This is a genomic window from Thauera sp., from assembly GCF_047601425.1.
Taxonomy (GTDB): Bacteria; Pseudomonadota; Gammaproteobacteria; order Burkholderiales; family Rhodocyclaceae; genus Thauera.
On record NZ_JASGJL010000001.1, the window covers coordinates 2200226 to 2255562 of the forward strand.

General features: G+C 64.5%; 55 protein-coding genes and 2 tRNA genes (1 of these 57 cut by a window edge). 34 read left to right on the forward strand and 23 right to left on the reverse strand.

Annotated elements, in window-relative coordinates; genetic code table 11:
- From QM748_RS10745 to QM748_RS10765, 5 genes are all read left to right on the forward strand, one after another.
- Window positions 1-579: the 3' portion of a glucose 1-dehydrogenase gene (locus QM748_RS10745; RefSeq protein ID WP_415246966.1), read on the forward strand. It extends 195 nt beyond the left edge of the window; only the last 579 of its 774 coding nucleotides appear in the window; its start codon lies off the left edge, out of view; it ends in the stop codon at window positions 577-579.
- A gap of 11 nt (window positions 580-590) precedes the next feature.
- On the forward strand, window positions 591-1379 hold the full coding sequence (locus QM748_RS10750) for a fumarylacetoacetate hydrolase family protein (protein WP_415246967.1): 789 nt from the start codon (window positions 591-593) through the stop codon (window positions 1377-1379).
- A 92-nt stretch (window positions 1380-1471) separates the two neighbouring features.
- Complete coding sequence (locus QM748_RS10755) at window positions 1472-2398, forward strand: acetaldehyde dehydrogenase (acetylating) (protein ID WP_415246968.1); 927 nt, start codon at window positions 1472-1474, stop codon at window positions 2396-2398.
- Between the two features lie 26 nt (window positions 2399-2424).
- On the forward strand, window positions 2425-3459 hold the full coding sequence (dmpG, locus tag QM748_RS10760; RefSeq protein WP_415246969.1) for a 4-hydroxy-2-oxovalerate aldolase: 1035 nt from the start codon (window positions 2425-2427) through the stop codon (window positions 3457-3459).
- Between the two features lie 302 nt (window positions 3460-3761).
- Window positions 3762-5369 (forward strand): diguanylate cyclase domain-containing protein, encoded by a 1608-nt coding sequence (locus tag QM748_RS10765; RefSeq protein ID WP_415246970.1) that lies wholly within the window; start codon window positions 3762-3764, stop codon window positions 5367-5369.
- On the opposite strand, the gene citF is transcribed toward QM748_RS10765, so the two are convergent.
- Together citF and QM748_RS10775 are read right to left on the reverse strand one after the other, a co-directional pair.
- Window positions 5350-6843 carry a citrate lyase subunit alpha gene (citF, locus tag QM748_RS10770; RefSeq protein WP_415246971.1) on the reverse strand — a complete coding sequence of 498 codons (1494 nt, stop codon included), beginning with the start codon at window positions 6841-6843 and terminating at the stop codon, window positions 5350-5352. The two genes, QM748_RS10765 and citF, sit on opposite strands and share 20 nt — an antisense overlap.
- A gap of 171 nt (window positions 6844-7014) precedes the next feature.
- On the reverse strand, window positions 7015-7632 hold the full coding sequence (locus QM748_RS10775; protein ID WP_415246972.1) for a PolC-type DNA polymerase III: 618 nt from the start codon (window positions 7630-7632) through the stop codon (window positions 7015-7017).
- A 164-nt stretch (window positions 7633-7796) separates the two neighbouring features.
- Between QM748_RS10775 and QM748_RS10780 the strand changes: the two genes are divergently transcribed.
- Window positions 7797-9149 carry a sigma-54 interaction domain-containing protein gene (locus QM748_RS10780; protein WP_415246973.1) on the forward strand — a complete coding sequence of 451 codons (1353 nt, stop codon included), beginning with the start codon at window positions 7797-7799 and terminating at the stop codon, window positions 9147-9149.
- Between the two features lie 88 nt (window positions 9150-9237).
- On the opposite strand, the gene QM748_RS10785 is transcribed toward QM748_RS10780, so the two are convergent.
- The 10 genes from QM748_RS10785 to QM748_RS10830 form a co-directional block, all read right to left on the reverse strand.
- The gene (locus tag QM748_RS10785) at window positions 9238-9912 is read right to left on the reverse strand and encodes an MBL fold metallo-hydrolase (protein ID WP_415246974.1); all 675 of its coding nucleotides are present in this window, start codon (window positions 9910-9912) and stop codon (window positions 9238-9240) included.
- A 13-nt stretch (window positions 9913-9925) separates the two neighbouring features.
- Window positions 9926-10378, reverse strand: coding sequence for a ferritin-like domain-containing protein (locus QM748_RS10790; protein WP_415246975.1), 453 nt, complete (start codon window positions 10376-10378; stop codon window positions 9926-9928).
- Window positions 10379-10385: 7 nt separating this feature from the next.
- Complete coding sequence (locus QM748_RS10795; RefSeq protein WP_415246976.1) at window positions 10386-10697, reverse strand: ferredoxin family protein; 312 nt, start codon at window positions 10695-10697, stop codon at window positions 10386-10388.
- Window positions 10694-11995 carry an FAD-dependent oxidoreductase gene (locus tag QM748_RS10800; RefSeq protein WP_415246977.1) on the reverse strand — a complete coding sequence of 434 codons (1302 nt, stop codon included), beginning with the start codon at window positions 11993-11995 and terminating at the stop codon, window positions 10694-10696. The genes QM748_RS10795 and QM748_RS10800 overlap by 4 nt, the downstream gene beginning before the upstream one ends.
- Complete coding sequence (locus QM748_RS10805; protein ID WP_415246978.1) at window positions 11995-13113, reverse strand: electron transfer flavoprotein subunit alpha/FixB family protein; 1119 nt, start codon at window positions 13111-13113, stop codon at window positions 11995-11997. Before QM748_RS10805 ends, QM748_RS10800 begins: the two co-directional genes overlap by 1 nt.
- Window positions 13110-13973, reverse strand: a complete 864-nt coding sequence (locus QM748_RS10810; RefSeq protein ID WP_415246979.1) for an electron transfer flavoprotein subunit beta/FixA family protein — start codon at window positions 13971-13973, stop codon at window positions 13110-13112. Before QM748_RS10810 ends, QM748_RS10805 begins: the two co-directional genes overlap by 4 nt.
- A gap of 55 nt (window positions 13974-14028) precedes the next feature.
- On the reverse strand, window positions 14029-14619 hold the full coding sequence (gene petA, locus QM748_RS10815; RefSeq protein ID WP_415246980.1) for a ubiquinol-cytochrome c reductase iron-sulfur subunit: 591 nt from the start codon (window positions 14617-14619) through the stop codon (window positions 14029-14031).
- A gap of 381 nt (window positions 14620-15000) precedes the next feature.
- Window positions 15001-15077 (reverse strand) — tRNA-Pro (locus QM748_RS10820).
- Between the two features lie 36 nt (window positions 15078-15113).
- Window positions 15114-16082 carry an octaprenyl diphosphate synthase gene (gene ispB, locus QM748_RS10825; RefSeq protein ID WP_415248054.1) on the reverse strand — a complete coding sequence of 323 codons (969 nt, stop codon included), beginning with the start codon at window positions 16080-16082 and terminating at the stop codon, window positions 15114-15116.
- A 94-nt stretch (window positions 16083-16176) separates the two neighbouring features.
- Window positions 16177-17451 (reverse strand): extracellular solute-binding protein, encoded by a 1275-nt coding sequence (locus QM748_RS10830; protein WP_415246981.1) that lies wholly within the window; start codon window positions 17449-17451, stop codon window positions 16177-16179.
- Between the two features lie 182 nt (window positions 17452-17633).
- Here QM748_RS10830 and QM748_RS10835 point away from each other — a divergent pair, with 182 nt between their 5' ends.
- The 4 genes from QM748_RS10835 (at window position 17634) to QM748_RS10850 (ending at window position 22260) form a co-directional block, all read left to right on the forward strand.
- Window positions 17634-18023 carry a hypothetical protein gene (locus QM748_RS10835; RefSeq protein ID WP_415246982.1) on the forward strand — a complete coding sequence of 130 codons (390 nt, stop codon included), beginning with the start codon at window positions 17634-17636 and terminating at the stop codon, window positions 18021-18023.
- Between the two features lie 89 nt (window positions 18024-18112).
- Window positions 18113-19207, forward strand: a complete 1095-nt coding sequence (rlmM, locus tag QM748_RS10840) for a 23S rRNA (cytidine(2498)-2'-O)-methyltransferase RlmM (RefSeq protein WP_415246983.1) — start codon at window positions 18113-18115, stop codon at window positions 19205-19207.
- A gap of 181 nt (window positions 19208-19388) precedes the next feature.
- On the forward strand, window positions 19389-20864 hold the full coding sequence (locus QM748_RS10845; RefSeq protein ID WP_415246984.1) for a DEAD/DEAH box helicase: 1476 nt from the start codon (window positions 19389-19391) through the stop codon (window positions 20862-20864).
- 103 nt (window positions 20865-20967) lie between these two features.
- Window positions 20968-22260: an EAL domain-containing protein gene (locus QM748_RS10850; RefSeq protein ID WP_415246985.1), complete on the forward strand. Its 1293-nt coding sequence runs from the start codon at window positions 20968-20970 to the stop codon at window positions 22258-22260.
- Between the two features lie 11 nt (window positions 22261-22271).
- Here the strand turns inward: QM748_RS10850 and QM748_RS10855 are convergent, their stop codons facing one another.
- Window positions 22272-23174 carry a LysR substrate-binding domain-containing protein gene (locus QM748_RS10855; protein ID WP_415246986.1) on the reverse strand — a complete coding sequence of 301 codons (903 nt, stop codon included), beginning with the start codon at window positions 23172-23174 and terminating at the stop codon, window positions 22272-22274.
- On the opposite strand from QM748_RS10855, the gene QM748_RS10860 reads away from it, so the two are divergent.
- Complete coding sequence (locus QM748_RS10860) at window positions 23164-24192, forward strand: DMT family transporter (RefSeq protein ID WP_415246987.1); 1029 nt, start codon at window positions 23164-23166, stop codon at window positions 24190-24192. The genes QM748_RS10855 and QM748_RS10860 overlap by 11 nt on opposite strands.
- A 26-nt stretch (window positions 24193-24218) precedes the next feature.
- On the opposite strand, the gene QM748_RS10865 is transcribed toward QM748_RS10860, so the two are convergent.
- The 5 genes from QM748_RS10865 to QM748_RS10885 form a co-directional block, all read right to left on the reverse strand.
- Window positions 24219-24539, reverse strand: a complete 321-nt coding sequence (locus QM748_RS10865) for a hypothetical protein (RefSeq protein WP_415246988.1) — start codon at window positions 24537-24539, stop codon at window positions 24219-24221.
- 102 nt (window positions 24540-24641) lie between these two features.
- Complete coding sequence (locus QM748_RS10870; protein WP_415246989.1) at window positions 24642-26021, reverse strand: NAD(P)(+) transhydrogenase (Re/Si-specific) subunit beta; 1380 nt, start codon at window positions 26019-26021, stop codon at window positions 24642-24644.
- A complete protein-coding gene (locus tag QM748_RS10875) occupies window positions 26022-26324 on the reverse strand; it encodes an NAD(P) transhydrogenase subunit alpha (protein WP_415246990.1) in 303 nt (100 codons plus the stop codon). It abuts the gene before it with no gap.
- A gap of 11 nt (window positions 26325-26335) precedes the next feature.
- Window positions 26336-27460 carry an NAD(P) transhydrogenase subunit alpha gene (locus tag QM748_RS10880; RefSeq protein WP_415246991.1) on the reverse strand — a complete coding sequence of 375 codons (1125 nt, stop codon included), beginning with the start codon at window positions 27458-27460 and terminating at the stop codon, window positions 26336-26338.
- 188 nt (window positions 27461-27648) lie between these two features.
- A complete protein-coding gene (locus tag QM748_RS10885) occupies window positions 27649-28413 on the reverse strand; it encodes a PP2C family protein-serine/threonine phosphatase (protein ID WP_415246992.1) in 765 nt (254 codons plus the stop codon).
- Here QM748_RS10885 and QM748_RS10890 point away from each other — a divergent pair.
- From QM748_RS10890 to QM748_RS10920, 7 genes are all read left to right on the forward strand, one after another.
- Window positions 28382-28576 carry a hypothetical protein gene (locus tag QM748_RS10890; RefSeq protein ID WP_415248089.1) on the forward strand — a complete coding sequence of 65 codons (195 nt, stop codon included), beginning with the start codon at window positions 28382-28384 and terminating at the stop codon, window positions 28574-28576. The two genes, QM748_RS10885 and QM748_RS10890, sit on opposite strands and share 32 nt — an antisense overlap.
- 41 nt (window positions 28577-28617) lie before the next feature.
- Entirely contained in the window at window positions 28618-28929 is a 312-nt protein-coding gene (gene rplU / locus QM748_RS10895) for a 50S ribosomal protein L21 (protein WP_415246993.1), read from the forward strand.
- Window positions 28930-28949: 20 nt separating this feature from the next.
- On the forward strand, window positions 28950-29213 hold the full coding sequence (gene rpmA / locus QM748_RS10900) for a 50S ribosomal protein L27 (protein WP_068637127.1): 264 nt from the start codon (window positions 28950-28952) through the stop codon (window positions 29211-29213).
- A gap of 83 nt (window positions 29214-29296) precedes the next feature.
- Window positions 29297-30469, forward strand: a complete 1173-nt coding sequence (gene cgtA / locus QM748_RS10905) for an Obg family GTPase CgtA (protein ID WP_415246994.1) — start codon at window positions 29297-29299, stop codon at window positions 30467-30469.
- A gap of 65 nt (window positions 30470-30534) precedes the next feature.
- Window positions 30535-31650, forward strand: a complete 1116-nt coding sequence (proB, locus tag QM748_RS10910) for a glutamate 5-kinase (protein ID WP_415246995.1) — start codon at window positions 30535-30537, stop codon at window positions 31648-31650.
- 401 nt (window positions 31651-32051) lie between these two features.
- Entirely contained in the window at window positions 32052-32750 is a 699-nt protein-coding gene (locus QM748_RS10915; protein WP_415246996.1) for a PEP-CTERM sorting domain-containing protein, read from the forward strand.
- Window positions 32751-33550: 800 nt separating this feature from the next.
- Window positions 33551-34249, forward strand: coding sequence for a PEP-CTERM sorting domain-containing protein (locus QM748_RS10920; protein WP_415246997.1), 699 nt, complete (start codon window positions 33551-33553; stop codon window positions 34247-34249).
- A 123-nt stretch (window positions 34250-34372) separates the two neighbouring features.
- On the opposite strand, the gene QM748_RS10925 is transcribed toward QM748_RS10920, so the two are convergent.
- Together QM748_RS10925 and QM748_RS10930 are read right to left on the reverse strand one after the other, a co-directional pair.
- The gene (locus QM748_RS10925) at window positions 34373-35431 is read right to left on the reverse strand and encodes a nitroreductase family protein (protein ID WP_415246998.1); all 1059 of its coding nucleotides are present in this window, start codon (window positions 35429-35431) and stop codon (window positions 34373-34375) included.
- Between the two features lies 1 nt (window position 35432).
- Complete coding sequence (locus tag QM748_RS10930) at window positions 35433-36311, reverse strand: ThiF family adenylyltransferase (RefSeq protein ID WP_415246999.1); 879 nt, start codon at window positions 36309-36311, stop codon at window positions 35433-35435.
- An 85-nt stretch (window positions 36312-36396) separates the two neighbouring features.
- Between QM748_RS10930 and QM748_RS10935 the strand changes: the two genes are divergently transcribed.
- Genes QM748_RS10935 through QM748_RS10945 form a run of 3 tightly spaced genes read left to right on the forward strand, consistent with a single transcriptional unit; the run spans window position 36397 to window position 39593 of the window.
- A complete protein-coding gene (locus QM748_RS10935) occupies window positions 36397-37614 on the forward strand; it encodes an ABC transporter permease (RefSeq protein ID WP_415247000.1) in 1218 nt (405 codons plus the stop codon).
- 5 nt (window positions 37615-37619) lie between these two features.
- Window positions 37620-38831, forward strand: coding sequence for an ABC transporter permease (locus tag QM748_RS10940; protein ID WP_415247001.1), 1212 nt, complete (start codon window positions 37620-37622; stop codon window positions 38829-38831).
- Window positions 38832-38849: 18 nt separating this feature from the next.
- Entirely contained in the window at window positions 38850-39593 is a 744-nt protein-coding gene (locus QM748_RS10945) for a PEP-CTERM/exosortase system-associated acyltransferase (RefSeq protein ID WP_415247002.1), read from the forward strand.
- An 86-nt stretch (window positions 39594-39679) separates the two neighbouring features.
- On the opposite strand, the gene QM748_RS10950 is transcribed toward QM748_RS10945, so the two are convergent.
- Both QM748_RS10950 and QM748_RS10955 read right to left on the reverse strand, forming a co-directional pair.
- Window positions 39680-41572: a propionate--CoA ligase gene (locus QM748_RS10950; RefSeq protein WP_415247003.1), complete on the reverse strand. Its 1893-nt coding sequence runs from the start codon at window positions 41570-41572 to the stop codon at window positions 39680-39682.
- A gap of 96 nt (window positions 41573-41668) precedes the next feature.
- A complete protein-coding gene (locus QM748_RS10955) occupies window positions 41669-42856 on the reverse strand; it encodes a response regulator (protein ID WP_415247004.1) in 1188 nt (395 codons plus the stop codon).
- A gap of 210 nt (window positions 42857-43066) precedes the next feature.
- Here QM748_RS10955 and QM748_RS10960 point away from each other — a divergent pair, with 210 nt between their 5' ends.
- Window positions 43067-43918 carry an HDOD domain-containing protein gene (locus tag QM748_RS10960; RefSeq protein ID WP_415247005.1) on the forward strand — a complete coding sequence of 284 codons (852 nt, stop codon included), beginning with the start codon at window positions 43067-43069 and terminating at the stop codon, window positions 43916-43918.
- Between the two features lie 23 nt (window positions 43919-43941).
- On the opposite strand, the gene QM748_RS10965 is transcribed toward QM748_RS10960, so the two are convergent.
- On the reverse strand, window positions 43942-45876 hold the full coding sequence (locus QM748_RS10965; protein WP_415247006.1) for an ATP-binding cassette domain-containing protein: 1935 nt from the start codon (window positions 45874-45876) through the stop codon (window positions 43942-43944).
- A gap of 142 nt (window positions 45877-46018) precedes the next feature.
- On the opposite strand from QM748_RS10965, the gene QM748_RS10970 reads away from it, so the two are divergent.
- From QM748_RS10970 to QM748_RS11025, 12 genes are all read left to right on the forward strand, one after another.
- A complete protein-coding gene (locus QM748_RS10970; RefSeq protein ID WP_415247007.1) occupies window positions 46019-48049 on the forward strand; it encodes a site-specific recombinase in 2031 nt (676 codons plus the stop codon).
- A 17-nt stretch (window positions 48050-48066) separates the two neighbouring features.
- A tRNA-Arg gene (locus QM748_RS10975) sits at window positions 48067-48141 on the forward strand.
- A gap of 188 nt (window positions 48142-48329) precedes the next feature.
- A complete protein-coding gene (locus QM748_RS10980) occupies window positions 48330-49574 on the forward strand; it encodes a tyrosine-type recombinase/integrase (protein ID WP_415247008.1) in 1245 nt (414 codons plus the stop codon).
- Window positions 49575-49622: 48 nt separating this feature from the next.
- Entirely contained in the window at window positions 49623-50240 is a 618-nt protein-coding gene (locus QM748_RS10985) for a hypothetical protein (RefSeq protein ID WP_415247009.1), read from the forward strand.
- 98 nt (window positions 50241-50338) lie between these two features.
- Window positions 50339-50575 carry a helix-turn-helix transcriptional regulator gene (locus QM748_RS10990; protein ID WP_415247010.1) on the forward strand — a complete coding sequence of 79 codons (237 nt, stop codon included), beginning with the start codon at window positions 50339-50341 and terminating at the stop codon, window positions 50573-50575.
- Window positions 50576-50585: 10 nt separating this feature from the next.
- Window positions 50586-50852 (forward strand): hypothetical protein, encoded by a 267-nt coding sequence (locus QM748_RS10995; protein ID WP_415247011.1) that lies wholly within the window; start codon window positions 50586-50588, stop codon window positions 50850-50852.
- 2 nt (window positions 50853-50854) lie between these two features.
- Window positions 50855-51247, forward strand: a complete 393-nt coding sequence (locus QM748_RS11000; protein ID WP_415247012.1) for a hypothetical protein — start codon at window positions 50855-50857, stop codon at window positions 51245-51247.
- Window positions 51244-51579 carry a hypothetical protein gene (locus tag QM748_RS11005; protein ID WP_415247013.1) on the forward strand — a complete coding sequence of 112 codons (336 nt, stop codon included), beginning with the start codon at window positions 51244-51246 and terminating at the stop codon, window positions 51577-51579. The genes QM748_RS11000 and QM748_RS11005 overlap by 4 nt, the downstream gene beginning before the upstream one ends.
- Window positions 51576-52415: a helix-turn-helix domain-containing protein gene (locus QM748_RS11010; RefSeq protein WP_415247014.1), complete on the forward strand. Its 840-nt coding sequence runs from the start codon at window positions 51576-51578 to the stop codon at window positions 52413-52415. Before QM748_RS11005 ends, QM748_RS11010 begins: the two co-directional genes overlap by 4 nt.
- On the forward strand, window positions 52412-53803 hold the full coding sequence (gene dnaB / locus QM748_RS11015) for a replicative DNA helicase (RefSeq protein ID WP_415247015.1): 1392 nt from the start codon (window positions 52412-52414) through the stop codon (window positions 53801-53803). Before QM748_RS11010 ends, dnaB begins: the two co-directional genes overlap by 4 nt.
- A gap of 99 nt (window positions 53804-53902) precedes the next feature.
- On the forward strand, window positions 53903-54505 hold the full coding sequence (locus QM748_RS11020) for a hypothetical protein (RefSeq protein ID WP_415247016.1): 603 nt from the start codon (window positions 53903-53905) through the stop codon (window positions 54503-54505).
- The gene (locus QM748_RS11025; protein WP_415247017.1) at window positions 54502-54957 is read left to right on the forward strand and encodes a hypothetical protein; all 456 of its coding nucleotides are present in this window, start codon (window positions 54502-54504) and stop codon (window positions 54955-54957) included. The genes QM748_RS11020 and QM748_RS11025 overlap by 4 nt, the downstream gene beginning before the upstream one ends.
- Window positions 54958-55337 lie beyond the last annotated feature (380 nt).

Sequence of the window (55337 nt, forward strand, 5' to 3'; positions counted from 1 at the left end):
CAGTGCGACGTCACCGACCTGGCGCAACTGGCGAAGCTGGTCGACGCCGCGGTGGCGGCCTTCGGCCGCATCACGCATCTGGTGAACAACGCCGGCGGCTCCGGGCCCAACGACCCGCTGAAGATGTCCGCCGACAAGTTCGAGCATGTGTTCCGCTTCAACGTCACCTCGGCCTACGAACTCACCCGCCTGTGCGTGCCGCACATGCGCGCGGCCGGCGGCGGCAACGTGCTCAACATCACCTCGGGCGCCGCCCGCTATGCCCAGCCGCATTTCAGCGCCTACGGCACCGCCAAGGCCGCGCTGAGCCAGCTCACCCGCCTGCTGGCGCATGATTTCGCCCCCGAGGTGCGTATCAATGCGATCGCGCCGGGGCCGATCATGACCGCCGCGCTGGATCGCGCTCTGCCGGCCAACATGCGCGAGGGCATGATCCGCAACACGCCGCTGCAGCGCCTCGGCGAAGTCGAGGACATCGCCGCCGCCGCGCTCTATCTCGCCACGCCGGCCGCCGCCTGGGTCACCGGCAAGATCATCGAAGTCGATGGCGGCGCCGAATCGAGCGTATGGCCGGGCTGAGGACTGCGAACATGGACGACACCCTGATCCGCCGCCTCGGCGACGAACTCTACGACGCGCTGCGCCAGCGCCGCACGCTGGCACCGCTGACCGAGCGCCATCCGGACATCGGCATCGACGACGCCTACCGGATCTCGCTGCACATGCTGGTCCGCCGCGAAGCCGACGGCGAGAAGGTCGTCGGCAAGAAGATCGGCGTCACCAGCAAGCCGGTGCAGGACATGCTGAACGTGCATCAGCCCGACTTCGGCTTCCTGACCGACGCGATGCAGCACGCCGACGGCGCGACGATTCCGCTCGCCGCCACGGGACTGATCCAGCCGCGCGCCGAAGGCGAGATCGCCTTCATGCTGAAGTCCGACCTGCAAGGCCCCGGCGTGAGCCGCGACGACGTGCTGGCCGCGACCGCCTGGGTCGCGCCCTGCTTCGAGATCGTCGATTCGCGCATCCACGACTGGAAGATCCGCATCCAGGACACCGTGGCCGACAACGCCTCCTGCGGCGTGTTCGTGATCGGCGAGCAGCACACCGACCCCGCCGGGCTGGACCTGGCGGCGGTACGCATGCGCATGACGCGCAACGGCGAGCCGGCCGGCGAAGGCCTGGGTTCGGCAGTGCAGGGCCATCCGGCCGAGGCCGTGGCCTGGCTGGCCAACACCCTGGGCCGCTTCGGCATTCCGTTCCGCGCCGGCGAGCTGATCCTGTCCGGCTCGCTGGCACCGCTGGTGCCCGCCTGCGCGGGCGACCGTTTCGACATGGAAATCGAAGGGCTCGGCCGCTGCTCGGTCGCGTTCGACTGATTTCGACCGCTTGCAGGCGCGCGGCGGCAGCTTCCCCTCCCTCCTCCGCCGCTGCGTGCCCTGCAACCCTGTGCTTCCGGAGAGCGAATTTCATGAGCAACAAGATCAAATGCGCGCTGATCGGCCCTGGCAACATCGGCACCGATCTGCTGTACAAACTCAAGCGCAGCCCGGTGCTGGAGCCGGTGTGGATGGTGGGGATCGACGCCACCTCCGAAGGGCTGGCGCGCGCCCGCGAGATGGGCCTCAAGACCACGGCCGACGGCGTTAACGGCCTGCTGCCGCACGTGCTGGCCGACGGCGTGCAGATCGCCTTCGACGCCACCTCGGCCTACGTCCATGCCGAGAACAGCCGCAAGCTCAACGAACTGGGCGTACTGATGATCGACCTCACCCCGGCGGCGATCGGCCCCTTCTGCGTGCCGCCGGTCAACCTCGTCGAGCACGTCGGCAAGGGCGAGATGAACGTCAACATGGTCACCTGCGGCGGCCAGGCGACGATCCCGATGGTCGCCGCAGTGTCGCGCGTGCAGCCGGTCGCCTACGGCGAGATCGTCGCCACCGTGTCGTCGAAATCCGCCGGCCCCGGCACGAGGAAGAACATCGACGAATTCACCCGCACCACCGCCGGCGCGGTCGAGAAGGTGGGCGGGGCGAAGCAGGGCAAGGCCATCATCATCCTGAACCCGGCCGAGCCGCCGCTGATCATGCGCGACACCGTGCACTGCCTGACCGAGACCGAACCCGACCAGGCCGCGATCACCGCCTCGATCCACGCCATGATCGCCGAAGTGCAGAAGTACGTGCCCGGCTACCGCCTGGTCAATGGCCCGGTGTTCGACGGCAAGCGCGTCTCGGTCTTCCTCGAAGTCGAAGGCCTGGGCGACTACCTGCCCAAGTACGCCGGCAACCTGGACATCATGACCGCGGCCGGTGCGCGCACCGCCGAGATGTTCGCCGAGGAGATCCTCGCCGGGCGCCTGAAACTCGAACCGAACCGCGCAACGATGGCGGCCTGAACGGCCGCCCGATGAAGGAGATGAACATGGAACTTCGCGGCAAGAAAGTCACCGTGCACGACATGACGCTGCGCGACGGCATGCACCCCAAGCGCCACCTGATGACGCTCGAGCAGATGAAGGCGATCGCCACCGGGCTGGACGAAGCGGGCGTGCCGCTGATCGAGGTCACCCACGGCGATGGCCTGGGCGGCAGCTCGGTCAACTACGGCTTCCCGGCGCACAGCGACGAGGAATACCTCGGCACCGTGATCCCGCTGATGAAGCAGGCCAAGGTCTCGGCGCTGCTGCTGCCGGGCATCGGCACCGTCGATCACCTGAAGATGGCGCACGAGCTGGGTGTCGCCACGATCCGCGTCGCCACCCACTGCACCGAGGCGGATGTCTCGGAACAGCATATCGGCATGGCGAGAAAGCTCGGCCTGGACACCGTCGGCTTTCTGATGATGGCGCACATGAACAGCCCCGAAGGGCTGGTGAAGCAGGCGAAGCTGATGGAAAGCTACGGCGCCAACTGCATCTACGTCACCGACTCGGCCGGCCACCTGCTGCCCGAGACCGTGAAAGCGCGCCTGGGCGCGGTGCGCGAGGCGCTGAAACCCGAGACTGAACTGGGTTTCCACGGCCACCACAACCTGGCGATGGGCGTGGCCAACAGCCTGGCGGCGCTCGAAGCGGGCGCCACCCGCATCGACGCGGCCGCGGCCGGGCTGGGCGCGGGGGCAGGCAACACGCCGATGGAAGTGTTCATCGCGGTATGCGACCTGATGGGGATCGAGACCGGCGTGGATGTGTTCAAAATCCAGGACGTGGCCGAAGACCTGGTGGTGCCGATCATGGACTTCCCGATCCGCATCGACCGCGATGCGCTGACGCTGGGTTATGCCGGCGTCTATGGCTCCTTCCTGCTGTTCGCCAAGCGCGCGGAGAAGAAGTACGGCGTGCCGGCGCGCGAGATCCTGGTCGAGATGGGGCGGCGCGGCATGGTCGGCGGACAGGAGGACATGATCGAGGATACCGCACTCAACCTGGCGAAGGCACGGCAGCTGGCACCCGCCTGAACGCCGCCCGAGACGACGCCCTCGGCATCGCGTTGCCAGCCGGCGTCACCTGCACCGCGCCGGCCGCCGCCAGCTTGCCGCTCATGCGCGCGTCGAAGCCGTAGTCCCGACGCCCCAGTCAGCGACGCGTAACACCGCGGCTGCGCCGCTCGAGCGGGACTGTCCGGCCTGCTCGAACGTGCACTCCTGCACGGCGCAGCGAAACAAGCGCAACACTCCCTTCATCCTGAAAGCACAATAGGCTGCCCAGCCCCTCCCCGGGGGCTGGGCCGATGCCGTTCACTTAACCATCCGCGATATCCATGCACGTCCCCACCCTTCTTCTCCTGAACATCACCATGGGCGCAGTCGTGAGCCTGACGCTCGCCTTCGCCGCCCGCCGGTACCGGGAGTTGTGCATATGGGCAGGTGCGATGGCGATGTACGGCCTGGGTTATGCGCTGCTCGGGCTTCGCGGCCAGATCAGCGACGTATGGTCGATCGTGGGCGGCAACACCTGCATTGCGCTGACCATGGCGCTGCTGGGCGAGGGGATCTACCGCTTCCAAAAGCGCCCTGCCCCCCGCCTGCTGCTCTGGCTTCCGGTGGCCCTGACGGTTTTCTGCTTTGCCTGGTTCATCGACGACATGGAGCGGCGCCTGATCCTCGGCGGCTCGATCGTCGCCGTGCAGCTCGCGATACTGCTGGTGCCGCTGCTGGAACAGCGGCGGACGACGATCGGACAGGGGCAGTACGTGCTCATGCTGGGCCTTGCCGCGGCGCTGTGCGGCATGTGCATGCGCATCATCCATGTGCTGAACGGACATGTGCCCGAGACCCTGTTCGACCAGGACCTGGCCTATACCCAGATCTTCTTCGGCTCCATGCTGGCACTGCTGATGGTCGCCGCGGGCGTGATCCTGATGGTGCATGAGCGCACGCACGAAGAACTGCTGACCAGCGAGCAGCAATACCGCCGCCTGATCGAGTCGGCGCACGAAGGCATCTGCATTCTGGACGGAAGCCGCTGCAGCTTTGCCAACCAGCGGATGGCCGAACTGCTCGGCGGTTCGGTCGAGGATCTGCTCGGCGTCGAGTTCATCGACCTCGTCTACGCAGACGACCGTCCCCTGGCGCTGGCCCGCTATGTCGCCCACCGTTTCGCTTCTTCGGATCGTGAGGCCTTCGACATCCGCCTCATCACCCGGCATGCCGGCCCGCTCTGGTTCCGGGTCAGCGGCATGCCGATCCAGTGGCATGGCCGGTCCGCCACGCTCGCCTTCCTCAGCCAGATCCACAAGCGCAAGCTGATGGAAGAGCACGTCCGCCAACTGGCCTTCCACGACGAGCTGACCACCTTGCCCAACCGCCGCCTGCTGCTTGACCGCCTGCGGCAGGCCATCGCGCTGAACCGCAGCAGCGGCCAGCACGTCGGCCTTCTCTTCATCGATCTGGACAGGTTCAAGAGCCTCAACGATCAGCATGGGCACCATGCCGGCGACCAGCTGCTGACCGAAGTGGCCCGGCGCCTGCGCATGCAGGTCCGCGACAGCGACACTGTGGCCCGCCTGGGAGGGGATGAATTCGTCGTCCTGCTGCAGTCCCTGCATGCCGATCCCGGCCTGGCGCGGGCGCACGCCTGCGAGATCGGGCGGAAGATCCTGCAGGCGCTGGGCACCCCTTACCGGCTCGCCGGCAACGCAGGCGGCAGCCCTGACGTCATCCATCGCTGTTCGGGCAGCATCGGCATCCACGTCTCGAACGATCCGGATGCGTCCGTCAACTCGTTGCTCAACCAGGCAGACGCGGCGATGTATCTCTCCAAACAGGCCGGACGCGGACAGATCCGGTTTGCCGATCAGGGCTGCCGTTCGGAAGCCGCCGGCTGGCGCGGAAGCGCCGAGCCGGCAGTCAATCCTGCACAGCCCTGACGACGTCGATCACCGTGCCGTCGCGATATTCCACGAAGGCGACGATACGTCCGCGGGACGAGGCCTCGGCCGGCGGCTTCGTCGCCTGCCTGGCGGCGATGTCGCGCAGCGCCCCGATCGGCACCACCGGCAGGCCGGCGGCCTGCAGCCGCGCCGCGAGTCCGGTGCGCAGCGGATTCACCGCGACCCCTGCTTCGGTGACCAGCACGTCGATCGTCTCGCCGGGCGTGGTGACCACGCTGACGCGATCCACCACCTTGGCGAAGCCGCCGGCATTGAGCTTGGTCGTGACGATCGCCAGCTTCGCCCCTGCGGCGGTGTCGGCATGGCCGCCCGAGCCGCCGAGGATCATGCCGTTGGTGCCGGTGGTGACGTTGACGTTGAAAGCCGTATCGATCTCGGCCGCGCCCAGGATCACCACGTCGAGCTGATCGACGACCGGACCGCGGTTCGCCGGGTTGGCATACAGCGAGGCCGACATCTCCATGTGGGCGGCATTGCGGCGGAAGGAATCGACCGCGCCGAGATCGAAGCACTGGACGTCCAGCAAAGTCCTGAACAGCCCCTGCTCGAGCATCTCGACGAGATAGGAGGTGATGCCGCCGGAGGCGAAACTGCCGGTGATCCCGCGCGCCATCATCAGCTCGCGCAGCGCGGCGGCAACGGCCAGCGAGATGCCGCCGGCACCGGTCTGGAACGACAGGCCGTCCTTCAACAGCCCGGATGCCTGGATCACCTGCGCGGCGGTACGCGCGATCTCCAGCCCGACCGGGTCCGTGGTCGCCCGCGTGGTCCCGGAGACGATGCCCGCCGCATCGCCGATGGAGTCGACCTCGACCACGTAATCGACGAAGTCCTGGGTGATCTGGGCCGGGCTGGCGGGATGGGATACGAGGTGGTCGGTGACGGCCACCACATGCCTGGCATGGCGGACATCGACCAGCGCATAACCCAGCGTGCCGCAGGCCGAGCGTCCATCGGTGCCGTTGATGTTGCCGCAGCAGTCGGCCGTGGGCGCGGCGACGAAGGCGACGTCGATCGGCAGTTCTCCCGCCATGATCGCCCGCGCCCGCCCGCCGTGGGTGAGCATGCGCACCGGCTCGGTCAGCTCGCCGCGCGCGATGGCCTCACCGACCGCGCCGGAAATATAGGTCGCGCTGATCCGGCCGACGACGCCCGAACGGATGTGTTCGACCAGCGGCGCATGCACCGGAAACAGCGAACTGGCCGCCACATGGATGTCGCGCAGCCCGCGCCGCGCGATCTCGGCCAGCACGAGGTTCAACAGGTGATCGCCATTGCGCAGATGGTGGTGGAACGACACCGTGCCGCCGTCGGCCAGCCCGCAGGCATCCAGCGCGTCGCCGATCGACGCCAGCAGCTTTCCTTGCCCGGAACCGCGCCCGGCCTTCCCGCCCGCTCCAGCAAAAGGCCGCAGTTGCGCGGGGATGTCCCGTCCGATGGCGTTGATCATGTTCGTCTCTCCGTCTTTCGATTCGATGGGCCGGCATCTGGGTGCGCCGCTGGTGCGCATCGTATCCAAGGCGCAGGGCGGAGAGGTATCGCGCATTGCTTAACCCGGCCTTCACGAAACCGGAAGTCCGCCCGGACGCTCATTCGGGAGCGCCACGCATCCACGCCGGCTTCAGGAAAGCGCTGAGCGCGCCGCCGCCAGGCATTTCTGCAGCTGCGCCTTCGGCACGCGCTGGATCCGCCGCAGCAGTTCGGCCGACACCCGCGGCACCTGGTGGCGCAGGCGCAATTCCTCTTCCAGCCGCAGCAGCAGGCTGGCCGCCATCTCGGCATCGGCCAGCGCGCGGTGGTAGCGGCCGGCGACCGGCAGCTTCGCATATTCGACCAGCGCACCGAGCTTGTGGCTGGGCGCCTGCGGCAGCAGGCGGCGGGACAGCAGCAGCGAACAGACGAAGTCCTGCCGGCGCGTGCGCTGGATGCGGGCGAGTTCGGCATCCCAGAACTTGGCGTCGAAGGAAGCGTTGTGGGCGACGATGGGCATGTCGCCGACGAAGTCGGACACTTCCCGCATGACGTCCCCGGCCGGCGGCGCATTGCGGACCATGGCCGTGGATATCCCGGTCAGGGATTCGATGAAGGCCGGAACGCGCACGCCTGCGTTCATCAGGCTCTGGTATCGATCGACCACCCTGCCGTCTTCCACGATCACCACCGCGACCTCGGTCGCCCGGTCGCCCTGCGCGGGCGACATCCCCGTGGTCTCGAAGTCGATCACCGCCACCGCTTCCATGTTCAGAGCACCTGATGATTTCCAGGGCCGGAACTGTAGCCGACATCAGGCGGATTCGGCCATGCCGACCGCCGCGCCGAACAGATGGCTGGCTGCGTCCGTCATGCACCTCTTCTGCCAACATGGCAGAATCGGTCCGACTCTCCTGCCACACAGTCACTCTCATGGCATCCACGCCGCGCGCCCTGCCCGAATTGATCTCCTTCATGGAGACCCTGCCGGAGCCGCACATCCTGTGCGGCCGGGATTACCGCATCATCGCCGCCAACGCGGCATACCGCCGCTCGTATCCGGCCGGGCAGAGCGTGGTCGGACGGACCTGCTACGACGTGTCCCACCATTACAGCGTTCCATGCGACCGGGCGGGCGAATCCTGCCCGCTGGCGAACAGCCTGCAGTCGGGGCAGCGCGAGAAGGTGCTCCACCTGCACCACACGCCGCGCGGCGAAGAGTACGTCACCATCGAACTGTCTCCGGTCCGCGATGCGGAGGGCGAGATCGCCTGGTTCATCGAGAAGATGGAGCCGATGCAGGTCGCGCGGGGCGTGACGGGCCACCAGGGGCTGATCGGGCGCGCACCCGCCTTCCAGCGCATGCTCGAAATGGTGATGCGGGTGGCGCCGTCGGAAGCCAGCGTATTGCTGCAGGGCGAGTCCGGCACCGGCAAGGAACTCGTCGCCAGCGCGGTCCATGCCGCCAGCAGCCGGGCGGACGCGCCTTTCGTCGTGGTGGATTGCTCGGGTTTGCCGGAGACGCTGTTCGAGAGCGAAGTCTTCGGCCACGAGCGTGGCGCCTTCACCGGCGCAGTGGCGCGCAAGCAGGGGCTGGTGGAAGCGGCCAGCGGCGGCACGCTGTTTCTCGACGAGATCGGCGACATTCCGCTGAGCATGCAGGTCAAATTGTTGCGCCTGCTCGAAACCGGCACTTACCGCAGGGTCGGCTCGACCGAACTGCGCCGTGCCGACGTGCGGCTGGTTTCCGCCACGCACCGTCCGCTGCGGCAGATGATCCGCGACGGCAGCTTCCGCCAGGACCTGTACTTCCGCATCAATGCCTTTCCGATCCTGGTGCCGCCCTTGCGCGAGCGGCGCGAGGATCTGCCATTGCTGGCGGCCTCGCTGCTCGAACGGGTGGCACCGCGCCGCCGGCTGAGCCTGTCGCCGGCAGCGCTGCAGGCCCTGTCCGCCTATGCCTTCCCCGGCAACGTGCGCGAGCTGCGCAACGTGCTGGAGCGTGCCAGCCTGATGTGCGACGGCGAGCTGATCAACGTCGAGCATCTCGCCGAAGAAATCCGCGACCCGGATCAGCCCGTCCATGATGCTGCACATGCTGGCCGGGAAAGTGCCACCGAGGCGCAGTCAGGGTTTGACCTCGGCCAGATCCAGCGCCAGGCGCTGGTCCAGGCGGTACGCGACCATCGCGGCAGCCGCCAAGAGCTGGCGCAGAAGCTGGGCTTGAGCGAGCGCACGCTCTATCGCCGGCTAAGGGCGCTTGGCCTCGGTCGCCAGACACGCTGAGGCAGTCGCCGGAACGCACCGTCCTCCAGGCAATGCGCGACGGTCGCACCGGCATCCACCCTGCTTGCATACGCCGGGCGCAACCGGTTCACAAGGCGGCGGCGCTCGTCGTTCTTCGCGCCAGCATGCCCGTGATGAAGGTGTCCCGACCGTGCTGCATCATGGGCGCCAGACGCATCTTCAGTTCCTCCAGCGTTGCGACGCGGCGCGCCTCGATCGGATGGGCGGGAAAGACCAGGGTTTCTTCCGGCAGCACGAAAACGCGCCGGACCAGGGAATCGAAAAGCCTCCCCGGCTCGGCCTCGCCGCCGCCAGGCGCGCAACAGTCCAGGTCGAACAGATCGCCGCAGAAAAGACGATCCTGCCAGAGGAAGCTCAGGCTGCCATGGGTGTGGCCGGGCGAGCCGATCACGTCGATCGTCTCCGCACCGAAGGGGATCGTCGCGCCGTGCCCGGCACGGCGCAGCCGCGCCGCCGGCATGCCGGCCATCTCGAGCTCATCGCCCGCCAGCAGGCAGGCACTGGTGCGGCTGCACAACTCTTCGCATGTGTCGGCATCGGCCGCATGGACGTGGGTGCGAAGCACGTACTTCAACTCGACGCCACGCTCTTCCGACAGCGCGAGAATCAGTTCGGTCTGCCCACGCGGCGGGTCGATGACCACGGCAGCCTTTTCGGCCAGGTCGGCCAACAGATAACCGATCAGTCCCGTCTGCAGCCCCTCGATCGGCCTGAACTGCAGCGGCATCACTCTGCCAAGCATGGCGGCTGCCTCTCTACTCGTTCCTGGCCAGCAGTTCATGCAGCTTCGCCACATGCTCCGCTTCTTCGTCGGCGAATTCGGCAGCCATGGCCTTCACCAGCGGGTCGGCCGAGCCGGCCGCGATCGAGCGGTAGAAATCGAGGCCGTCCTGCTCGCTCTCCAGCGCGAGCCTCAGCGCCGCTTCGACGTCCATGAGTCCGTCGACACCCCACCACGGCGCGGCCTCGGGCGGCTCGCCATGCGGCCATTCGTAGCCGTCCTGCGGCAGGTCCCGGATGTGCCTGAAGCCGGCCCGCGCCATCGCATCCTCGAGGTGCAGCCGGGAGAAATCAGCGAACTGGCGGAACACCGCCTCCACTTCGGCGTTGCAGTGAGTGGCCATGTGCTCGGCCAGTTCGTCGAAACGCCTCGCCGACTCCGCCTCCAGACGCACGGCATGGGCCAGGAACTTGCGGATACCGTTCATCGCACGATCAGCCGAACTTGAAGAGGATGCCGAAACCGCCGCGCGGGTAGTTCCAGTTGACATTGGCTTCGTTACATACCAGCCGGCAGGTGCCGCATTCGAGGCAGCCATCGACGACGAGCTCGATGCCGCCGTTCTCCGCGGCGCGCCAGCAGCCCGCGGGGCAGCACACGGTACAGGGTTGGGCTGCACACGCCGCGCAGACCGCAGCGTCACGCAGCTTGATGTGCGGCCTGCCGACATCGACGCGGTAGCGGTCCTGGAAGAGCTTTTCTTCCACATTGACCCTGGGCAGCAGGGGTTCTGCAAGCATGTTCATCGAAAGGCTCTCCAGAACTTGTAGGCATCGCCCAGCAGGCCGAGCAGCGAGCGCCTGCGCGCCAGTTCGCCGAAGATCTTCTTCTGCTTGTCGCGCTTGGGCTCGCCGTTGACGGTGAGCATTTCCCGCGCGGCATGGCCGACGAAGCGCGGATACAGGTCGAGGATGTGCGGGTTCCGATGAAGCAGCTCCGGCACGCCCTGGTATTTCTTCATGTCGGCCATCACGAAGCTGTCGTCCAGCCCCTGCCTGTAGCCCGCCAGATTGGCGGCGTCGAACGGCTTGCCGGCCTGGCGCAGCGCGATCAGCGTCTCCGCGGCGATGCGGCCGGAAGTCATTGCCAGGTTCGAGCCCTCGCGATGCACCGCATTGACGAAGCCAGCCGAATCGCCGACCACCAGCCAGCCTTCGCCATGCAGCTGCGGCAGCGCGCGGTAGCCGCCTTCGGGGATCAGGTGGGCGGAGTACTCCTTCATCTCGGCGCCGTCGATCAGGGGCTGCACGGCGGTGTGGCGCTTCAGCGCTTCCAGCAACTGGCAGGGCGTGATCTGCTGCCGTTTCATGTCGCCCAGCATGCAGCCGATGCCGATCGCGATCGAGTCCTTGTTGGTGTAGAGGAAGCCGGTGCCGACCATGCCGTGGGTGACGTTGCCGGCGATCTCGATGGCCACGCCCTGGGTGCCGCTGATGTTGAAGCGTGCTTCCAGGGTTTCCTTGGGCAGGAACAGCACCTCCTTCACCACCAGCGCCATGTCCTCGGCCTTGATCGCGGGACGCAGGCCGGCACGCTCGCCGAGCAGCGCGTTGGCGCCGTCGGCGAGGATCACGCAGTCGGCAAGGATGTCGCCCTGGGCGCGCTCGGTGCGCACGCCGATGACCTTGCCGGCGACGTCCTTGAGCAGGCCGGTCACCGTGGTCTCGCAGATCACCAGCGCGCCGGCGCGCTTGACCTGCTCGGAGAACCAGCGGTCGAAGCGTGCGCGGATGATGGTGTAGCGGTTGTACGGCTGCTGCGAGAAGCGCGCGTCGCGATGGGTGACGCCGGTACAGGCCTGGTTCTCGTCGAGCAGCCACATCCGCTGTTCGGCGACGTGCCGCTCCAGCGGCGCCGAGTCGCGGAAGTCGGGGATGATCTTCTCCAGCGCATCGGCGTAGAGAATCGCGCCCTGCACGTTCTTGGTCCCCGGTGATTCGCCGCGTTCGAGCTGGAGCACGGACAGTCCGCCGCGAGCGAGGGTGTAGGCCGCGGCATTGCCGGCCGGGCCGGCGCCGACGACGATGACGTCGAATTTCTCCATCACACCGTCTCCTCCGCCGCCTGCGCGCGCCGCGCCTGCGCCTCGGCGAGGCGCCGGGCGAAGGCGCGTTCGAGCGCCGGCAGCAATTCGGCAGCGCTGCCGATCAGGGCGTAGTTGGCGAAATCGAAGATCGGCGCCTGCGGATCGGGATTGATCCCGGCGATGACGTCCGCGCCCTCCATGCCGACCCGGTGCTGCACCGCGCCGGAGATGCCGGCGGCGATGTAAAGCTTGGGCCGCACGGTCTTGCCCGACTGGCCCACCTGGCATTCGACGTCGGCCCAGCCGGCATGCACCGCCGGGCGGGAGGCGCCCACTTCGGCGCCGATGGCGTTCGCCAGGCGGGTCACGAGGGCGAAGTTCTCCGGCTTGGCCAGGCCCCGGCCGCCGGCGACGATGAAATCGGCGAACGGCAGCTGGGGTTTGTCGGCGCGGGCGTCCGGGATGAAATCGAGCACCTTGGTGACGACCGCGGACTCGTCCAGCTCCAGGCCGTGCTCGACGACGCGCGGCAGGCGGCCCGGCTGGCGCACAGGCATGGCCATCACGCGCGGCCTGACCGTGGCCATCTGCGGCCTTGTCGCCAGGTTGACGATGGTGCACATCAGGCTGCCGCCAAAGGTCGGGCGGCTCGACAGCAGCGAACGGTCGCTGGGGTCGATGTCCAGCCCGGTACAGTCCGCGGTCAGGCCGGTCAGCAGCGTGGTCGCGACCGAACCGGCCAGATCGCGCCCCTGCGTGGTGGCGCCGAGCAGCAGGATTTCCGGCTGGTAAGTGTTGACCAGCTCGGTCATCCCGGTGGTGTAGGGCTGGTTGCGGTAATCCTGAAGCACCGGATGCCGGGCCAGGTAGCACAGGTCGGCACCGTAGGCACAGGCCTCCGCGGCCAGTTCCTTGACCGCCTCGTCCATGCCGCCCAGCAGCACCCCGGCCAGTTCCACGCCGAGCTTGTCGGCAAGCTCGCGCCCCTTGCCGAGCAGCTCCCAGGACACCGGGTGCACGTGTCCGTGCTCATGCTCGATGAAGACCCACACGCCCTTGTAGGACTTGAAGCGCTCGGGCAGGACGCGCTTGGGTTTCTTGATCGGCTTGGCGGCCGTGTCGAGTGAATCGCTCATGGCTTGCCTCCCTGCCGGCCGAGCAGCGCCAGATGCTCGAGCATGGCGTCCTCGAGCTGGGGATGGTCGGCGAACAGCTTGTCCACGAAGGCCTCGGCGATCGCATCCGCGGTGTCGCCGTCGATGCGCAGCGCCTTGACCGACTTGGGCTTGGGCCCGAAGACCTGGGCGACCACCGTGGGCGAGCCTTTCAGCCCGACCTGGGAGAGCTCCACGCCGATGCTGTCGCGGTTCCAGCGCTGCACTTCCTGGCGCGCCGCCCTGAACATGCCGGGCATGTCGGCGAAGCGGAGTTCATTGCTGCCTTCCAGCATCGTCACCACCGCAGGCAGCGCCGACTCCAGCACCTGCACGCCGCCTTCTGCCCTGCGTTCGACGACGATGCGCCGCGCCGCCGGATCCAGCTCGCGGAGTTTCGACACGTAGGTCAGCAGCTGCCAGCCGAGCCTGATCGCGATGCCCGGACCGACCTGGGCCGTGTCGCCGTCGATGGTCTGCTTGCCGGTGAAGACCAGGTCGATCGGCGTCTGCGCATCCAAGGTTTTCAGCGCAGCCGCCAATACATAGGAGGTGGCGAGCGTGTCGGCACCGGAAAACACCTTGTCGGTGATCAGGATGGCTTCATCCACGCCGAGGGACAGGCACTTGCGCAGTGCCTCCTCGGCCTGGGCGGGGCCCATCGTCAGCACGGTGATCCGGGCGCCGGTACGATCCTTGATCCGCAGCGCTTCCTCGAGCGCGAACAGGTCGTAGGGATTGACGATGGTCGGCACGCCCTGCCGCATGATCGTGTTCATGACCGGGTGCACACGGATCTGCGCGCTGTCGGGAACCTGCTTGATACAGATGGCGATGTGCATGGCATTCAATCCCCTCTGCAAGGAGTCGGCGACGATTTCATCGATCCGGCCCTCATCACGCAGAACTGCTGCCGTCATCGCCGATCAGCACCACGGCGTCCGACAGCCACTGGTATGGCGGCACTTCGAGGTTGGTCGGCGCCGGCTGGCTGAGGTAGACACGGCCGGCCAGATCGAAGATCGAGCCATGGCAGGGGCACAGAAAACCGCCCGGCCAATCCTGCGACATCCCTTGCGCAGTGCCCTGCACGAACTTCTCCGATGGCGAGCAGCCGAGGTGCGTGCAGATGCCGATCACGACGAGAAACTCCGGATTGACCGAGCGATGGCGATTGGCAGCGTATTCAGGCTGCTGCTTCTCCGACGAGGCAGGATCGGCCAGGCGCTGCTCGTGGCCTTCCAGCGCGGCCAGCATCTCGGGCGTGCGGCGCAGAATCCATACCGGCTTGCCGCGCCACTCCACGGTCATCATTTCGCCCGCCGCCAGCTTGCCGACATCGGCTTCGACCGGCGCCCCGGCAGCCTGGGCACGGCTCGACGGCGTCAGGCTCGCAACGAAAGGAACCGCAGTCGCTGCCGCCGCAACCGCCCCTGCCCCGGCAGCAGCAGCCAGCAACTTGCGGCGGTCTTCGAGGTATTCGGACATCGACTGCTCTCCCGGCAATGAGGAAAAAGAAGCAAGGCCGGGACACACGCCATCCAGTCCAGCAAACTCTGCCGGGGGTTGGGCCGAAGAGGGAACGGCCCAGGCAGGGATTTGGCCGGCGGCCTTGCTTCGACAGCTCTTCTGCAAGCCGCGTGCCATTGCTGAGATGCCGCGGAATACGCGGGAAACAAGGGATGCTGCAGTACGGCCGTACCGGATCACTGCCATTTACCGCCAATACTGACACCATTACTGTCAGCCGCTGACACAGACAGCCATGGGACGGCGCACATCGTTTGACAGTCCGTTGACGTGAATGTGGAAAGCCAAAAAGCAAAACGCCCAAGTGATTGACTCACTTGGGCGTTTCTCGGGAATTTTTGGTCGGGGAAAGAGGATTCGAACCTCCGGCCCCTGCGTCCCGAACGCAGTGCTCTACCAGGCTGAGCTATTCCCCGACACTTGTTTGCTGCCTTGCGAAGCCCACCAATATATCAGTGATTTCGCTCAACTGCAAAGTGGGACAATTGTAGCAGCGCATCCTTGAAAATGGAAGGGGGCAGCACCGAAATCGCGTCGATCGCCAGCCTGGCTTCGGCCTCGGCGTAGCGGCGGGTTTCTTCCAGCGCGCCGGTGGCTTTGATCGCCGCCAGCACGGCGGCGAAATCATCGCGCCCACCGTTCTCGATGGCACCACGCACCAGTGCGGCCTGTTCGGGGGTGCCGTGGCTCATGACGTGGATCAGCGGCAGCGTGGGCTTGCCTTCGGCCAGGTCGTCGCCAAGATGCTTGCCGGTATCGGCCTCGTCCGCGGAATAGTCGAGCACGTCGTCGATGAGCTGGAAGGCGGTGCCGAGATGCATGCCGAAGGCCGCGAGACGCTGCTCGGTTTCTTCGTCTGCACCGCCGATGATGCCGCCCAGGCGGGACGCAGCTTCGAACAGCTTGGCCGTCTTGTAGCGGATCACACGCAGATAGTCCTCGATGAGGACATCTGCGTTGTGACAGTTGAGCAATTGAAGGACTTCGCCTTCGGCGATGATGTTGGTGGCGTCGGCCAGCACGCGCATCACGTGCATGTTGTCCACACCGACCATCATCTGGAAGGCCCGGGTGTAGAGGAAATCACCCACCAGCACCGAGGCCGCATTGCCGAACATCGCATTTGCGGTCTTGCTGCCACGGCGCAGGTCGGACTCGTCGACGACATCGTCGTGCAGCAAGGTCGCGGTATGGATGAACTCCACGACCGCCGCCAGTTCGTGGTGGTGCGTCCCCTTGTAGCCCATGGCCCCGGCGGTGAACAGCACCAGGGCAGGGCGCAGGCGCTTGCCGCCGCTATGGATGATGTATTCCGCGACCTGGCGGATCAGGACCACGTCTGAATGGAGACGGCTGCGGATGGCCGCATCCACCGCCTGCATGTCGGCGGCGATCGGCGCAAAAAGCTGCTTGACGGACAAGGCGGACACGCTGGCGGAAAAAGCGTGGATGGTAGGCGCCTGCGTCGAACTCGCGTCAAGCCAGCCGCACCAGCGCTCCGCCCCGGTGATTTGCCTAGCGGCCGGTCATGGCCCGTGCCACGGCGTTGTCCAGCGCTTCCTTGGCAGCCTTGCTGTCGGCCCACACGCCGGCAAGCTCCTCGTCGAGGATGCGGCGCACGCGCTCGCGCTCGACCACCGGCTGGGCGCCGGACGCAGCCGTGGCCGGCTTGTTGGTGAGCTGCTCGACGGCCACGCGCACATTGTCGAGGTCTTCGCCGAGCAGCTCGCTGGTCGATGCCAGCAGACCTGCGCGGTTCAGCGGCAGATAACCGGTCTCGCGCTGCCAGGCGACCTGGTTCTGCGGCTGCAGCCAGAATGCGACGAAACGTGCAACCGCTTTGTATTCGGCCGGCTTCTTGCCTGCCGAGGCCCACAGCGCCGGGCCATCGGCGATGGTATTCTGCGGCGCGCCGGGGAAATCGTCGTAGTACGGCAGGCGCGACACTGCGACATCGATCTTGCCCTGGCGGCGGAAATCGGCCCAGCTCGACGACGGCGCCGCAATCACCGCGCAGTCGCCACTCGCGAAACGCTGCTCGGCTTCGGTGTTGTGCTCGAAGACATGCAGGTAACGCGCCCGCGACCAGCTCGCCATCATTGCCACGTGCTTGACCTGGAACATGCCGTTGAAGGACGGCGCCATCGTCTGTGCCTTGCCTTTGCCCTGGGCCTTGGCGACGGGCTGGTTGTGCCAGGCGCTGAGGTTCTCGACCATCACCCGGCCCGGCTCGGCCACGGTATACGGGCAGGCATGGCCGGTATCAGCGAGGCGGCCGAGGGTTTCCTGCAGCTCAACCCAGGTCGCCACCGCAGGAGCATCCGCATTCACCCCGGCCTTGCGCAGCGCATCGCGGTTCAGGAACAACACCGGGGTCGACAGCCCGACCGGCAATGCCAGCAGCTGGCCCTTGGCATCGACCGGGGTGCGCGTCATCATCGCCGGCGGGCGCAGCGTCTGCAAAGGCACGCCGGCATCCTTCATCAGCGCGTGCAATGCCTTGTAGCGCGGCTTGCCGGCAACGAACGCCTCTTCGTCCTCGCCTTCGAGGATCAGCATGTGCGGCGATGCATTGCGCCAGTCCGCATCGGACAACACCACCCTGGCGCCTTTTTCCTGCCCGTTGAAGCGCTCGACCAGTTCCCGCAGCGCTGCCGCCTTGCCTTCGGGCAGCCGGTGAAAGAGCTGGATCTGCAAACCGGCATCAGCGGCTTGGGATACAGGCATGGCAGCACCGGACAGAAGAGCGGCAAAAGCAATGACTGTCGTCTTGAAACGTTTGGTATTCATGGACCTGGCGCGAAAGGAAAACTGCGGTAAGGAAGAAGGATGCGAAAAGGGGGTTAACTTAAGAATTATAGATCGCTCCCGATGCCGTGGATGGAATATTGCACACCCCGATACCAGGCCTTCAAGATATGGCAGGCAGTGCCGTTAAGCCTTGCCATAGCCCGTGCCCATTCCGACCAGCCATGCGCAAACACGCCCTGCCTTCCACGCTTGCGAAACGCTCACTCGCAAGACTCCTGCTCGTCGCCTCGCTGACGATGACCGCCGGCTGCGACATGCTCGGCGAGTTGCTGGAACTCCCCAACCCCGCACGCGAACGGGAGGCGAAGGAGGCCGAGGGACGTGCGGTCGGCAGCGCCTGCCGCCATGCCGGGCGCTCGCTCGAAGACTGCTACGCACTCAACCCGTCGTCCGAGAAAGCCGCGGTGTTCAGCGGCTGGCGGGACATGAACGATTACATGATGGAGCACAAACTCGACACTGTTCCATCCATGCTGGTGCCAGGGGCACAGCAGGCGACACCGGCTCCGCCCGCCTCTCCTGGCGATGCCACTGCCCCCAGGCAGAAATAGGCGCCACTGCCTCTGGCGGGCTGCAGGGCTTATCATCCGCAATTTCCCCATCCTGTGATGGGCGCCCCTTTCATCTCCCCTGCCCGCCGATGACCCAACACACACCTGCCGCCGGTCTGCCCTGTTCCGGCCTGATCGGCTATTGCCGCGCCGGTTTCGAGAAGGAACTGGCCGGCGAGATCGACGACCTGGCCGCCGAGGCTGGCCTGATCGGCTTCGTCCGAGCCCAGCCCGATACCGGCTACGTCGTCTTCGAGACCTTCGAACCCCTTCCGCTCGGCAGCTTCGGCGAAGCCACCGACTGGCGGCGGCCCTGCTTCGCGCGCCAGTTGCTGCCGTACTTCGCTCGCGTCGAGGATCTGCCAGAGCGCGACCGCGCCACACCCATCGTCGAAGCGGTCAAAGCCTCCGGCCAGCGCTTCTGCAGCGTGGTCCTGGAAACACCGGACACCGACGAGGCCAAGCAGCGTTCGGGCTTCTGCAAGCGCTTCACCGAGCCGTTGACCAAGGCACTGGAGAAGGCCGGCTGCCTGCGCAGCAGCCGCACCGGCCTGCCTGTGCTGCACGTGCTGTTCACCGACGCCACCACGGCCTGGCTGGCGGCCGGCCTGGACGGCCGATGTGCGTCCTGGCCGATGGGCATTCCACGGTTGCGGATGCCCTCCAACGCTCCCAGCCGTTCGACCATGAAGCTGGCCGAAGCCTTCATGACGCTGCTGGAAGAAGGCGAGCGCGACAACATCCTGCGTGCCGGCCAGCGCGCGGTCGATCTCGGCGCCGCGCCGGGCGGCTGGACCTGGCAGCTCGTCCATCGCGGCCTGCGGGTGACCGCAATCGACAACGGCCCGCTGCGCGACAGCGTGATGGCGACCGAGATGGTCGAACATCTGAAAGCCGACGGCTTCACCTGGCGGCCGCAGCGGCCGGTCGACTGGATGGTGTGCGACATGGTCGAGCAGCCGTCGCGCATCGCTTCGCTGATGGCCGAATGGATCGCCACCGGCAAGTGCCGCTACACCGTCTTCAACCTCAAGCTGCCGATGAAGCGCCGGCTCGAAGCCGTCGAGCAATGCCGCGAACTGATCCGCAAGCGGCTCAACAGCGTGGGTCCCTTCGACCTGCGCATCAAGCACCTGTACCACGACCGTGAAGAAGTCACCGCCTTTCTCACGTTGAAGCGCTGAAGACGGCCGGGCCACGTCAGGCTGGGCCGCACCCGGCCGGGCCGCGTCGGGCCGAACCACGCCAACCCCCTCAGGCCGCTGGCGAAGCCCCTGTCCCATAACGGTTTTCCGTGCCGTGTATAATCCGGAGTTTCGCAAATCAGGCGGCCCCCTAGCGGCCGCGCTCAACGCAAAGGCGCCCATGAGTTTCGCCGATCTCGGCCTCATTCCCGAACTGCTCAAAGCCGTCACTGACGCCGGCTATTCCGAACCTACGCCGATCCAGCGCCAGGCCATCCCGACCGTCATCGCCGGCCACGACGTCATGGGCGGCGCCCAGACCGGCACCGGCAAGACCGCGGGCTTCACGCTGCCGTTGCTGCAGCGCATCGCCCGCCACGCCAACACCAGCACCTCGCCCGCCCGCCACCAGACGCGCGCGCTCATCCTGGCGCCGACGCGCGAACTGGCGATGCAGGTGTACGAATCGGTCAAGACCTACAGCAAGTACCTGCCGCTGCGCTCGGTGTGCGTGTACGGCGGCGTGGACATCAAGCCGCAGCAGATGGAGCTGCGCCGCGGCATCGAGGTGGTCATCGCCACGCCGGGCCGGCTGCTCGACCACGTCGAACAGAAATCCATCAACCTGTCCCAGGTCGAAGTGCTGGTGCTGGACGAAGCCGACCGCATGCTGGACATGGGCTTCATCCCCGACATCAAGCGCATCCTCGCCCTGCTGCCGGCCAACCGCCAGAGCCTGCTGTTCTCCGCCACCTTCTCGGACGAGATCAAGAAGCTCGCCGACCAGATGCTGAAGAACCCGCAGCTGATCGAAGTCGCGCGCCGCAACATGGTGTCGGAGACGATCACCCACGTGGTGCACCCGGTCTCGTCGGGCATGAAGCGCAACCTGCTCGCCCATCTGCTGCGCCACCAGCCCGACACCCAGGCGCTGGTCTTCGTCAACACCAAGCTCGTCTGCGGCAGGCTGGCCCACTTCCTCGAACGCAGCGGCATCTCGGCCGACGCCATCCACGGCGACAAGAGCCAGCAGCAGCGCACCGAGACGCTGGAAGCCTTCAAGAGCGGCAAGCTGCGCGTGCTCGTCGCCACCGACGTCGCCGCGCGCGGCATCGACATCGACGAACTGCCCTACGTCATCAACTTCGAGCTGCCGCACACCGCCGAAGACTATGTGCACCGCATCGGCCGCACCGGCCGTGCCGGCCACAAGGGCAACGCGGTGTCGCTGGTCAGCACCGAAGAAAAGCACTGGCTGGCCGAGATCCAGAAGCTGATCAAGCTCGAGATTCCGCAGGAGATCGTGCCCGGCTTCGACCCCGAGCCCGAGTTCTTCGAAGCCGGCAGCCGCTCGCGCGGACGCCGTGCCGCCGCCGATGGACAGCGGACGCCTCGCCAGGATGGCGCACGCCAGCTGGGGGCGCCTCAGCTGGGGGCGCCTCAGCCGGGCGCTCGTCAGGCCTCCGCTCCCGCGGCACGGTCCGGCTCACGAGCGCGCTCGAACATCGCCGCGGATGGCTTCGATTTCAGCAAGCCTTACCAGCCTGCAGCTCCATCGTCCGCCTCCGAGCGCCCGGTTACCGACGGCCGTCCCGACCCGTTGCGCAAACCCCAGCGGCCGATCGCCGTCCTGCTGGGTGGCCTGGGCAGAAAATAGCCGCGACTCCGGCGTCTATTCCCTGCTCGGCGATGAAGAGGGTTCAAGTATTCTGATGGCAATGCCGTAGATTGCCACATCACCACCGCAGGTCCTGCCCCTCGTGACCCTCCCCGGACGCCCGTCTTCGCCCCAGCACGAACCTTTCATCGCCGACCTGTCGGAAGGCGCCGAAACGGGTGTTTACCTGGCCCTGCTCGAATTGATCGACGAAGGGCTGTTGATCATTGGCGACGAGTTGATCCTCGACGCCAATACCGCAGCCTGCAAGCTGCTGGAACGCGATTACCGCCAGGTCGCAGGCCAGCCTCTGGCCACCCTGTTCCCGAACGAAGAAGCCTTCCTCGACGCACGAGCACGACTCCTGATCCAGGGAGAGCGACGCAGCCAGATCGGCTTTACCCTGCCGAACGGGAGCGCGCGCGAACTCAAGGTGCTTTGTGCGCCCCGGCTGCGGCCCGGCGTACATGCGCTGGTGCTGAGCCCCAGCGGCACCCGCGCCCGCGCGTCTTCGCGCGCCACAGGGGAAGCAGCGGCCAGCTTCGCAGCCCATCTCGATCGGGAGCATCGAGTCCTGAACCGCCCGGGCAGCCTGTTCGACGCCGTGATCTGGCCCGATGCCAGCGCCAGCAGCTTCGAGCCAAGGCTGTGGCAAGCGCTCGACCAGGACGAGTTCCTGCTGAATTTCCAGCCGCTGATCGATACCCGAAGCAAGCGCCTGTGGGCTGGCGAAGCACTGCTGCGCTGGCAGCATCCAAGCCTCGGGCAATTGCCGTTCGGCCGCTTCAGGAGTGCGATCCACGACCCGCAGCTCATCGCCCGCCTCGGCGACTGGGTGCTCAATGCAGCCTGCCGCAGTGCCCGCACCTGGCAAGGCAACGACGGCCGGAAACCCCGGCTGACCGTCAACGTCTCGACCGAGCAGTTGCTGCATGGCGACTTCGCCGAATGCGTGCGGCTGGTACTTGAGGACAACGACCTGCCACCCGAACGGCTGGAGCTCGATCTCGACGAGAAAGTGCTCGAAAGCGAAAGTCCTGGCCTGCTGAGCACGCTGAAAGCGCTGTCGGCAATGGGCGTCCGCCTTGCCATCGACGACTTCGGCCGTGGCCTGTCATCGATTCCGCGCTTGCGCCGCTACCCGCTGAGCGCCATCAAGCTGACCCCTGGACTCGTTCAGGGTGTCGGCCACAGCGAGGACAGCGAGGCCATCGTCGAGGCCATCGCGAGCCTTGCAGACACGCTGGGACTGGAAGTGCTTGCGCGCGGCGTGGAAACCGCCGCCCAGCGTGACTTCCTCAGCGCGCTGTCCTGTCACCTGCAGCAAGGCCCCTTGTTCGGCCAGCCGATGACGGCCCACGCGTTCTCGCGCTTTTCCTTCCAGGCGAACGCCTGACACCCGGCCCCTCAGGGCTGCTGCCATAGTTCGGCCTCGAACAGCTCCAGGAGCCGCCGCGCCGCCTCCCGGCCAGGCCTCCCCATGCAGGCAATCAACTCCACATCAGGCAGCTCCGGCAAGCCACTTCGGACGACCGACAGGCCGGGGCTGGCCAGGCTCAGCGCCAGCGGCGCCACGGCAATCCCGGCTCTGACCGCGTGCCTCAATGCAGTGTAGCTGCTGCCGACGAAGGCCAGCCGCCATGCCCGCCCGCTGCCAGCCAAGGCGGTCAGTGCCGCAGTACGAAAGACACAGCCTTCCTGGAAGACGCCCACCGGCAGGGATTCCTGGTTGACAAGCACACTGCCCTCACTTGCCAAGCCTCCTGCCAGCCAGACCAGAGGCTCCCGCCGCATGCGCTTCCAGCCTGCATCGGTTGCGACGAGCGGATGCGCCGTGACCTGCTTGGCGAGCACGAGGTCGAGTTCCCCTGCTTCGCCCTTGGCGATGAGACGGGCAGAGAGATCGCAGAACACCGACAGTTCCACCTGGGGATGAGACTCGGCGAATTTTTTCAGCACTGCGGGAAATACGCTTTCCATGAGCTCTTCCGGCAAGCCGACCCGCAGTTGCCCGGATACCGGGCTAGGGAAGAAACAGCCATAGGCTTCGTCGTTGAGACGCAGGATGCGCCGGGCGTAATCGAGCAGCAGCCGCCCCTCCGCAGTCGGCCCTTCCACCCGCCCCTGGCTCCGGTCGAGCAGCAGATGGCCAACGTTTTCTTCCAGACGCTTGATCTGCAAGCTGATCGCCGACTGGGTTCGCCCCATCCGCTCGGCAGCCGCCGAAAAGCTTCCGCTATCGGCGATGCTGACCAGGGTGCGCAGCAAATCGATGTCGAGGTGACGTGCGAGCAGTTTCATGTCGATCATTTATAAAAATCATTTTTATCTTTATATTATCAATTTTTCTCATAAAAATGCGGCAAGTAGAGTGCTCATCACCCCATTTCACCAACCCACTGCGAGCACCGCTGCCATGCCGGACACTTCGACCCGCCCCCTCCTTCTCCCTGCCAGCGCCTTGCGGATCGCCTGCGTGGGCACGGCTTTCAGTTTCGTCTGGAGTTCGGCCTTCATCGCCGGCAAGATCGGCATGGCATCCAGCGGGCCGCTGACCTTGCTGAGCCTTCGCTTCCTGCTTGCCGGGGCGCTGCTCTGGCTCCTATGCCGGCTGCTGCGGATATCCAGCCCCAGAAGCGGTGATGCACGGATTGCACTGCGGGCGCTGGCCGCCGGGCTGCTCGGCAACGCCGTGTATCTCGGCCTGACCTACACCGGCATACAGACCGTACCGGCCGGACTGACCACGATTCTCGTCAGCACCAGCCCACTCCTCACCACGCTGCTGGCGAGCGCAGTCTTCCGGGAAGCCTTCGGCTGGCGCCAATTGCTCGGCCTGGCGGCCGGCTTTGCCGGCGTCGTCTGGATCATGCACGGCCGGGGGTCGAACCAGCCCATCGCCGCCGACAGCATCATCCTGATCTTGGTCGGCACCGTGGCCCTAGCCGTGAGTACGCTACTGAATCGGACGGTTGTCCATGGGATGGACCCGCTGCGCATCGCGATGATCCAGCTTCCAACGAGCGGACTGGCGCTGCTGCCGATCGCCTTGCTGAAGGAGGGTCTGCACATCGTCCCTGATGCCGCCTTCTGGGGCAGCCTGATCTATCAGGCAAGTATCGTTTCCATCGGTACGACGTTGATGCTGCTGTGGCTGGTACGCCATGGCGGAGTGGCACGGGCCAGCGGCTTCCACCTGCTGAACCCCATCTTCGGCACGCTGTTGTCGATCGCCATCCTGCATGAGACCGTGCCGGCATCCGACTTGCTGGGCTGCATCCCCATCATCGGTGGCCTGTCGCTCGTGCTGCTGCGTCACAGACGCTGAAGCAGGGATGTCGAAAGCCCGGCAGCTCAGTAGTCGAGCAGCGTTCGGCAGTCTTCCTCACGCCCGGTCATGGCGCTGAAGCGGTTCAGGCGCTCACGCACGAAATCGTCCGGAATGCGGGCGTTGGCGCAGAACTCCCGCAACTGCATCGCATAGGCCAGATTCTGCATGTCCTCGACCGTCTTCGCCACGGCGGGGAAGCGGTAGCCGTCGGTCTTGCGCCATTCGGGCGCTTCCGGCTTTGCCACGGCCGCAGGCTCCGGCATGCTGCTACCCATGCTCGCCGGCTGCTGGGCAGCGGCCGGCAGCAGGACGGAAAACAGGCTCAGGAAAAGCAATGCGCGCATGAAAGACATCGGGCCGTAAGCAGGAGGCGATTCTCCTGCTTACGGCCCGATGAAGCCAGGCTTTAGCTCCGACCCGCGAATGCCGGCCGGAACCTGCCCGGATCAGGACTCCAGCGCCTTGACGTGGGTGATGACCTGGGCGATCGCTTCCTGCGCGCTGCCGTACAGCATGCGGCAGTTGTCCTTGTAGAACAGCGCGTTCTCGATGCCCGAGTAGCCCGCGCCCTTGCCGCGCTTGACGACGATGACGTTCTGCGCCATGTCGACGTTCAGGATCGGCATGCCGTAGATCGGGCTGGTCTTGTCGGTACGGGCGACCGGGTTGACCACGTCGTTGGCACCGATCACCAGCGCCACGTCGATCTGCGGGAAGTCGGCGTTGATCTCTTCGAGGTCGAAGATCTTGTCGTAGGGCACGCCGGCTTCGGCCAGCAGCACGTTCATGTGGCCAGGCATGCGGCCCGCGACCGGGTGGATCGCGAACACCACTTCGACGCCGCCCTCTTCGAGCAGCTGCGCCATTTCCCACACCTTGTGCTGCGCGCCGGCCACCGCCATGCCGTAGCCCGGCACGATGGCGACCTTGCTGGCGTAGCGCATCACCGACGCTGCATCAAGCGCGGAGAACTCCTTCATCGTGCCTTCGATCACTTCACCTTCGCCACCGGCGGCGGCACCGCTGATCGGGGTGAAGATGACGTTGGTGATCGGACGGTTCATCGCCTTCGCCATCAGTTGCGTCAGCAGCGTGCCCGAGGCACCGACGACGATACCGGCGACGATCAGCGCCGGGTTGCCCAGCACGTAGCCTTCGAAGCCCACGGCCAGGCCGGTGAAGGCGTTCAGCAGCGAGATCACCACCGGCATGTCGGCACCGCCGATCGGGCTGGTCAGGATCGCGCCCAGCGCCAGCGCCAGCACGAAGAACAGCACGATCAGGGTCGAGGACGGCGCATCGGAAACGATGATCGCCAGCCCCAGCACCGCAGTCAGCACGGCCAAGCCGATATTGACCAGGTTCTGGTTGGGCAGCCGGAAGGCGTTCTTCATGATGCCCTGCAGCTTGGCGTAGGCAATGCACGAACCGGAGAAGGCCACCGAGCCGATCAGCGCGCCGAGCACCGCCAGCGTCGCCACCACCGGATCGGTGATCTCGCCGCGGGCGAACTCCAGCGCCGCGATCGCCGCCGCCGCGCCGCCGCCCATGCCGTTGTAGATGGCGACCATCTGCGGCATGTCGGTCATCTTGACCGTCTTGCCGCTCCACCATGCCACCGCGCCGCCGGACACGATGGCGAGCACCATCAGGCCGACGTTGTGCAGGTCGGGGGTGAAGAAGGTGACGACGGTGGCCGCGACCATCGCGTAGCCCGCCCACACGATGCCCTTGCGGGCCGTCACCGGCGAGCTCATCGCCTTCAGGCCGATGATGAACACCACGGCGACGATGAAATAAGACGCCTGAATGAACCAGTTCGCCATTTATGCGCCTCCTTCCTTCTTGTTGCCACCCTTGAACATCGCCAGCATGCGCTCGGTGACGACGTAGCCGCCGGCCGCGTTGGCGGCGCCGAGAAACACGGCGATGAAGCCGATCACCAGTTGCACCGGTTCGTCCGGGTCGGCGTGGCCGAGCACGACCATCGCGCCGACCAGCACGACACCGTGCACAAAGTTGGAGCCCGACATCAGCGGCGTATGCAGGATCACCGGCACGCGCGAGATCACCTCGTACCCGGTGAATGCGGCCAGCATGAAAATATACAGCGCAGCAATTCCTTCCATCGTGGCTCTCCTTACAGACCCAGGACCTGCTTCACCCCGGCGTGGCGCACTTCGCCCGCATGGGTCAGGCAGGTGCCGGCCACCACCTCGTCTTCCCAGTCCAGCGCCAGCACGCCGTCCTTGATGAAGGGCGAAATGAAGTTGAACAGGTTCTTGGCATACATCTCCGAGGCATGGACCGGCATTCGGCTGGGGATGTTGACCGGACCGATGACGAGCACGTCACCCACCCAGGTCTTCTCGCCCGCCACCGTGCCTTCGACGTTGCCGCCGGTCTCGGCTGCCATGTCCACGACCACCGCGCCCGCCTTCATCTTCGCGACCATGTCGGCGGTGATGATGCGCGGCGCTTTCTTGCCAGGAATCGCGGCAGTGGTGATCAGCGCATCGCACTGGGCGACGGCCTTGGCCAGGCGTTCGGCCTGCTTGGCCTTTTCCTCGTCGGTCAGTTCGCGGGCATAACCGCCCGTGCCCGCCGCGGACACGCCGGTGTCGACGAACTTGGCGCCAAGCGACTCGATCTGCTCGCGCGTCTCGGGGCGCACGTCATAGGCCTCGACCATGGCACCGATGCGGCGCGCGGTGGCGATGGCCTGCAGGCCGGCAACGCCCGCACCAATCACCAGCACCTTGGCCGGACGGATCGTGCCGGCGGCGTAGGTCATCATCGGGAAGAACTTGGGACTGTGGTCGGCGGCGATCAGCGCACATTCGTAGCCCGCCACCGCACCCTGCGAGGACAGCACGTCCATGCTCTGCGCACGCGAGATGCGCGGCAGCAGTTCCAGGGCGAATGCGGTGATCTGCTTCTCCTGCAACTGTCGCACGCGTTCGGCGCTGGACCACGGCTGCAGCAGCCCCAGCAGCACGCTGCCCGGCTTGATCGCCGCAAGCGTCTCATCGGTCGGCGGCTGAACGCAGAACACCACGTCGGCCTGCCCACAGACTTCCGCCGCGGTATCGACGAAGCTCACGTCAGCGAAGACTTCATCGGGGAAATGCGCAGGCACCCCCGCCCCTTTCTGCAACACCACCTGGGCACCCTGGCTCAGGTATCTCTTGACCACGTCCGGCACGACAGACAAGCGTCGTTCGCCCGCAGCGGTCTCCGCTAGCACTCCGATCGTCAGAGGCATAGGCTGATCCTCCCTGTTGTTTGACCACATTGCACGTTCCGCCGGCCTCACCCGTCGTTATCCTTGTCCTGCAAGCTTTTGTTGCAGCACCGGCGAACGTCGGACATTAGACGGATTTGCTGCACCACAGCAACAAGGGTGAACCCGAAGTTGACGGAAAATGCCGTGCGGGACTCACCCGCATGCGTTCACCTCGGGGCGTCTGCGGCGGGCGGAACGAGTTTGACGATGATAAGGGAGATATTGTCGCCTGCGCCGCCGGCACGCTCGCGCGCCAGCTGAATCAGGCGCTCGGCAGCGGTCCGGGGCGGATGCGCCTGAATGGTCGAAGCCAGTTCGAAATCAGTAAAGTAAGCCCACAGCCCATCCGAACACAGCAGGAAGCTGTCTCCTGCGTCGGGCGACTCGGCCACACCGTATTCGATGCACGGCTCACGTTCACTGCCCAGGCAGGACAGCAACACATTGCGCTGCGGGTGCTTGAGCGCCCCCGCCTCATCGAGCCGCCCCTTGCGCATCAGTTCGGCGACCAGCGAATGGTCACGGCTGCGTGCCGCCGTGGCGGTGCCGCGGAACCAGTAAAGCCGCGAGTCACCACAATGCGCCCAATAGGCCTTGCCTTGCTGCAGCAGAAAGGCGACGGCGGTGCTGTGCGGGTCCTTCTCGCTGGTGAAACGGGTAAGCTTGATGACGGTGTGCGCTTCGTCGATCACGCTCGCCAGCAGGTCCCGCGGCGTTTCATGCAGCGGCGCGTAGGTTTCGAGGTTCTGGCGGGCGCGCATGATCACTTGCTCTGCAGCCACCGCGCCTCCGCTGTGCCCGCCCATGCCGTCGGCCAGCGCAGCCATCATGATGCCCGGCCGCTTCGGATGGGCAAAAAGGCCGACGCGGTCCTGCTGTTCCAGACGGTCGCCGATATGCATGGCAACACAGGTTTCGGCGGAGAAGGGCATTGAACGCGTGATTGCTGAAGAGGCGCCGATCATAGCAACGGCTTATGGCCGCCGCGCGGCACTTCTACCGGAAACCGCAATCGCCGTCGCACGCCGCGTGACAAAGATCACGCCGGCACGTACATCTCTGATTGGCATTGACTTTTCCCTCACCAAAAGCTAGAGTGCGCGATTCTTTGCAAACCCATCAACTGGAGCAACACCATGTACGCGGTGATAAAAACCGGTGGCAAGCAGTATCGCGTTGCCGCTGGCGAAAAGATCAAGGTAGAACAGATACCGGCCGACGTGGGTTCCGAAATCACCCTCGACCAGGTTTTCATGGTCGGCGAAGGCGAGTCCGTGAAGATCGGTACGCCGGTGGTGGCCGGGGCTTCCGTCAAGGCGACCGTGGTTTCGCACGGCCGCCACGACAAGGTCAAGATTTTCAAGATGCGCCGTCGCAAGCACTACCAGAAGCATCAGGGGCATCGTCAGAACTACACCGAGCTTCGCATCGAAGCGATCTCGGCCTAAGGCGCAGGAGGTAATCCGACATGGCACACAAAAAAGCTGGCGGCAGTTCGCGTAACGGTCGCGACTCGGAATCGAAACGCCTCGGCGTGAAGCGCTACGGTGGCCAGTTCGTGCTCGCCGGCAACATCATCGTTCGCCAGCGCGGCACCGAATACCACCCGGGCGACAACGTCGGCATCGGCAAGGATCACACCCTGTTTGCACTGAAGAACGGCACCGTCCAGTTCGCGGTCAAGGGTCCGTCCAAGCGCCGTACCGTCATCATCGTGCCCGAAGCGGCCTGATCGACGGCAGCAAGCGCTTTGCAGCATCGAAGCCCTATCCTTGCGGTAGGGCTTTTTCATTTTTGGATCAAGGTTGATCAGGCATGAAGTTTTTTGACGAAGCCCGCATCGAAGTCTTCGCCGGCGACGGCGGCAACGGCGCCGCCACCTTCCGCCGCGAGAAGTTCATTCCCAAGGGCGGCCCCAGCGGCGGTGACGGCGGGCGCGGCGGCAGCGTCTTTGCGGTGGCCGACCGCAACCTCAATACCCTGATCGACTATCGCTATACCCGCAGCTTCCGCGCCCAGCGCGGCGAGAACGGCGGCAGCCGCGACTGCTACGGCAAGGGCGGCGACGACATCACGCTGCGCTTTCCGGTCGGCACCGTGATCCGCAACCTCGAAACCGAGGAACTGATCGCCGACCTCGACGAAGACGGCAAGAAAGTGCTGATCGCCCGCGGCGGCCGCGGCGGCCTGGGCAACATCCACTTCAAGTCCAGCGTCAACCGGGCGCCGCGCAAGAAGACCATGGGCCAGGAAGGCGAGCGCTTCAGCCTGCACCTCGAGCTCAAGGTGCTGGCCGACGTCGGCCTGCTCGGCATGCCCAATGCCGGCAAATCCACCTTCATCCGCAGCGTGTCGGCGGCCAAACCCAAGGTGGCCGACTACCCATTCACGACACTGGCGCCCAACCTGGGCGTGGTGCGCACGGCCGAGAACCGCAGCTTCGTCATCGCCGACATTCCCGGGCTGATCGAGGGTGCAGCCGAGGGCGCCGGCCTGGGCCACCAGTTCCTGCGCCACCTGCAGCGCACCCACGTGCTGCTGCACCTGGTCGACCTTGCGCCCTTCGACCCCGACGCCGACCCTGTTACCGACGCCAAGGCCATCGTCGAAGAGCTGCGCAAGTACGACGATGAGCTGTACGCCAAGCCTCGCTGGCTGGTACTGAACAAGCTCGACCTGATCGACGAGGAAGAACGTGCCGAACGCATCGCAGCCTTCCTCGGAGCCTACGGCCCGGTCGAGCGCCACTTCGAGATTTCCGCGCTCAAGAGCGAAGGCACGCAGGCGCTGATCTTCGCACTGCAGGATTTCCTCGACGCCGAACGCGCCCGCATCGAAGCCGAACGTGCCGAACGCCATGCAGTCGAAGCCGAACGCCTGGCCGCACTCGACGCCCAGCGCGCAGCCGCCGATGCAGCCTACGCTGCCGAAAGCCTGGATGATGAGGGCGAAGGCAGCGAGGACGATATCGACGAAACCGAACGCTGAGCACGTTCCATCCACGGCAGTTTGCAGACCTCTCCCGCCGCCCCTTTTCCTTCCCCCGCGACACCATGAGAACCAAGATCCGCAACGCCCGCCGCCTGGTGGTTAAGGTCGGCAGCGCCCTCGTCACCAACAACGGCACGGGCCTCGACAAGGCCGCGCTCGACGACTGGGCGCGGCAGATCGCTGCGTTGCGCGCCCAGGAGCGCGAAGTCGTGCTCGTGTCCTCCGGCTCCATCGCTGCCGGCATCCAGCGGCTGGGCTGGTCCAAACGGCCGCACGAAATGAACAAGCTGCAGGCTGCCGCCGCCGTCGGCCAGATGGGCCTCGTCGAAGCCTACGAGGAGGCCTTCTCCCGCCATGGCCTGCAGACGGCGCAGATCCTGCTGACGCATGAAGACCTCGCCGACCGCACCCGCTACCTCAATGCCCGCAGCACACTGACCACGCTGCTCGAACTCGGCGTCGTGCCGATCATCAACGAGAACGACACCGTCGTCACCGACGAGATCAAGTTCGGCGACAACGACACCCTCGGCGCCCTGGTCGCCAACCTGATCGAAGCCGACGCGCTGATCATCCTGACCGACCAGCAAGGCCTGTACACCGCCGACCCGCGCCGCGACTCCGGCGCCACACTGATCTCGGAAGGCCGCGCCGAAGACCGCCAGTACGAGACCATGGCCGGCGGCGCCGGCAGCGGCATCAGCAAGGGCGGCATGATCACCAAGATCCGCGCTGCGCAGCGCGCCGCCCGCAGCGGCGCCCACACCTGCATCGCGAGCGGACGCGAGCAGGATCCGTTGCTGCGTCTCGGTGCAGGCGAAGCCGTCGGCACCCTGCTCTACGCCAGCAGCACCCCGCTGCAGGCCCGCAAGCAATGGCTGGCCGACCATCTGCAGCTGGCAGGCGACCTGATCATCGACGACGGTGCCGTCGCCGCGCTCCGGAGCGGCCGCAGCCTGCTGCCGGTGGGCGTCATCGAGGTGCGGGGCGATTTCGTCCGCGGCGCCGCCGTGGCCTGCCGCAACGCAGCCGGAGAGGAAATCGCGCGCGGCCTGGTGAACTACAGTGCCGCCGAATGCCGCAGGATCGCGCGCAAGCCGACCGCCGAAATCGAGAAGCTGTTGGGTTATGTGGATGAACCTGAATTGATCCATCGGGACAACATGGTCGGGCGCTGAGTCACTGACGACGGACATCGCCAGCACCATCTTCACTTCGGGCAGCACCTGCAAATCCAGGGACTGCCCTTTATTACAGCCTTGCGCCCCTTCTGATGGTTTTCCGTCAATCAGCCTGCCGACAACCTACATCGATTATTGGCCGATCATCGGATGCCATAACAGCGCCGAGGCAAGCGAAGAGCATATGCCACCCCCCGATTCAGAATCTAAGCACTCACAAAGACAAAACATCACCACGCCAAAACTGTCGGTTTTTTTTACACAGAGTACTCTGACTCAGCAGAGGAAAATTATACAAATTTGATTTTGTTGGTTTTTTTTGGCTGGCATGCTTTTGGCTTAAAAACTACCGTGCGTAACGCGTCGCTACCAGCACCGGATCGTTTTGGAGATCAGCCATGAAAATGCAAACCGTCTTGAAAACCGCCCTCGCAGCCGCTGTCCTGGCTGCCAGCGTCAGCGCCCACGCTGTGGTCGTCGACAGCTTCAGCACCAGCCAGAGTCCTGTTTATGACACGACGGCCGACGGCACCGGCATCTGGTCTTCCGTCGCTGCTTCCGAAGCGCTCGGCGGCTATCGCTCCATCTACGTCAACAACATGTCCGGCGGCGGCCTCACCGACCCCTACGTCGGTGTCGCCGGCGGCGAATTCATCTTCGACACCCCGTCGGGCGTCCGGGCTGAAGCGCGCATCCGCTGGGACGGCACCGACAACACCACCGACACCATCGCCATGGGACTCGGCAACCTGGATCTGACCGCCATGGGCTCGGCTTTCGAGCTCCAGGTTGTCGAAACCGACCAGGGTTTCCCGTTCAGGCTCGAAGTCTACTCGAGCGAGGGCGAGGTTTCGGTTTTTGAAGCCCCGTCGGGTGGCGCTGGCACCTACACCATTCCGTTCTCGTTCTTCGTCGGCAGCGCCGACTTCACCCGCGTGAATGCCCTGCAGGCCATCGTCAACGTGGGCGGCGCCGTGCAGGCGGTGGATCTCCGCATCACCAACGCGTCCGTCGTTCCCGAGCCCGCCTCGCTCGCTCTGCTCGGTCTGGGCCTGCTCGGCCTGGGTGCCATCCGCCGCAGGCAAACCGCGAAGTAATACTGCATGAATTTGGAGAACACGCCCAAGTTTGGGTAGTCAAACAAGCCGAAGACTGAAGGCCTGGATCCGGTACCTGACCGGACCCAGGCCTTTTAATTGGACCAGGTTTTTCCATTGAATGGCATGCGCCTACAAGCCTTGGCGCAAACAAGGCAACAACTACCGCACTTGTCGCCCCATGCCACAATCTCACCGCTTACGGTTCAGATCCGTCACTGATGGAACGTACACGCTCTCGCTCGTGACAGGGAACTAAGCCATGGTCATTACCCGCTTCTGACCTCCCCCAGCATCAAACCGGCAATCCCATGCCGCCAGCTCCGCGATGACAAGAACAGATTTCTTCGTGCTCGCCACCAACTGGCCTTCTTTTTTTGCGCCTGCCCTCTACACGGCATGATTTGTTACTGCCCACCATATCAAATAATGCAGTATGGGTAATTTTTGCCCAAAAACCCATTTTGCATTCTTACCAGCAAATCCTCTTCCGATTTTTCCGCTTGCCCGGTTCCGCATAACTCGCCGCACTTGCACATTTCATGCTTTTTTCCAGTAGTGTGAAATTGTTCACGGGCAGTTTTGCAATTTTATCGACCACCTTCGAACCGCCAGGCGCAAGAGAATTCCATTGGAATTTTATGTTGTCGCCTTTTTTTACATCAAACGCTCCATCACAGTTAATTAAAAATGCAACCCCATGATTCAATTGAATTTTCAAAATTGGCACGCTTCTAGCTTAGGACTTAGCGTACGCAACTCACCCAACACCAATAGCTAGATCACTTCGGAAATCGATCATGAAAGTTCAAACCATCCTGAAAACCGCCTTCGCAACCGCTGTCCTGGCTGCCAGCGTCAGCGCCCACGCTTTGGTCGTCGACAACTTCAGCACCAATCAGGGCGCTGTTTATGACACGACGGCCGACGGCACCGGTGTATGGTCTTCCGTCGCTGCTTCCGAAGCGCTCGGCGGCTGGCGCTCCATCTACGTCAACAACGTGTCCGGCGGCGGCCTCACCAACCCCTACGTCGGTGTCGCCAACGGCGAATTCATCTTCGACACCCCGTCGGGCGTCCGGGCTGAAGCGCGTATCCGCTGGGACGGCACCGACAACACGACCGACACCATCGCCATGGGACTCGGCGACCTGGATCTGACCGCCATGGGCTCGGCTTTCGAGCTCCAGGTTGGCGAAACCGACCAGGGTTTCCCGTTCAGGCTCGAAGTCTACTCGAGCGAGGGCGAGGTTTCGGTTTTTGAAGCCGCGTCGGGTGGCGCTGGCATCTACACCATTCCGTTCTCGTTCTTCGTCGGTAACGCAGACTTCACCCGCGTGAATGCCCTGCAGGCCATCATCAACGTGGGCGGCGCCGTGCAGGCGGTGGATCTCCGCATCACCAACGCGTCCGTCGTTCCCGAGCCCGCCTCGCTCGCCCTGCTCGGCCTGGGCCTGCTCGGTCTGGGTGCCATCCGCCGCAAGCAGATCGCCAAGTAATACCGCATCGACCGGGGCAACTCCCCGGTACCGTGCCTGAGAAAGCCCCCTGCCGGGGGCTTTCTTTTTTCCACGGCGGGATCGGTTTCAGCACTTCCAGTGCTACACGCACGGAACAGGCGTCTAGACCATCAACTCCGCCAGTTCCTTTCGAATCGATCGCGACACGGGTACTCCAGACTCTCCAACCCGGCAGAAGAACACACCCTTGCCGCCGAGCATCCGGTCAACCTGAGCCCCCACCTCACGCATCGCGGCATTGACCTGCTCGTCGGCCGAAACCGCTCGGCCTTCACTTGCATACCAGCCAAAAATCAATGGCGTCATCTGCGGCTGCAGGTGCAGGCCCTGCGATGCAGCCGTCAGCCACACCCTCTGCATGGCACGCCCTGCATCGACGAACTCAGGCAAACTTGCTGGAAAGGTATGACGCTCGATAAGCACGTGTGCGGCGCAAGCATACGCAGGCAGGAAATCGAGCATGACGCGCGGCGCCACCGTACCAAAGGCATACCGGTTCAGGGCATCGACGCGCTTCCAGCTTTTCATGGCCCACTGCATCAGGCGAGCGGTAAGTGGATCGACACCAACCGCGCGCTCGGGGATTCGATCCTTGCTGAAGGTGGCGCCCCACTCGATGATTTCCCTATGAACGTCAAAGGCTTCGGGGCAGATCAAGCGAACACGGGCGCTTGTCCATAGCAGACGTGCGACCTTCAAGCGCTCTTCGGTCGGTTCGATGAGCCTTACCGAATAGCCTTCGCCAGGCGCAAGGCGCAAGGCCTGTCCGACAGACGGCGCCAGCGGCGCACGTTGCATCATCCTTCGCTGCACCGTTCGCGTGGTAATGGAGGAATACAGCGGATCGACTGCCATATCGGCTTCAGGTACGAGCTTCACATCATAAACCGGAGCATCTTCAGGGGTTTCGGAGCGCCAGTTCCATTCCGCGCGCAAGCCGAATCGAGTCGCGGCGATACGCAAGGTTTCGAGCAAGGCGCCATGTGCCATCTGGCTCGCCCGTCCGTCCATGTCATACAGACACCATTCCCGAGTGTCATTGCCGCGTACTGCGACATGATCATCGGCAAGTATCTCGAACCGCCAGGGCTGGGTGTTGTCGCCACTCGGCGCCCAGCGGGCAAGGTTCAGGATTTCCAGTAGTGTTTCGCGGCTGCTCACTTCATGCTCCCTTGGATTTCATCCGGTTCAACTGCCAGCGCGCGATCATGAGGCCGAGGCGCTGCAGGGGGTTGCGATTGCCGCCAGGCCGCCAGGTGCGGATGAAGCGGTTGCGATAGGCATCGAACTGATATCCGCGCGGCGCGGCAAGCACTTCTCCCCGTCCAAGCAGTATCTTCGCTGCCTCGGTTGCAGCAGCACCTGCGCACAATTGGCAAGCCATGATGGTCGAAGGGCCGCGCCGCTCGCTCAGGTTCACCCGCGACGGATCCGCGAGATAGCCCCGCTGCAGCATCGCTGGCGACAAACCAAGCAGGAAACGGACGGCCATCTCGTCTTCATCGCAGCCCTCCAGGCAGAAATACTCCTCGAACGACATCTGTCCCGGCAGGAATACCAGTACCGCTGTCCCCATCCCCAGGGGAGCAGCGGTCACTGCGGGAATGCCGAGACGATGACAGGCTGCAAAGGTCGAACGACGGGCCTTGAACGAGAAGAAATCCAGACCATCCACGTAAAGATCGACACCAGCGAGGAAATCATCGAGGTTGTCGTCAGACACCCCCTGTGGAAAAGTCCTGATTTCCGCCGTGGGATTGATTTCGGCCGCCATTTTCGCCAGCACCTCCACCTTGGGCTGCCCCAGCGACCCCAGTACCGCGCCAGCCTGGCGATTGAAATTGACTATGTCGAACTCATCGAAATCGGAAACGTTGAAATGTCCGATCCCGAGCCGCGCCAGAGTGAGCAAATGGACGCCTCCAACACCTCCCATGCCGGCGATGGCGATGCGCTTGCCACGCAAGGCCGTCTGCTCTTCAGACGTCACCCAGCCGATGTTCCGTGAAAACGCGGCTGTGTAGTCGAAGTCCTCTTTCACCCTTTTCCCCTTCAGTTTCTGCTGGCACGGCCGCTATCATAGAGAGAGAACCCTGATACGCGAACCCCTAATGAATTTCCGCGGCATGAGCCACACCCTGACCCTTTCCGCACGGAACCTGCTCCGGCAGCGGCGGCGTGCCTTGCTGGCCTTGACCATCGTGGCCGGCGGAGTCGTGGCGTTTCTGCTCGCCAGCGGCTTCATCAACTGGATTTTCCAGGACATGCGGGAGGCGACGATCCACTCTCAACTGGGGCATGTCCAGGTAACCCGCCCTGGATATCTGCGCGAAGGTCTGGGAGATCCGTACCAGTATCTGTTGCCCTCCGATGCCTCACCCGTCACCGGCATCATCGGGCAGCAAGCCCGCACAGTTACACCTCGGCTGGCCTTCAGCGGCCTGCTCAGCAAAGGCGAGGCCACGGTCTCCTTCGTCGGCGAGGGCATCTCGCCAGAGCAGGAACAGCCGATCGCAAGGGCAATCACCATCGTCGCCGGCAAGGATCTGACGGAAAGCCCCCCGGATTCCGTACTGCTGGGCGAGGGTCTTGCAGCCAACCTCGATGCTTCTCCAGGCGACCGCGTCGTCCTGCTTGCCACCACCGCCAGTGGCGGCGTCAATGCAGTCGAACTCACCGTGGCCGGACTCTTCGCCACCATAACCAAGGCGTACGACGATACTGTGCTACGGGCGCCCATCGACGTCGCACGCAAGCTGATGCGGGTTGAAGGCGCGACGAGCTGGGTCGTGCTGCTGAACAAGACAGACGATACCGACAAGGCCGTGAGCGCCTTGCGCGAACAGTTGCCGGCGACGGGTTACGAGGTCATTCCCTGGACCGATCTGGCGGACTTCTACAACAAGACGGTCGAGCTGTTTTCACGCCAGGTTGGCGTCGTGCAATTGCTGATCGCGTTGATCGTCATCCTCAGCATCTCGAATACCCTGTCGATGACCGTCGTCGAACGTACCGGAGAAATCGGCACGTCGATGGCGCTGGGCGTGCGCCGGCACGAGATTCTCAAACTCTTCGTGACTGAAGGCATCCTGCTCGGCATCGTCAGCGGAGTGGTGGGCATCATGCTGGGTTACCTGCTGGCACAGGTGATATCGGCAATCGGCATCCCCATGCCCCCGCCACCCGGTATGGCGCGAGGCTACACAGGCGAAATCTCGATCTCCGCCGCCCTGGCTCTCGAGGCCTTCATGCTCGCCTTCTTCACGACCTTGCTCGCCAGCCTGTTTCCGGCCTGGAAGGCGTCACGCATGAACATTGTTGACGCCCTGCGCCACCAGCGGTAAAAGCCATGCTCTTCAAACTCGCCTTTCGCAACGTGTTTCGCCAGAAGATCCGCACGGCAATGACGCTCATGGCGATCGTCTTCGGCGTCTCCAGCCTGATTCTCAGCGGCGGCTTCGTGCAGGACATCTTCGTCCAGCTGGCCGAAGCCATCATCCACTCTCAAACCGGCCACATTCAGGTTTTCCGGCAGGATTTCATCGAGAAGGGAAGCCGCCAGCCCGACCGCTACATCATCGACGACCCGGCTGCCGTCACCCGCAGCATTCTGAAACAGGAGGGCGTAAGCGATGTGACCGCGCGGCTGAATTTCTCGGGCCTGCTGAACAATGGCAAGCGCGATCTGGCCATCATCGGCGAAGGCGTCGAGCCGGACAAGGAAGCACGGCTGGGTACTTACGTAAATATCACCGCAGGGCGCCAACTGACGGACGCCGACCACACCGGCATCGTCGTTGGCGCGGGCGTCGCACACTCGCTCAGCCTGAAGCCGGGCGATTTCGTGACTCTGGTGATGAATACGGCGGATGGAGCGCTGAACACGCTCGACTTCGAGATCATCGGCGTCTTCCAGAGCTTTTCGAAAGACTTCGATGCGCGCGCAGTCCGCATTCCGCTCGATGCAGCAAGGGAGTTGATCGGAACGGCGGGCGCGAACCTTCTGGTGGTCTCGCTGGAGCGAACGAAAGACACCGACACGGTTCAGGCACGAATCGATGAAGCTCTTCCTCCTGGCACGGACTCCCGCAACTGGCACCAGCTGTCCGACTTCTACGACAAGACGTTGCAACTCTATGATCGCCAGTTCGGCATCCTGAAGCTGATCATCCTGATCATGGTCCTGCTATCCGTCGCCAACACGGTAAACATGGGCGCTTTCGAGCGCTTGGGCGAATTCGGCACCCTGCAGGCGCTGGGCAACACCCGGCGCGAGGTTTTTCGCCTGATCCTGCTCGAAAATTTGGTGCTCGGTGTGATCGGGGCAGTACTCGGTGCAAGCATTGGCATTGCGCTTGCCCTGCTGATCTCGGCGATCGGCATTCCGATGCCCCCCCCCCCGAACGCCAACCTGGGTTATACCGCCTTCATCCGGATCGACGCGACCACCGTCGCCGTGTCCTGCCTGATCGGCCTGGGTGCTACTGTGCTTGCATCAGTGTTCCCTGCGACCCGTATATCTGCCACGCCCGTCGTAGACGCACTGCGGCAAGGCAACTGACCACCTGGGAGCCACACCATGTCCATCCTCGATCGAATCAACCTCGGCTACGGCTTCCGGAAATATTTCCGTATCGATGCGGCACAGAATGAAACGCTCCGTGACCAAGTTTACCGTGTTCGCCATGAAGTCTATTGCGAAGAGCTCAAATTCGAGCCAGAGCGCCCTGATCGGCGGGAAATAGACGCTTACGACGCCCACAGCCTGCATTGCCTGCTGCGCGGCGTCGATGAACCCTACACGCTGGTCGGTTGCACACGCCTCGTGCTGGCCAACCCGGATGAGCCCGATGCACCACTGCCCTTCGAACGCACCTGTGCCGGGACGCTGGATCGCAGCATCATCGACCCAGCGAAACTGCCCAGAGGCCGGATTGCGGAAGTCTCCCGACTCGCGGTGTGCTCCAGATACCGCCGCCGGAAAGGTGAAACCAGAAAAGCAGCCGATATCCAGGACGAGGATTTCGGCAACAAAGGCCAGCCGCGCTTCCCCTACATTCCGGTCGGTTTGTACATGGGCGCCATCTCGCTGGCCCTGCGCCACGACGTTGACACCCTGTTCGTACTGACCGAGCCTCGCCTGGCCACTCACTTTTCCCGCCTCGGCGTCGATATCAAACAGATCGGCGGCCCCGTCGAACATCGAGGCGTCCGCGTCCCATCGGTCATGGACGTGCAAAGCATCGTCCGCAACATGCGCATGATCATGCGTCCGCTGTGGCGCACCATCGACGAGGAAATTGCACACAGCCTGGGCCAGTAACGAAGACAAGCGGCCCCGGGATGGATACCCGGGGCCGCTTCAAACTTGCCGTGAGCAAGGCGGGCCGAAACCCGCCAAGCATACTTTTAGGACTTCAGCGCCGCCTTGATCTGATCCAGCGTGCTCGGATCGTCAATCGTGGTCAGATCACCTGCATCACGGCCTTCGGCCAGCGCCTGGATCGAGCGGCGCAGCATCTTGCCCGAACGCGTCTTGGGCAGGCCGCCGATGAAGTGGACACGGGCCGGACGCGCAATGGCGCCCAGGCTTTCGTCGACCTTCTTCATCACAGCCTTCTCCAGTGCGGCACGCTTTTCGGGCGTATCGACATCAGCGGCATTCTTCACCACCGCAAAGGCCATCGGCATCTGGCCCTTGACTTCGTCCGCGACCCCGACCACGGCGACTTCGGCAATCGCCGGATGTGCCTGTACCGCCTCCTCGATCTCGCGCGTGCCGAGGCGATGGCCAGCGACGTTGATGACGTCGTCCATGCGGCCGAGGATGGTGTGGTAGCCCTTCTCGTCCTTGATGCCCCAGTCGGACGAGGAATACACCACCGGGTCGGTGAACAGGCTGAAGTAAGTGCTGACGAAGCGATCGTCCTGGCCCCACACGGTGGACAGGCAGCCCGGCGGCAGCGGCGGCATGATGCCTACGATGCCCTTCTCGTTGGGGCCGCATTCGGTGCCGTCCTCACGGAAGATGCGCAGGTCGTAGCCATACACCGGGAAGGCGGGCGAGCCGAGCTTGATCGGGCTTTGCTCGACGCCACGGCAAATCGCCAGCATCGGCCAGCCGGTCTCGGTCTGCCAGTAGTTGTCGATGACCGGAATGCCCAGTTCTTCCATGATCCACTGGTGCGAGGTCTCATCCAGCGGCTCCCCGGCTAGGAACAGGTGCTTGAGCGAGGACAGGTCGTACTTCTTGAGGAAGGCCGGATCCTGCTTCTTCAGCACGCGCACCGCGGTCGGCGCCGAGAACATCACGCTGACCTTGTACTTCTCGACGATCTGCCACCAGATGCCGGCGTCCGGGCGCAGCGGCGTACCCTCATACATGATCGTGGCCATACCGGCGACCAGCGGTCCATAGACGATGTAGCTATGGCCGACGACCCAGCCGATGTCGGAGGTCGAGAACATGGTCTCACCGGCCTCGCCGGTGAAGATGTGCTTCATCGATGCTGCCAGCGCCACCGTGTAGCCGCCGGTGTCACGCTGCACGCCCTTCGGTTTGCCGGTGGTGCCTGAGGTGTAGAGGATGTAGCTCGGCTCGGAGGACTCCATCCACTCGACCGGCACGCTGTCGTCCATGTGCTTTGCGCGCAGTTCAGCGTAATCGACGTCACGGCCTTCGACGCGCGGGAAGCCCTTGTCCAGCCCACGATCGACGATCAGCACCTTGGCCGGCGGGAACTCGGCGAGCTTGCAAGCCTCGTCGACGAGGTGCTTGTAGGGTACCGGCTTGCCGTTGCGCATGCCGGCATCCGAGCTGACCATCAGCACCGGCTTGGCATCGTCGATGCGGGTGGCGAGCGAGCCGGAGGCGAAGCCGCCGAACACCACCGAATGGATGGCACCGATACGCGCGCAAGCCAGCATGGCGACGGCAGCCTCGGCGATCATCGGCATATAGATCAGCACCCGATCACCGCGCTTGACGCCGAGTTCCTTGTAGATGGCCGCCATGCGCTCGACTTCGCGCTGCAGCTCGGCAAAGGTGTAGACCTTTTCCTCGTTGGTCTCGGTGGAGATGTAGACCAGCGCGCGGTCGTTCGGCCGCGCGGCGGCGTGGCGGTCCACCGCGTTGTAGCAAAGATTGGTCTCGCCGCCCTTGAACCACTTGACGAACGGCGGCTTCGAAAAGTCGCAGATCTGCTCGGCCGGCTTGTTCCAGTGGATGAGCTGGGCCTGCTCGGCCCAGAACCCATCACGATCCTCGATCGAGCGGCGGTGAAATTGCTGGTAATCCGTCATTACTTCCTCTCCCTCTCATTCCCTCATTGGCGGATGACAAGCCGCCCATGTTGACGCGCCGGGAAAGCGCCTTCGCCACAGGCGGCGATTTACGACTCAGATGGTGGTTTGAGTGCCATCCATCCTGCCACTGCCGGACTCCGATCCATATTGGTATCGTTCGAGCTGCTCGATCGGCAACCCGCAGTGAAGTCGAGATTCTAACAATTCGAATAGCGGCATAAGCGCACCAATGATGTCGGGCAGACGTGCCTCGACATCACCGATCGCGCCGGCACGCAATTGGCGCAACGCAGCATCGACGCTGCACACCCGTCTGGCCTGGCGCTCCACCCATTCGGATTCGACCTTGCCATGGTCTGCGAACACGCAATTGCCGCCTGAATCGCGCCCCTGCTGCACGCGCTCCTGGGAAGCTTCCAGCAGTTCGCTGACCTTGCCATGCCCATCGACCGCGGAGTTGGCCACGCCGATCGTCACCGTCACACGGATGTGCTCTTCGCGATAGGCAAGTACCAGCTTCTCGAAGCTGCTTCGCAGGCGCAGCGCAAAAGCACAGCTCGACACCACGTCGATGCCGGGGGACAACACGGCGAACTGTGCGGCGGAATGCTGCGATACGCTGTCTTCGGTGCGGATCCGCGTCGTGACCATCTTGGTCAGCTTGCGGACGATCAGCTGCACGACATGCGGACCATGGCGACCGAGCAGGTTTTCGTAATCATCGAGTTCGATCAGCATCACGGCGATGCCAGTCTGCCGTCGCCGCGCTTCCGCCAGCACCTGCTCGCCGTGGTGTTCGAGATAGGCCCGGCTGACCAGGCCGCTTTCCGGATCCTTCGGGCTGTTGCTCGCGAGCGCTTCGCGGCTGCGCTCGAGCTCGGTCTGCGTCCGCGACAGGCGCACCAGCGAATCGAGCGTCGCCAGCAGCTCCACGCTGCCCACGCCCTTGGCGATGAAACCGTTCGCGCCGAGCGCAAGCGCGCGTTCACGCGCGTGTTCATCCTCATCGCCCGAAATGATCACGACCGGCAGGTCGCGCACCCGTGCCACCCTGGACGCCCGAATGCGCTCGAGCAGGCCGAAACCATCAAGGCGCGGCATGCCGATGTCGGTCAGCACTAGATCGATCGCGGGGTTGACCAGCAGCGCCTCCCAGCCTGCTTCGCCATCGACCTCTTCCCGTGCCTCGAAGCGGCCCCGGATGTTCTTCATGATGGACGCCCGCACCATGCGCGAGTCGTCCACCACTAGAATCCGGGGGAGCTTGTCGTCCACGATCACTGGCGGGCAGTCCTCTTCCCGGCAATGGGCTCGCGGCCCATCTGCTGGTTGATCACAAAAACACTGAAGAGCTTCACTCGGGCTTCTCCTGCCGGTGGAATGTCACAGACCATCTCCGTGCAATTCGCCATAATTATAGCCTCATAGAAAGGCCACCCCAGCAGACATCGGCCGATAGTCTGTACCGACATCGAGCTTCCACGCATGCCCATGAGCGCCTTGAACTCTCCCTTGTCCTCGGTAGACGCCTACGTGGCGTATTTCACCCGGCAACCCCTGCCGGTGCTGCGCCGCACGGCCTGCGAACTTGAGATACTGCACAGCGAGCCGGAACATGCAGGCGGCCGCCGGCTTGCTGCCATCGTGCTGGCCGACCCGCTGATGACGCTGCGCCTGCTCACGCACCTGGAAACCCATCGCCGACAGTCCCAGAACCACGATATCACCACGATCGAACGCGCGGTGATGATGATCGGCATAGAGCCATTCTTCCGCCTGTTCGGCACCTTGCCGATGGTTGAGGATACGCTGAAGGCGAGGCCACGTGCGCTGGTCGGTGTTCTTCGGGTCATTGCCCGCGCCCGCCGCATCGCAGGGCTGGCACGAGAGTTCGCAATCATGCGGCATGACCTCGACGTGCAGGAAATCACCGTCGCCGCATCCCTGCACGAAGCAACCGAAATCGTCTGCTGGATACATGCGCCGACCCTGACCGAACAAGTCTATGCGCTGCAAGCCGCCGATCGCAGCCTGCGTTCCGCGGATGCGCAGCGGCAGGTATTCGGCATCACTGCCAATGAGCTCCAGCTTGCCCTGATCCGTGCATGGCGCCTTCCGCCCCTGTTCACGCAGTTGCTCGACGACAGCCAGCAAAACGATCCTCGAGTCAGAACAGTCAGTCTGGCCGCACGCCTCACCAGGCATCTCACCCGCGGCTGGGATGATCCCGGCCTGCCGGATGATCTGGCTGAACTCGGCGCTTTGCTGCGGATTCCGCGCGAAACCCTGCTCCAGCGCCTCGGCGCTCCGGATGAAGCCGTCAACCGCCTGCTGACTCCCTGAACGGTAAGCCAGCCACACTACCGTCAGGACGCAGCGCGCGACTCCAGTTCTTCCCAGCGCAGCATGGCTGCCTCAATCTCCGTTTCGAGTGCTTCGAGACGAGACTTGATCTGTGCCACTTCCTGCGGCGCCTGCTGGTAAAGCGCGGGATCGGCCATGCGCGCATGCAGGGCAGCCTGCTCTTCCTCCAGCGCTGCGATCCGGTCCGGCAGCGCCTCCAGTTCGCGCTTGTCGTTGAAGGACATCTTCGCCGGGCGCTTGACTGCCCCGCTCTCCGGCCTGGCTTCGGCAGCCCGCTGCTTTTCGGCAGTGGCAAGCGCTGCCCGCTGCGCACTACCGCGCCGGGCCTGCTCCTCCTCCCGCGCCGCCTGCACCCGCTGCCAGTCGGCATAACCGCCGGCATATTCGCCCCAGCGGCCGTCGCCTTCCGCAGCGATCACCTGAGTGACGACGTTGTCGAGGAAGGCGCGGTCGTGGCTGACGAGAAAGAGCGTGCCGTCGTAGCCGGCCAGCAGGTCCTCGAGCAGATCCAGCGTCTCGATGTCGAGATCGTTGGTCGGCTCGTCCAGCACCATGACGTTGGCCGGGCGGGCGAACAGCCGTGCCAGCAGCAGACGGTTGCGCTCACCGCCGGACAGCGATTTGACCGGGGAGCGCGCACGCTGCGGCGCGAACAGGAAGTCGCCGAGGTAGCCGATGACGTGCTTCTTTTCGCCGCCGATCTCGACGAAGTCGGAACCCGGGCTGATGACTTCGGTCAGCGGCAGCTCGGGATCGAGCTGGGCCCGCAACTGGTCGAAATAGGCCACGGTCTGGCGGGTACCGCGCCGCACCCTTCCGTCGTCTGCTTCGATCTCGCCGAGGATCAGCTTGAGCAGGGTCGTCTTGCCCGCGCCGTTGGGGCCGATGAAGCCAATGCGGTCGCCACGCATGATGCGGGTGGAAAAATCGCGCACGATCACCCGATCGCCATAGCGCTTCGAAACATGTTCCAGCTCGGCCACCATCTGGCCGCTCTTATCACCACGGTCCACCGCCAGACTGACGTTGCCGAGCCGGTCGCGGCGAGCGGCACGCTCGCGGCGCAGGGCTTCGAGGCGGCGCACCCGGCCCTCGTTACGGGTACGCCTCGCCTCCACGCCCTTGCGAATCCAGACCTCCTCCTGCGCCAGGAACTTGTCGAAACGCGCCGCAGCCTTTTCCTCGGCCTCCAGTTCTTCGGCCTTGCGCCGCTGGTAGTCGGCAAAGCGGCCCGGATAGCTCGCCAGGCGGCCGCGATCGAGTTCGATGATGCGGGTCGCGATGTTGTCGAGGAAAACGCGGTCGTGGGTGATGACGATGACCGCGCCGCGGAACTCGCGAATCAGTCCCTCGAGCCAGAGGATACCGTCGAGATCGAGATGGTTGGTCGGCTCGTCGAGCAGCAGCAGATCCGGCTCGGCCACCAGCGCACGCGCCAGCGACACGCGCTTGACCCCGCCGCCCGACAGGCTGGAAACTTTGGCGCCCGCATCCAGTCCGAGCCGGGCGAGCATGTGCTCGACACGCTGGTTGAGACGCCAGCCGTCGGCTGCTTCGACCTCGTGCTGGAGCACATCGAGGCGCGCCAGAGCTTCGGGTGTTGCCTGCTCGGCCACTGCCAGCATCGCGGCATGGTAGTCGACCAGCAGACGCGCCGCATTGCCCAAACCGTCAGCCACGGTCGAAAACACGTCACGCTCGAGATCGAAGTCGGCTTCCTGCGGCACATAGGCCGTCACGAGGCCCGTTTCGCGCCACACGCTGCCGTCGTCGAGCGCGGCCTGCCCGGCCACGGCCCTCAGCAGGCTGGATTTGCCCGAACCGTTACGGCCGATCAGCGCCACACGTTCGCCCGCGTCGAGCTGGAAGGAAACCTTGTCGAGCAGATCGACATGGCCGAAGGCAAGGCAGGCGTTTTCTATGGACAACAGAGGCATGGCATGAAATCGGCCGGAGCGCGGCCAGCAAAAAACAATCCCGAATTCTAGCCGTCCGCTCGCGACTCGGGCGCTTTCCCCGATAATGCAACGCTGTTCAGCCATGCTGGACAAGGCCGGACCGCCACGCAGGAAGCTTTTGATGGAAGATATTCTTCAACGTTTCGCCAACACCGATGAGGACCAGGTTGCCCTGTGGGTCGCACTGGTTGACCGGCTGCGCCCGCGCCGTGCAGCGCAGATCGACGAGGCTAGCCAAAACCTGCGCACACTGACGCACTGCCTTGGACGACAGCCGGAACTGCTCGCCCCGGTACGCACCGCGCTCATGCGGCTGTTTGCCGAACGCAAGCAGGTCTCGCTCTACGTTTCCTCCGGCCTGCTTCCCTCGACCGGCTTCTTCACCGAGACGGCAAACCGCATCTCGCACCGCCTGTTGCCCGAAGTACTCGACACCAGCTACCTCAAGGATCTGCTGTCGGTCGTATTCCACCGCAGCGACGACGAAATCTGGGTCAATGGCATCGACGACGAAATCTGGCTGGAGCTGATCGCAGCACTGATCGGCGACGAACCGCCGATGGCCGAAGAGGATGCGGGTCCGCTGCCACCGGCGGTAGGCGAGATTCTCGAGTCACTCCGGGTGCTGTCCTACCATGTATCGGCCATTGGCCTGGACCCGGAACTGGTCCGCATCGACCCGAACCTGGAAGAATACGAATCGCCCTTCCTCGCGCAGAACGCAGAACTGCTCGTTTATATCGATCATTACAGCGAATGGTGGACCACCCCCGGCGCGCTCGTCACCGACGATCTGCACCTGACCGTGATGCTGGGCCAATGCGACGAGGTGCTGCAGCGGGTGCGCAAGCGGGCAACCAAGCTCGGCACCAGCCTGACACTGACCTTCAAGCTCGAGCGCCTGCGCCAGCACCTCGGCCGCATCGACGAACTGGTGTCGATGCTGAACGAGCTGCGCAAGCGCCGCATGCTGGCCGACGTCGCACCACGTGCGGTACGCCTGTTCAAGACCCTGGTGTGGGCAGAATGCCGCAAGAACAACCTGACCGACTACTGGAGCCAGAACGTCGAGATTCTGTCGCTGCGCATGACCGAAAGCGCCAGCAAGACCGGCGAAAAATACATCACCAGCACGCGCAGCGAATACTTCGGCATTCTTCGTTCGGCCATGCTCGGCGGCGTCATCATCGCCTTGATGGCGGGAATGAAAGTCGTGCTGGGCGCGCAAGGCCTGGCACCACTGAACGCCGCCCTGGCCTTCTGCCTGAACTACGGGCTCGGCTTCGCCCTGATCCACATCCTTGGCGGCACAGTGGCCACCAAGCAGCCCGCGATGACCGCCAACGCCATCGCCGCCTCGATCGGTGAAGCGCGCGGCAGCACGCGCGACCTCGAGGCCCTTGCAGACCTGATCGCACGCACGGTTCGCAGCCAGCTTGCCGCGATCCTCGGCAACCTCGGCACCGCCATTCCGATGGCGATCTTGGTCGGCACAGCCATCCACTATGCAACGGGTGCGCATTTCATCGATCCGGACAAGGCACATCATCTGCTTGCAGAAATCGACCCGCGCAGCGGCGCGCTGTTCTTTGCCGCCGTCGCAGGCGTGTGTCTGTTCCTGTCAGGCCTGATCGCGGGCTACTACGACAATCTCTGCGCCTACTACCGCATACCTGAGCGCCTGCTGCAGTTGCGATGGCCGCGGCACTTGCTCGGCGAGGCCCGGATGCAGCGGATCGCCGGCTACATCGAGAACAATCTGGGCGCCCTCGCCGGCAACTTCTTCTTCGGCTTCCTGCTGGGCGGCACGACCGCGCTGGGTGTGCTGTTCGGGCTGCCGCTCGACATCCGCCACATCGCCTTTTCCTCGGCCTACCTGGGTTACGCCTCGGCAGCGCTCGACTTCGCGCTGTCCTGGCAAATGGCAATGCTGGCGCTGTCCGGCGTGCTGCTGATCGGCCTGGTCAACCTGGTCGTCAGTTTCACGCTGACCCTGACCGTCGCCATGCGCGCCCGCCGCATCAGCTTCGCCCAGGGCCGCAGCCTGGGCCGGATGCTGGTGCAACGTCTCCTGCGCCGTCCACAAGACTTCCTGCTACCACCGCTGCGCAGAAAGTCCGATTCACTTGGTGAGCCGCCGATGAACGGTTAGAATGCGCGGTTCGTCAGCTCGTCATAGTTCAATGGATAGAACGGGCGCCTCCTAAGCGCCAGATCCAGGTTCGATTCCTGGTGACGGGACCACTTCAAAGCACCAAGCAGCACCCGGAAGCACCAGAAACCCGCGCAGCCACTGGCCCCGCGGGTTTTTTGTTGCGCCTGTTTGCACCATACGGCACCATACCAATACCGTCAAAACGACGGTATTTCAGACGGTATCGGCAGCCGAACGGCGATACCGTCACAAAAAATACCGTCAGCAGGAGATTGCCATGCCGCTGACCGACACCGCCATCAAGCAGGCAAAGCCACAGGGAAAGCCCTTCAAACTGCCCGACGCCGATGGGATGTACCTGCTCGTACAGCCCGCCGGCTCGAAACTTTGGCGCTACGACTACCGCTTCGCAGGCAAGCGCAAGACGCTGGCGCTGGGCAAATACCCTGACGTCGGCCTGAAAGCGGCGCGCAAGGCGCTGGCGGCCGCACGCGAGCAACTGGCCGCCGGCATCGATCCGAGCGCGGCCAAGAAGGAAGCGAAGCGCGCCGCCAAGGTCGCCGCGGAGAATTCGTTCGAGGCGGTCGCCCGGGCTTGGTGGAAGGGCTGGCAGGCTGACCGCACGGAAGGCACCGCGAACGCAGCCATTCGGGCGCTCGAACTGCACGTCTTCCCGCACATTGGCGACAAGCCCATCACCGCCGTGCAGCCGGTCGAGATCCTGGAGCTGCTGCGCAAGGTCGAAGCCAAGGGCGCCACCGACATGCTCAAGCGCGTTCGCGCCCGCATCGGCGAAATCTACATCTACGCCATCGCCAACGGCCTCGCCAAGAGCAACCCCGCCGAAGGCCTGCACAAGGCGGTCAAGACGCACACGGAGCAGCGGCGCCCTGCCCTTCGCGCGGCCGATCTGCGCGAGTTTTTCATCCGCCTGGACGCCGTGCGCATCTCCCAGCCGATCAAGCTGGCCATCCGCCTGCTGGTGCTGACCTTCGTCCGGCCGGGGGAGCTGCGCTGCGCCCAATGGCCCGAATTCGACATCGAGGCCGGCGTATGGACCGTGCCGGCCGAACGCGACCGCAGCCGCGGACTCACTGGCATGAAGATGCGCGAGGAACACATCGTGCCGCTATCCCGCCAGGCGGTGGAGATTCTGCGCGAGCTGCACGACCACTCCGGCGGCCGCGACCTGCTCTTCCCCAACCGCAACGGCCAGGGCCGCCCGATCAGCGACGGCACCATCAACAGCGCATTGCGCGCCATGGGATACCAGGCGCAGGAAGTGACCGGCGCCGGCTTCCGCGCCACCGCAACCGGCGCGCTGCTGGAGCTGGGCTACCGGCCCGACGTCATCGACAAGCAGCTTGCCCACCGCGAGCGCAAGCAGGTCTTCGCTGCATACAGTCATCACGCGCAGTTCATGGCCGAACGCAGGGCGATGATGCAGGCGTGGGCGGACTACCTGGATGCGCTGCAGGAGGGCGCGAGGATCATCCAGTTCCCCAGCGTGGTGAATGGATAACGCAGTCGGTTTTGCCGCGCCTACTCCGACGGGAGGATGACAAACAACATGAAGATATCGACTGGACTACGGAATGTGATGGTCACGTCAGCCTTTAAAGAACAGCTTGCAGAAAAAACCTTGGCAGAAAAAGAAGAATTACTGGCATTGAGGGAGCTGGAGGATAGGCGCATCCGCTTCGAGCAAGGCGACAAAACAGCCCTTTTCGAAGCTCTTGTGTGGTGTGCCTGGTTTCAAGCTGTGATGCCTGACTGGATAGCCGATGCGTTGATTACTGGAGAAGCTCAACTTGAGCGCGGAGAGGTAGGCCAAATAGGCGATCTGTTCGGAAAAATCCAGAGAGGGCGCCCTGCAAGAAAGATTGATGCGAGCCTTTCGAAAAACGAGGGGACTATCTTGCAGATGCTCGGCCTGTACCGAAGCCGAGGCGGAGTTTTCAACGATGACGAATACGTTTCTACTGTTCAACAGATAGCCGCGGAGCATGGTTTTTCATACGGCCCACGAGAAATTCGACGAGTTTACAGCCGGCATAAAGACCACCTTCTCAGTCTTGAGCAACAGGGGGCAAATGGAACCTATGCATCATGTCATGCGACCCTTGGGCTCTCCGAACTCGTGCCACGAAGAAGAGGGCGCCCCCCGTTTGAACCTCTTCAGACTTAACGCTTTTTTGAAAAAGTGTGTCTGACACAGATTGCTACGGAAAATAACGTGTCGCCCATTGCCTCGCTGCGCAGCGAGGAGCAGCCCAGGAGCGACACATGCAAACCATCACCAAACCTTCCGTATTCAGCTTCGATAGCCTGCCCAGTTCTGCAATGGTCGACGACGAAACATTCGCCGTCGTACTTGGGTGCCATCGCAATACCATCTGGCGCAAAGCGAAGGCCGGAGATCTCCCCAAACCCATCAAGACCGGACCGCGTTCGACCCGCTGGCAGGTCGGCGCGATCCGTGAATACCTCGCGAGCCTGACCGCTCAGCAGTCTGCTGCGTAAGGGGGAAGCGATGAGCCATTCCCTCAAAGACCTGGCCATTCAGGCCGTGAAGTACGCCGAAGCGGCTGAACACACTGCGCGCTGCAAAGAGGCATTGCGTGACGCCTATCGGGAGTTCCGCCACCAAACCAACCCCGGGGAGTACCTCGAAAAGAACTCCCCGCAGTGGGCGGCAATGATGGTCGCCACGGCGCCGGAATATCGCGAGCTGGAGAGCGCCAAGGCCCGCGAGCGCCGCGCCAGGGCCAAGCTGCTGCAGATGGCCAAGGGGGTGTAAGCATGACGCCCCCCGAAAATGACAACGCCCGCGGGCAGGCGGGCGAAGTCGGCAAAGCAAAGCAGAACGAGCACGTCGATTCTACCGCCCCTGGTGCTCAACGCAAAGGCGCAGCCCCCACCATCATCCACGCCCCGGTATTCCCGAAGCCGAACAGCATTCGGGAGTCGGCTCTGCTGGCACTGGTCGCCGGCCCCATTCGGCAGTCCGGTTTCAAACCGTCGTGGCGCCTGGCTGCGTACGTCCGCTTTCTGCGTGACGACGGCTGGGCAATCATCAGCCGCGAGGTGATCGAGAACGGACGCACCGTGGCCGAATACCTGCTCGACCTGCAGGACGGCCCGACACGCGCTGCCGCGGCCCTGTACCGGAAGGGCAGGAGGTGTGCAGCATGATGAACCGCACGCCCTACAACGGCCCGCGCCGCCGCTCGAACGCACAGATCCACGGAGACCGTGACTTCGATCGTGTCGGCGGTGCTTACCCGGCCATGCCGGAACTGCGGAAGCAATTCCACGAGCCTGTCAGCTACTGGCACATCCGCGGCCCTTACCACCTCTCGATCCAGCTCGAAGCGCCAGCCGTCGTGTGGGGCAGGAACGGCCGTTGCTGGGCCTTTCTGCACGACTTCGACGACGAGTCCATGCTGCAGATCATGGCCGACTATCGGGATGCCACCGAAGACAGGCGCGGTGCGTCCGGGCGGCCATTCGGAACCCGCTCATGAACAGCGTGTTCAGCATCGTCCCGATCGAGGTGTGGCGTGACAAGCGCCTGACCCTGGAGCAGATCCGGGTGCTTGGTGTGCTGCTCTCGTTCAGGAGAAAGAACACGGACGCGGTGTGGCCGTCGCGAGGTGAAATCGCGGCGCGCTGCGGTATGCATCTCAGCAATATTTCCAGTGCGACCTCTGCGCTCGAACGGCTCGGATGGATATCGAAAGAGGGTAAGGGCGGACATTCGAAAGCCACCCGCTACACCATCACCGCCCCCGAGTTTTTGGGCGATGAAACGGTTACCGAATCGGCTACTGTTTCCGAATTAACTACCGTAGCCCCTCCGGCTACGGCTGCCCCTCCGGCTACGGTTGCCGAATCGGCTACACGCTTGCCCGTAGCCCGTTCGGCTACTCCACCCGTAGCCTATTCGGCTACACGCAAAGAACAGAGCAGTGAACAGACCAAGGTAAGTGAACACACTCCCCCGCCTGCGGCTTCGAAGTCGAAGAGGCAGCCCATCACCTTCGACACGTTCGCCGAACGCAAGAAGGCCGCCGGGGAAAAGCTCATCGCTGAAGACGATCCGATTTTCGGATGGGCAGAAGGCGCCGGCATTCCCGATGAGTGGTTGCACCTTGCCTGGATCGAGTTCGCAAACCGCTACCGGGGCAATGCGAAGCAGTATGCCGATTGGCCGCAGACCTTCCGCAACGCAGTGCGGAACAACTGGTACAAGCTCTGGCGCGCTGGTGGTGACGGCACCCTGACCCTGACGACGGAAGGCGAACTTGCCCGCCGCGCCGCCGAGGCGAACAGGCGCACCCACCGGGAGGCCACGGCATGAACGCCCCGATGATGCCGCCCCCGCCCATGCCCCCGCATTCGCTCGAAGCCGAACAAGGCCTGCTCGGTGCGATCCTGATGCACGGCTCCGCGGTGCTCGACCGCATCGAAGGCGCTGTCCGGCCGGCCGACTTCTACCGCGGCGATCACCGCCGGATCTTCGCCGCCGCCAAGGCGCAGCACGATGCCGGCAAGCCGGTGGATGTGGTGACCGTCGCCGATGCGCTCACCGCCACCGGAGAAGCCGAGCGCACCGGTGGGCTGGCCCACCTCGCCGAGCTCGCCAATGCCAGCCTGTCGCCGGCGAACGCGCGGCGCTACGCCGAGATCATCCGCCAGCGCTCGACACTGCGCGGCCTGCAGCAACTGGCCACCGACCTGCAGAGCGCATGCGCAGCCGGCGACAGCCGCGACCCGGCCGAGATCGCCGCCGAACTCGAAGCCCGGATGCTGAAGCTGATCGACCGCAGCGAGAGCGATCCGGTGCGCCTCCACCACGCAATGCTCGAGGTGCTGCAGGACGTGGAAGACCGCCAGGGCCGTGGCGGGCAGATCGCCGGCATGGCGACGGGCTTCCGCCGCCTGGACGAACTGACCGGCGGTTTCGAACCCGGGCAACTCGTGATCGTGGCGGCGCGCCCTGGCGCCGGCAAGACGATCGCCGCCTGCAACATCGCCGCCCACGCCGCGGCCGCCGGAGCGCCGACGCTGTTCTGCACGCTGGAGATGACCCGCCGCGAGATCGCGGCCCGCATCCTGGCTGCACGCAGCCATGTGAGCGTGCAGGCAATGCGCGCCGGCACCAGCAACCGCGACGACTGGGACCAGATGTCCGACGCCATCACCGCCTCGGCAGGCTGGCCGATGTTCATCGATGACCGCCCGGCCGTGACCGTGCCCTACGTCCGCGCGAAGGCCCGCCGCATCCAGCGCGCCGAAGGGCTGGGGCTGATCGTCATCGACTACCTGCAGCTGATGCGCGGCACCGGCGACAACCGCACGCAGGAGGTCGGCAGCATCTCGCGCGGCCTGAAGGCGCTGGCGAAGGAACTGCGCGTGCCGGTGATCGCCCTGGCCCAGATCAACCGCGCCAGCGAGAGCCGCCCGGACAAGCGCCCGACGCTGGCCGACCTGCGGGACTCGGGCGAGATCGAGCAAGACGCGGACATCGTGCTGATGCTCCACCGCGAAAGCCAGTACCGCGACGCCCCTGAATGGCGAGGCAAGGTCGATCTGCTGCTGCGCAAGAACCGCAACGGCCCGACCGGTGACTGTCTGCTCGAGATCGACGGCGCGCTGATGCGCTTCACCGACTACGACGGTGTGTCTCCGCGCGAGAGCGGAAGCGCCCAGAACCCGCCGACCAGGCGCAGAGGGTTCGAGGCATGAACGCAAAGATCGCCGGGAACATGCCTGCCGGGCCGTAGGCGCCGATGAAGCCCACCACAAGCCCGATTTTTGAATCCATCGAATCACAAGGAATTGACCATGACTCACCACACCTGCAACGAAACCCCGCCCCCGGTCTGGATCGGCGACAAAGCCGCCCTGCTCACCCGCCTGATGGTCGCAACCGAGTGCAATCCCAGCGAGGAAACCAACGCCCTGCTCGATCGCATCCTGGAGGCGATCACCGACAAACGCCCCGCCGGCTGGGAAATGGTCGAGGCACTGCGCACGCAAGCCGTCGCGCTGTACCGCACTGCTGAAGCGGCCATGGCCCTGCTCCCCGACGATGAACTGGCCCTGCTGATCGCCGAACACGACCAGAAGGAGAACGGCCCGGTGCCGGCCGGCGATCCGGCGGACGAGGTACGCAACCCGGTACGCAGCGGGGTACGCACGGAATCCAGCATCGATGAGCTCCACCTGATGGAGCTCGTCCGCCACGCAGAAAGCGAGGGCATCCGCTACGAGGATCTCCATTTTCTCGCTGAGCTGAGACGCCTCGACAAAAAAGCCCTGCTCACCGGCGAGGTTCGCCTGTTCGCCGCCCGGCTCATCGCCGAAATCATTACCCGGCTCTTCGAGTATGAGGATGCAATTCGATTCGTCGCCAGCCTGCATGCCAAACAGGAGCCGCGCGCATGAAGTCCCAAATCTACGCCGCACAGAGCATTGCCGCTTCTGGCATCGCGATCATGGACTGGCGCATCGCCCTCGAGCTGCGCCCCGACCTATGGAGCAGTGCCCAGGACTGCCACATCAACTTCATCTCGGATCAGAAACTCGACGGCACGCATCGCCTCACGGCCACGCTGGAAGGCCATGGGGAGGTGCGCGTCTATGCCCGCTCGCTTGATCTGCTTGAGAAGCGCATCGAATGGATCGCTGGGCGCCGAGTCATCGAGCTGAAGCCGGCAGAGCTGGAACAGGCGCCGGCCCCAAAGCCGAGCGTTCTGCACAGGCAAGCCGCCGATCAGGAAGCCGCTCGCATCGCGGACTTGCGCAAGATCGCTGCCCAAGAGCCGCCCGCCCATGACTGCAGCCTGCGCCGGGAAATCCTGGCCGCGCGTGCAGAGCTGAACAAATCCCACGCCTGACCACGACAAGGAGAATTACATGCTAGGCGACTACGAAGAACCCATGGATGACAAGCCACGCAACGAGGCGGCCAGTTCAACGAAGCCGCGGTCGGTGCCCGGCGCGCCCGGGGTGCAACGGATGGGCAGCTCGTACAGCGCCGCCCCGGACGTAACACCCCAGCTCACCGCTCCCCCGCCCGGCAATTCCCACAGAATGGTCCTGCCCCAAACTCAGCTCAGCGCCCCGCCGCCTAGTAATTTCCGCAGAACGGTTCCGCCAAAGGAGGAACGATCGAGCTGGACGGGCGTGACCTACGGCCAGGTGACGTCCAGAGAGCCACAGTTGCCGCGGTTCGCACGCTCCATTGAACCTGCGATTCCCGAGGCAGTGACGCGGC

What these genes read in the sequence shown, in the direction of transcription:
- QM748_RS10870 (WP_415246989.1), bottom strand. Translation starts at nt 26,021, where the DNA reads ATGGCGAACTGGTTCATTCAGGCGTCTTATTTCATCGTCGCCGTGGTG.
- QM748_RS10880 (WP_415246991.1), bottom strand. Translation starts at nt 27,460, where the DNA reads ATGCCTCTGACGATCGGAGTGCTAGCGGAGACCGCTGCGGGCGAACGA.
- QM748_RS10875 (WP_415246990.1), bottom strand. Translation starts at nt 26,324, where the DNA reads ATGGAAGGAATTGCTGCGCTGTATATTTTCATGCTGGCCGCATTCACC.
- QM748_RS10940 (WP_415247001.1), top strand. Translation starts at nt 37,620, where the DNA reads ATGCTCTTCAAACTCGCCTTTCGCAACGTGTTTCGCCAGAAGATCCGC.
- QM748_RS11005 (WP_415247013.1), top strand. Translation starts at nt 51,244, where the DNA reads ATGATGAACCGCACGCCCTACAACGGCCCGCGCCGCCGCTCGAACGCA.
- QM748_RS10800 (WP_415246977.1), bottom strand. Translation starts at nt 11,995, where the DNA reads ATGGAGAAATTCGACGTCATCGTCGTCGGCGCCGGCCCGGCCGGCAAT.
- QM748_RS10995 (WP_415247011.1), top strand. Translation starts at nt 50,586, where the DNA reads ATGAGCCATTCCCTCAAAGACCTGGCCATTCAGGCCGTGAAGTACGCC.
- dmpG (WP_415246969.1), top strand. Translation starts at nt 2,425, where the DNA reads ATGGAACTTCGCGGCAAGAAAGTCACCGTGCACGACATGACGCTGCGC.
- QM748_RS10775 (WP_415246972.1), bottom strand. Translation starts at nt 7,632, where the DNA reads ATGGAAGCGGTGGCGGTGATCGACTTCGAGACCACGGGGATGTCGCCC.
- citF (WP_415246971.1), bottom strand. Translation starts at nt 6,843, where the DNA reads ATGATCAACGCCATCGGACGGGACATCCCCGCGCAACTGCGGCCTTTT.
- QM748_RS10965 (WP_415247006.1), bottom strand. Translation starts at nt 45,876, where the DNA reads ATGCCTCTGTTGTCCATAGAAAACGCCTGCCTTGCCTTCGGCCATGTC.
- QM748_RS10790 (WP_415246975.1), bottom strand. Translation starts at nt 10,378, where the DNA reads ATGAACGGTATCCGCAAGTTCCTGGCCCATGCCGTGCGTCTGGAGGCG.
- rlmM (WP_415246983.1), top strand. Translation starts at nt 18,113, where the DNA reads ATGACCCAACACACACCTGCCGCCGGTCTGCCCTGTTCCGGCCTGATC.
- QM748_RS10865 (WP_415246988.1), bottom strand. Translation starts at nt 24,539, where the DNA reads ATGCGCGCATTGCTTTTCCTGAGCCTGTTTTCCGTCCTGCTGCCGGCC.
- QM748_RS10885 (WP_415246992.1), bottom strand. Translation starts at nt 28,413, where the DNA reads ATGCCCTTCTCCGCCGAAACCTGTGTTGCCATGCATATCGGCGACCGT.
- QM748_RS10970 (WP_415247007.1), top strand. Translation starts at nt 46,019, where the DNA reads ATGGAAGATATTCTTCAACGTTTCGCCAACACCGATGAGGACCAGGTT.
- QM748_RS10860 (WP_415246987.1), top strand. Translation starts at nt 23,164, where the DNA reads ATGTCGATCATTTATAAAAATCATTTTTATCTTTATATTATCAATTTT.
- rplU (WP_415246993.1), top strand. Translation starts at nt 28,618, where the DNA reads ATGTACGCGGTGATAAAAACCGGTGGCAAGCAGTATCGCGTTGCCGCT.
- QM748_RS10835 (WP_415246982.1), top strand. Translation starts at nt 17,634, where the DNA reads ATGCGCAAACACGCCCTGCCTTCCACGCTTGCGAAACGCTCACTCGCA.
- petA (WP_415246980.1), bottom strand. Translation starts at nt 14,619, where the DNA reads ATGTCCGAATACCTCGAAGACCGCCGCAAGTTGCTGGCTGCTGCTGCC.
- QM748_RS10985 (WP_415247009.1), top strand. Translation starts at nt 49,623, where the DNA reads ATGAAGATATCGACTGGACTACGGAATGTGATGGTCACGTCAGCCTTT.
- QM748_RS10750 (WP_415246967.1), top strand. Translation starts at nt 591, where the DNA reads ATGGACGACACCCTGATCCGCCGCCTCGGCGACGAACTCTACGACGCG.
- rpmA (WP_068637127.1), top strand. Translation starts at nt 28,950, where the DNA reads ATGGCACACAAAAAAGCTGGCGGCAGTTCGCGTAACGGTCGCGACTCG.
- dnaB (WP_415247015.1), top strand. Translation starts at nt 52,412, where the DNA reads ATGAACGCCCCGATGATGCCGCCCCCGCCCATGCCCCCGCATTCGCTC.
- QM748_RS10830 (WP_415246981.1), bottom strand. Translation starts at nt 17,451, where the DNA reads ATGAATACCAAACGTTTCAAGACGACAGTCATTGCTTTTGCCGCTCTT.
- cgtA (WP_415246994.1), top strand. Translation starts at nt 29,297, where the DNA reads ATGAAGTTTTTTGACGAAGCCCGCATCGAAGTCTTCGCCGGCGACGGC.
- QM748_RS11000 (WP_415247012.1), top strand. Translation starts at nt 50,855, where the DNA reads ATGACGCCCCCCGAAAATGACAACGCCCGCGGGCAGGCGGGCGAAGTC.
- QM748_RS10915 (WP_415246996.1), top strand. Translation starts at nt 32,052, where the DNA reads ATGAAAATGCAAACCGTCTTGAAAACCGCCCTCGCAGCCGCTGTCCTG.
- QM748_RS11010 (WP_415247014.1), top strand. Translation starts at nt 51,576, where the DNA reads ATGAACAGCGTGTTCAGCATCGTCCCGATCGAGGTGTGGCGTGACAAG.
- QM748_RS10855 (WP_415246986.1), bottom strand. Translation starts at nt 23,174, where the DNA reads ATGATCGACATGAAACTGCTCGCACGTCACCTCGACATCGATTTGCTG.
- QM748_RS10935 (WP_415247000.1), top strand. Translation starts at nt 36,397, where the DNA reads ATGAGCCACACCCTGACCCTTTCCGCACGGAACCTGCTCCGGCAGCGG.
- QM748_RS10920 (WP_415246997.1), top strand. Translation starts at nt 33,551, where the DNA reads ATGAAAGTTCAAACCATCCTGAAAACCGCCTTCGCAACCGCTGTCCTG.
- QM748_RS10810 (WP_415246979.1), bottom strand. Translation starts at nt 13,973, where the DNA reads ATGCACATCGCCATCTGTATCAAGCAGGTTCCCGACAGCGCGCAGATC.
- QM748_RS10990 (WP_415247010.1), top strand. Translation starts at nt 50,339, where the DNA reads ATGCAAACCATCACCAAACCTTCCGTATTCAGCTTCGATAGCCTGCCC.
- QM748_RS10845 (WP_415246984.1), top strand. Translation starts at nt 19,389, where the DNA reads ATGAGTTTCGCCGATCTCGGCCTCATTCCCGAACTGCTCAAAGCCGTC.
- proB (WP_415246995.1), top strand. Translation starts at nt 30,535, where the DNA reads ATGAGAACCAAGATCCGCAACGCCCGCCGCCTGGTGGTTAAGGTCGGC.
- QM748_RS10795 (WP_415246976.1), bottom strand. Translation starts at nt 10,697, where the DNA reads ATGAACATGCTTGCAGAACCCCTGCTGCCCAGGGTCAATGTGGAAGAA.
- QM748_RS10780 (WP_415246973.1), top strand. Translation starts at nt 7,797, where the DNA reads ATGGCATCCACGCCGCGCGCCCTGCCCGAATTGATCTCCTTCATGGAG.
- QM748_RS11020 (WP_415247016.1), top strand. Translation starts at nt 53,903, where the DNA reads ATGACTCACCACACCTGCAACGAAACCCCGCCCCCGGTCTGGATCGGC.
- QM748_RS10765 (WP_415246970.1), top strand. Translation starts at nt 3,762, where the DNA reads ATGCACGTCCCCACCCTTCTTCTCCTGAACATCACCATGGGCGCAGTC.
- QM748_RS10805 (WP_415246978.1), bottom strand. Translation starts at nt 13,113, where the DNA reads ATGAGCGATTCACTCGACACGGCCGCCAAGCCGATCAAGAAACCCAAG.
- QM748_RS10945 (WP_415247002.1), top strand. Translation starts at nt 38,850, where the DNA reads ATGTCCATCCTCGATCGAATCAACCTCGGCTACGGCTTCCGGAAATAT.
- QM748_RS10960 (WP_415247005.1), top strand. Translation starts at nt 43,067, where the DNA reads ATGAGCGCCTTGAACTCTCCCTTGTCCTCGGTAGACGCCTACGTGGCG.
- QM748_RS10755 (WP_415246968.1), top strand. Translation starts at nt 1,472, where the DNA reads ATGAGCAACAAGATCAAATGCGCGCTGATCGGCCCTGGCAACATCGGC.
- QM748_RS10890 (WP_415248089.1), top strand. Translation starts at nt 28,382, where the DNA reads ATGGCAACACAGGTTTCGGCGGAGAAGGGCATTGAACGCGTGATTGCT.
- QM748_RS10785 (WP_415246974.1), bottom strand. Translation starts at nt 9,912, where the DNA reads ATGCTTGGCAGAGTGATGCCGCTGCAGTTCAGGCCGATCGAGGGGCTG.
- QM748_RS11025 (WP_415247017.1), top strand. Translation starts at nt 54,502, where the DNA reads ATGAAGTCCCAAATCTACGCCGCACAGAGCATTGCCGCTTCTGGCATC.
- QM748_RS10950 (WP_415247003.1), bottom strand. Translation starts at nt 41,572, where the DNA reads ATGACGGATTACCAGCAATTTCACCGCCGCTCGATCGAGGATCGTGAT.
- QM748_RS10980 (WP_415247008.1), top strand. Translation starts at nt 48,330, where the DNA reads ATGCCGCTGACCGACACCGCCATCAAGCAGGCAAAGCCACAGGGAAAG.